Origin of the sequence: Pseudomonas sp. SWRI99, assembly GCF_014270125.1 — a bacterium.
Taxonomy (GTDB): Bacteria; Pseudomonadota; Gammaproteobacteria; order Pseudomonadales; family Pseudomonadaceae; genus Aquipseudomonas; species Aquipseudomonas hamedanensis.
Window position 1 is genome coordinate 1 of record NZ_JABWQR010000033.1, and the last position, 57671, is coordinate 57671.

At 60.4% G+C, this 57671-nt stretch carries 44 protein-coding genes and 1 rRNA gene (1 of these 45 running past the window's edge); 23 read left to right on the forward strand and 22 right to left on the reverse strand.

All coding sequences use genetic code 11. The annotated features are described in order from the left end of the window. The first annotated feature begins 136 nt into the window (after positions 1-136). Positions 137-252 (forward strand): 5S ribosomal RNA (rrf, locus tag HU743_RS22920). 73 nt (positions 253-325) lie between these two features. On the opposite strand, the gene HU743_RS22925 is transcribed toward rrf, so the two are convergent. The 4 genes from HU743_RS22925 to HU743_RS22940 form a co-directional block, all read right to left on the reverse strand. Further along, positions 326-1504 carry a PepSY domain-containing protein gene (locus HU743_RS22925; RefSeq protein WP_186651383.1) on the reverse strand — a complete coding sequence of 393 codons (1179 nt, stop codon included), beginning with the start codon at positions 1502-1504 and terminating at the stop codon, positions 326-328. 77 nt (positions 1505-1581) lie between these two features. Further along, positions 1582-4086, reverse strand: a complete 2505-nt coding sequence (locus tag HU743_RS22930) for a TonB-dependent siderophore receptor (RefSeq protein WP_186651385.1) — start codon at positions 4084-4086, stop codon at positions 1582-1584. Positions 4087-4173: 87 nt separating this feature from the next. Further along, positions 4174-5175 carry a FecR family protein gene (locus HU743_RS22935; RefSeq protein ID WP_186651386.1) on the reverse strand — a complete coding sequence of 334 codons (1002 nt, stop codon included), beginning with the start codon at positions 5173-5175 and terminating at the stop codon, positions 4174-4176. Then, entirely contained in the window at positions 5175-5675 is a 501-nt protein-coding gene (locus HU743_RS22940; RefSeq protein ID WP_186651388.1) for a sigma-70 family RNA polymerase sigma factor, read from the reverse strand. The genes HU743_RS22935 and HU743_RS22940 overlap by 1 nt, the downstream gene beginning before the upstream one ends. A 311-nt stretch (positions 5676-5986) precedes the next feature. Here HU743_RS22940 and HU743_RS22945 point away from each other — a divergent pair, with 311 nt between their 5' ends. Then, positions 5987-7867: a methyl-accepting chemotaxis protein gene (locus HU743_RS22945; RefSeq protein WP_186651390.1), complete on the forward strand. Its 1881-nt coding sequence runs from the start codon at positions 5987-5989 to the stop codon at positions 7865-7867. A 151-nt stretch (positions 7868-8018) separates the two neighbouring features. Here the strand turns inward: HU743_RS22945 and HU743_RS22950 are convergent, their stop codons facing one another. The 5 genes from HU743_RS22950 to HU743_RS22970 all read right to left on the reverse strand — a co-directional run bounded on the left by HU743_RS22950 (position 8019) and on the right by HU743_RS22970 (position 15075). Further along, positions 8019-8486, reverse strand: coding sequence for an SRPBCC family protein (locus HU743_RS22950; protein ID WP_186636909.1), 468 nt, complete (start codon positions 8484-8486; stop codon positions 8019-8021). Positions 8487-8507: 21 nt separating this feature from the next. After that, positions 8508-11900, reverse strand: a complete 3393-nt coding sequence (locus tag HU743_RS22955) for an amino acid adenylation domain-containing protein (RefSeq protein ID WP_186651392.1) — start codon at positions 11898-11900, stop codon at positions 8508-8510. Positions 11901-11914: 14 nt separating this feature from the next. Beyond that, on the reverse strand, positions 11915-12844 hold the full coding sequence (locus HU743_RS22960; protein WP_186621964.1) for a diiron oxygenase: 930 nt from the start codon (positions 12842-12844) through the stop codon (positions 11915-11917). Continuing rightward, on the reverse strand, positions 12841-13617 hold the full coding sequence (locus HU743_RS22965; RefSeq protein ID WP_186551549.1) for a DUF3050 domain-containing protein: 777 nt from the start codon (positions 13615-13617) through the stop codon (positions 12841-12843). Before HU743_RS22965 ends, HU743_RS22960 begins: the two co-directional genes overlap by 4 nt. 747 nt (positions 13618-14364) lie before the next feature. Beyond that, on the reverse strand, positions 14365-15075 hold the full coding sequence (locus tag HU743_RS22970) for an FCD domain-containing protein (RefSeq protein WP_186651394.1): 711 nt from the start codon (positions 15073-15075) through the stop codon (positions 14365-14367). Between the two features lie 196 nt (positions 15076-15271). Between HU743_RS22970 and lapG the strand changes: the two genes are divergently transcribed. Both lapG and lapD read left to right on the forward strand, forming a co-directional pair. Continuing rightward, entirely contained in the window at positions 15272-15964 is a 693-nt protein-coding gene (gene lapG / locus HU743_RS22975; protein ID WP_186621969.1) for a cysteine protease LapG, read from the forward strand. A 14-nt stretch (positions 15965-15978) separates the two neighbouring features. Next, positions 15979-17925 carry a cyclic di-GMP receptor LapD gene (lapD, locus tag HU743_RS22980; protein ID WP_186651396.1) on the forward strand — a complete coding sequence of 649 codons (1947 nt, stop codon included), beginning with the start codon at positions 15979-15981 and terminating at the stop codon, positions 17923-17925. A 64-nt stretch (positions 17926-17989) separates the two neighbouring features. Here lapD and HU743_RS22985 read toward each other — a convergent pair whose 3' ends face one another. Further along, positions 17990-19303: an ATP-binding protein gene (locus tag HU743_RS22985; RefSeq protein ID WP_186551545.1), complete on the reverse strand. Its 1314-nt coding sequence runs from the start codon at positions 19301-19303 to the stop codon at positions 17990-17992. Between the two features lie 114 nt (positions 19304-19417). Next, positions 19418-20158, reverse strand: a complete 741-nt coding sequence (ompR, locus tag HU743_RS22990) for a two-component system response regulator OmpR (RefSeq protein ID WP_186551544.1) — start codon at positions 20156-20158, stop codon at positions 19418-19420. A gap of 358 nt (positions 20159-20516) precedes the next feature. Between ompR and HU743_RS22995 the strand changes: the two genes are divergently transcribed. From HU743_RS22995 to HU743_RS23060, 14 genes are all read left to right on the forward strand, one after another. After that, the gene (locus HU743_RS22995) at positions 20517-22841 is read left to right on the forward strand and encodes a Tex family protein (RefSeq protein WP_186651397.1); all 2325 of its coding nucleotides are present in this window, start codon (positions 20517-20519) and stop codon (positions 22839-22841) included. Then, positions 22841-23224, forward strand: coding sequence for a PaaI family thioesterase (locus HU743_RS23000; protein WP_186551542.1), 384 nt, complete (start codon positions 22841-22843; stop codon positions 23222-23224). The genes HU743_RS22995 and HU743_RS23000 overlap by 1 nt, the downstream gene beginning before the upstream one ends. A gap of 209 nt (positions 23225-23433) precedes the next feature. After that, positions 23434-25017: a glutamate--cysteine ligase gene (gene gshA, locus HU743_RS23005; RefSeq protein WP_186551541.1), complete on the forward strand. Its 1584-nt coding sequence runs from the start codon at positions 23434-23436 to the stop codon at positions 25015-25017. A gap of 414 nt (positions 25018-25431) precedes the next feature. After that, on the forward strand, positions 25432-26409 hold the full coding sequence (tauA, locus tag HU743_RS23010; protein WP_186651399.1) for a taurine ABC transporter substrate-binding protein: 978 nt from the start codon (positions 25432-25434) through the stop codon (positions 26407-26409). A gap of 16 nt (positions 26410-26425) precedes the next feature. Then, positions 26426-27220 (forward strand): taurine ABC transporter ATP-binding subunit, encoded by a 795-nt coding sequence (gene tauB, locus HU743_RS23015; protein ID WP_186621978.1) that lies wholly within the window; start codon positions 26426-26428, stop codon positions 27218-27220. Beyond that, complete coding sequence (gene tauC, locus HU743_RS23020) at positions 27217-28050, forward strand: taurine ABC transporter permease TauC (protein ID WP_186651401.1); 834 nt, start codon at positions 27217-27219, stop codon at positions 28048-28050. Before tauB ends, tauC begins: the two co-directional genes overlap by 4 nt. Before the next feature lie 146 nt (positions 28051-28196). Then, positions 28197-29039 (forward strand): taurine dioxygenase, encoded by an 843-nt coding sequence (tauD, locus tag HU743_RS23025; protein WP_186551537.1) that lies wholly within the window; start codon positions 28197-28199, stop codon positions 29037-29039. Positions 29040-29198: 159 nt separating this feature from the next. Then, complete coding sequence (locus tag HU743_RS23030; RefSeq protein WP_186651403.1) at positions 29199-29780, forward strand: alpha/beta hydrolase; 582 nt, start codon at positions 29199-29201, stop codon at positions 29778-29780. Positions 29781-29832: 52 nt separating this feature from the next. Next, positions 29833-30765, forward strand: a complete 933-nt coding sequence (locus tag HU743_RS23035; RefSeq protein ID WP_186551535.1) for a sigma 54-interacting transcriptional regulator — start codon at positions 29833-29835, stop codon at positions 30763-30765. A 165-nt stretch (positions 30766-30930) separates the two neighbouring features. Then, the gene (locus HU743_RS23040; protein WP_186551534.1) at positions 30931-31728 is read left to right on the forward strand and encodes a MetQ/NlpA family ABC transporter substrate-binding protein; all 798 of its coding nucleotides are present in this window, start codon (positions 30931-30933) and stop codon (positions 31726-31728) included. 681 nt (positions 31729-32409) lie between these two features. Continuing rightward, entirely contained in the window at positions 32410-33075 is a 666-nt protein-coding gene (locus HU743_RS23045; protein WP_186651405.1) for an amino acid ABC transporter permease, read from the forward strand. Next, positions 33056-33715, forward strand: a complete 660-nt coding sequence (locus tag HU743_RS23050) for an amino acid ABC transporter permease (protein WP_186551532.1) — start codon at positions 33056-33058, stop codon at positions 33713-33715. Before HU743_RS23045 ends, HU743_RS23050 begins: the two co-directional genes overlap by 20 nt. After that, complete coding sequence (locus HU743_RS23055) at positions 33712-34494, forward strand: amino acid ABC transporter ATP-binding protein (protein WP_186651407.1); 783 nt, start codon at positions 33712-33714, stop codon at positions 34492-34494. The genes HU743_RS23050 and HU743_RS23055 overlap by 4 nt, the downstream gene beginning before the upstream one ends. Then, positions 34491-35363, forward strand: a complete 873-nt coding sequence (locus HU743_RS23060) for a transporter substrate-binding domain-containing protein (protein ID WP_186651409.1) — start codon at positions 34491-34493, stop codon at positions 35361-35363. Before HU743_RS23055 ends, HU743_RS23060 begins: the two co-directional genes overlap by 4 nt. A gap of 111 nt (positions 35364-35474) precedes the next feature. Here HU743_RS23060 and HU743_RS23065 read toward each other — a convergent pair whose 3' ends face one another. After that, a complete protein-coding gene (locus tag HU743_RS23065; RefSeq protein WP_186651411.1) occupies positions 35475-36641 on the reverse strand; it encodes an AAA family ATPase in 1167 nt (388 codons plus the stop codon). A gap of 222 nt (positions 36642-36863) precedes the next feature. Between HU743_RS23065 and HU743_RS23070 the strand changes: the two genes are divergently transcribed. The 4 genes from HU743_RS23070 to HU743_RS23085 all read left to right on the forward strand — a co-directional run bounded on the left by HU743_RS23070 (position 36864) and on the right by HU743_RS23085 (position 44426). Continuing rightward, positions 36864-37967, forward strand: a complete 1104-nt coding sequence (locus HU743_RS23070; RefSeq protein ID WP_186651413.1) for an efflux RND transporter periplasmic adaptor subunit — start codon at positions 36864-36866, stop codon at positions 37965-37967. Next, entirely contained in the window at positions 37964-39028 is a 1065-nt protein-coding gene (locus HU743_RS23075; RefSeq protein WP_186651415.1) for an efflux RND transporter periplasmic adaptor subunit, read from the forward strand. Before HU743_RS23070 ends, HU743_RS23075 begins: the two co-directional genes overlap by 4 nt. Beyond that, the gene (locus HU743_RS23080; protein WP_186621997.1) at positions 39025-42087 is read left to right on the forward strand and encodes an efflux RND transporter permease subunit; all 3063 of its coding nucleotides are present in this window, start codon (positions 39025-39027) and stop codon (positions 42085-42087) included. Before HU743_RS23075 ends, HU743_RS23080 begins: the two co-directional genes overlap by 4 nt. Positions 42088-42176: 89 nt before the next feature. Next, positions 42177-44426, forward strand: coding sequence for a glycoside hydrolase (locus HU743_RS23085; RefSeq protein WP_186651416.1), 2250 nt, complete (start codon positions 42177-42179; stop codon positions 44424-44426). Between the two features lies 1 nt (position 44427). Here the strand turns inward: HU743_RS23085 and HU743_RS23090 are convergent, their stop codons facing one another. Next, positions 44428-45054 (reverse strand): class I SAM-dependent methyltransferase, encoded by a 627-nt coding sequence (locus tag HU743_RS23090; RefSeq protein ID WP_186651418.1) that lies wholly within the window; start codon positions 45052-45054, stop codon positions 44428-44430. A gap of 137 nt (positions 45055-45191) precedes the next feature. Continuing rightward, positions 45192-45548 (reverse strand): hypothetical protein, encoded by a 357-nt coding sequence (locus HU743_RS23095; protein ID WP_186636962.1) that lies wholly within the window; start codon positions 45546-45548, stop codon positions 45192-45194. A 508-nt stretch (positions 45549-46056) separates the two neighbouring features. Between HU743_RS23095 and HU743_RS23100 the strand changes: the two genes are divergently transcribed. After that, entirely contained in the window at positions 46057-48822 is a 2766-nt protein-coding gene (locus HU743_RS23100) for an RHS repeat protein (RefSeq protein ID WP_186651420.1), read from the forward strand. Between the two features lie 66 nt (positions 48823-48888). Here HU743_RS23100 and HU743_RS23105 read toward each other — a convergent pair whose 3' ends face one another. The 8 genes from HU743_RS23105 to tcyN form a co-directional block, all read right to left on the reverse strand. Further along, positions 48889-49533, reverse strand: coding sequence for a methionine ABC transporter permease (locus HU743_RS23105; RefSeq protein ID WP_039764534.1), 645 nt, complete (start codon positions 49531-49533; stop codon positions 48889-48891). Continuing rightward, positions 49523-50644: an ATP-binding cassette domain-containing protein gene (locus HU743_RS23110; protein WP_186651422.1), complete on the reverse strand. Its 1122-nt coding sequence runs from the start codon at positions 50642-50644 to the stop codon at positions 49523-49525. Before HU743_RS23110 ends, HU743_RS23105 begins: the two co-directional genes overlap by 11 nt. A gap of 2 nt (positions 50645-50646) precedes the next feature. Beyond that, positions 50647-51456, reverse strand: a complete 810-nt coding sequence (locus HU743_RS23115; protein WP_186651424.1) for a MetQ/NlpA family ABC transporter substrate-binding protein — start codon at positions 51454-51456, stop codon at positions 50647-50649. A gap of 124 nt (positions 51457-51580) precedes the next feature. Next, positions 51581-52939, reverse strand: a complete 1359-nt coding sequence (locus HU743_RS23120; RefSeq protein WP_186651426.1) for an LLM class flavin-dependent oxidoreductase — start codon at positions 52937-52939, stop codon at positions 51581-51583. Continuing rightward, positions 52939-54132 (reverse strand): SfnB family sulfur acquisition oxidoreductase, encoded by a 1194-nt coding sequence (locus HU743_RS23125; RefSeq protein ID WP_186651428.1) that lies wholly within the window; start codon positions 54130-54132, stop codon positions 52939-52941. Before HU743_RS23125 ends, HU743_RS23120 begins: the two co-directional genes overlap by 1 nt. A gap of 23 nt (positions 54133-54155) precedes the next feature. Then, a complete protein-coding gene (locus HU743_RS23130) occupies positions 54156-55397 on the reverse strand; it encodes an SfnB family sulfur acquisition oxidoreductase (protein ID WP_186651430.1) in 1242 nt (413 codons plus the stop codon). Positions 55398-55746: 349 nt separating this feature from the next. Continuing rightward, positions 55747-56511: a hypothetical protein gene (locus HU743_RS23135; protein WP_186651432.1), complete on the reverse strand. Its 765-nt coding sequence runs from the start codon at positions 56509-56511 to the stop codon at positions 55747-55749. A gap of 474 nt (positions 56512-56985) precedes the next feature. Further along, positions 56986-57671, reverse strand: partial view of an L-cystine ABC transporter ATP-binding protein TcyN gene (tcyN, locus tag HU743_RS23140; protein WP_186551515.1) — the 3' portion only. Its footprint extends 64 nt past the window's final position; only the last 686 of its 750 coding nucleotides appear in the window; its start codon lies off the right edge, out of view; it ends in the stop codon at positions 56986-56988.

The following is a 57671-nucleotide window of genomic DNA, read 5'->3' on the forward strand; positions in this document are numbered from 1 at the left end:
TTCCCCATGTGAGAGTAGGTCATCGTCAAGATTAAATTCCGAAACCCCAATTGCGAAAGCAGTTGGGGTTTTGTTTTAGTAGAAGTTCCTGTTTTTGCTGGCTTGTTACCGTGTTGACGGGCCAGATAAAGAATTTCTTGACGACCATAGAACATTGGAACCACCTGATCCCATCCCGAACTCAGCAGTGAAACGATGTATCGCCGATGGTAGTGTGGGGTTTCCCCATGTGAGAGTAGGTCATCGTCAAGATTGAATTCCGAAACCCCTGTCTGCGTGAGCAGTCAGGGGTTTTGTCATTTCTGGCCTGACCCAAACCAGATGTTCAACGCGTTTTACGTATCTTGCTGATGCGCCTTGCCTGCCACTTACGCCACCAGATATAGACACCGGTACCTGACAAACCGGCAATCAGCACGCCCAGTACTGCGATCATCACTTGCCCCGTAACGCCAAAGATTCGGCCACCGTGTATCGGTAACTGCAGCCGATAAAACTGCTCGCCCCACGTTCCCTGCCCAGCGATTTCCTGTCCCAGTAATCGCCCATCCGTACCATGAAAGAACAACCAGGATTTGCCATGCGCCTGCGTGTCATGCTGTCCAAACCCCGCGCCGTAAAAGTTGTATTCGAAGCTGTAGTACAACTCCCCGATTGCCGCAGTCAGTCCTAACCGTTTCCCTTCCTCTAATGCCCTTTCATACGCCTGTTGATAACTTAGTTGCGTGACCCCCAGTTCGTCTGGAGGCATTCGGCCTCGCGCCTCATAGACACTCGGCTCAATGGGCGAGAATAACGACACGACCGGTTTGAATACCTGGCTTGGCAGGTTCATCGCCACGCTGCTGACGGCAATCGGTAGCAGTAACAACCATAACCACAATCCCCCTGCACGATGCAGATCGAAATTAACGCGATAAGCATGTCCGCCTTTTACCTTCCAGGCGGTCGACCATTTCTTCCAGAACGGTTTACCACGTGGCAGCGTCAGCCATAACGCGACAAAACAATCGATCACCCAGGCGATGGCTACCAACCCCATCAGCAACAGCCCCCAGTTCTCGGGAAGCGTGAGGTTGTAATGAAACTCGAGGATGAAGGGAATGAAGTTCTCCCGCTGGAAACAGCATTCTCCCCAATAGCGTTGTCCTTTTTGCTCAGCGTCCACCGGATCCAGGTAAAACACTTGGTTCGGCTCGTCGAACGGCTTGCCGGTGGCCGGGTCCGTGCGTGGCACGGCCGCCAGCAACGCGGTATGTCCTGGTTCGTTCGGGTACTCCATGTACCAGACCTGCAGTGTTGGATGCGTAGTCTGCACTGCCTGGACCAAATCGCCGGGTGGCAGTCGTTGCCCCTCGGCAGACGCCGCGTAAAACTGCGGATTCAAGGCTTCATCCAGCTCATGGTTAAACGCCAGAATGCTCCCGGTGATCCCCGCCAGCAGCAGAAACACGGCGATTGCCAATCCGATATAGCGATGCAATACAACCAAAAACGCACGCATGAACATTTCCCTCACAGAGACGACAAAGCCAGCCCCCGAATATCAGGGGCTGGCTTTTTTATGCACAGGGCACAGGATTAAAACTGGTAGCTGACCGTCGCCGCGACATTGCGCTCTTCGCCCATGTAGCAGAAGTTCAGGCTGGCGCAGGACGCCACATAGGACTCGTTGGTCAGGTTGTTTGCATTCAGGCGCAGGTCAACGCCCTTCAAGCCGACTTTGCCCAGGTCGTAACCGATCGATGCATCGAACAATGTGTAGGAGGGCACCTTCAGGGTGTTTTCTGCATCCGCCCAGCTGTAGCCGACGTAACGCACACCACCGCCCAGACGCAGGCCATCGAGCGCCGCGCTGTCGAACTTGTAGTCAGCCCACAGCGATGCCATGTGCCGCGGTGCCTGTGTCGGTGAGTTGCCTTTGTTCTCGATGACGTCGGTGGGTGTACTCAGCGTGCTGACCATCGATTTGGAATATTCGATATCGGTGAAGGTGTAGCTGCCGAGCACCTTCAGGTTATCGGTCAGTTGCGTGTGCGCTTCCAGTTCCAGGCCTTGAGAGCGGACGGCACCTACGGCGCGATAGAAGTTTTCCTGCGGCAGTTTGGTCGCCAGGTTTTCCTGATCGATGCGGAACAGCGACGCGGTAAACAGATTGTCGGTGCCTGGCGGCTGATACTTCAGGCCGACCTCCCATTGTTTACCGTCGGTAGGCGCCAGTGGGTTACCGGCACTGTCAGCGTAGGAATTCGGATTAAACGACTCGGAGTAACTGATGTACGGCGCCAGACCGTTATCGAACAGATACAGGGCACCCGCGCGGCCGGTCAGTTTGGTGCGACGGTCTTTGATTTCGGTGCCTTGCGGGCGACCTGCTTCGCCAATCCGGTTCTCATCAGAAGTTTCTACCCAGTCCTGGCGTAGGCCCAGCGAGAAGCGCCACTGGTCCATCTCGATCAAGTCCTGCAAATACACACCCGTTTGCTCGAGGCGGCGCAGATAGCTGGTCTCACCGTACATCTCGATCGCCGAGTTGCCGTACACCGGATTGAACGCATCGATCGGCGCCAATCCGCCGCTGGTCCAGTCGACCACCGTCTTGCGTCGTTGGTAATCGGCGCCCATCAGCACCGTATGCTTGGTCGCACCGGAGAAAAATTCGGCCTGGAGCATGTTGTCGACGATAAACGCGTGCAGCCGCTCGTCGCCCCCGGTGTAATAACGGTTCAGCTCGTTGCTGGTCGGTGTGGTCCAGCCATACGCGTAGACCTGATCCATGTTTACTTTGGAGTCCAGGTAACGAAAGTTCTGTCGCGCAGTGAAGACGTCGTTGAAGCGGTGTTCGAACTGGTAGCCGAACGACTGCTGATCACGTGAATAGCCATCAACCCCCGGCTCGCCCTCAAAGAAGTGTGGCGAGATGCGCTGGCCATTGCGCTGATGAATCGTGCCATCCGCCGGCACGCCACCGTGGTAACCGCCGTCCGGATCGTGCTGCAGGTACGCCTGCAGGGTCAGCGACGTGTCTTCGCTGAAATCGATGTTGACGGTCGGTGCCAGGGCGAAGCGCTTTTCCTTGTTGTGGTCAAATTGTGTGTCGGACTGATCCGTCAAACCGGTCAGACGATAGGCGATGCGCTTGTCGTCATCGACCGGACCGCTGAAGTCAAAGCCGACCCCGCGCTGGCCCTGCGTTCCGACTGTGGCTTGCACCTGATGATAAGCCTCGTACAGCGGCTTCTTGCTCGTCAGAGCCACCAGTCCACCCGGCGAACTGCGGCCATACAAAACCGACGACGGGCCTTTGAGAATGTCGACGCGCTCGAGGAAATACGGATCGACCTGCATGGTGCTGTAAGTGCCACTATCGCCCATCGACTTGAGGCCGTCGAGATAGAGGTTATCCACAGAACCGTCGTTGAAGCCGCGCATCGCGACGTAGTCGTAACGGTGGGTGGCACCGTAGGGATTGGTCAACACGCCAGGGGTGTAACGCATGGCCTGCGACACCGTCTGCGAACCTTGATCGTCCATTTGCTCGCGGGTCACCACGGACACGCTTTGCGACGTTTCCCGCAATGCCGTACTGGTTTTCGTGGCGATCTGGCTATGCGTGGCGTTGTAGCCATCCATGCTGCCCAGCGCGTTACCAAGGGCGAAGCCTTTGATGTCGGTGGTCGGCAAGGCCAGCGCTTCGGTTTCCGCGACCGGGCGCAGAATGTAGCTGCTGCCGTCCTGGCTGACCGCTTGCAAACCGGAACCGCCGAGCAAATGGCTCAACGCCTGTTCCGTCGAGTAGTCACCCTGAACGCCCGGCGACTGCCGGCCTTGGGTCTGTTGCGGCGTCATCGACAGGGTGATGCCGGCTTGCCGGGCAAACTGGTTCAATGCGTCACCCAGCGCTCCGGCAGGGATGTCGTAGCGATGGCTGACTTCATTGCCAGTCAGCCCGGCCGCCAGGCTCAGGCTCGGCAACACCCCGGCGCCCAGAGCGGTAGAGAACAGCGCCGCCCGGATGGCGTGGCGTAATAAACCCGATTCAACCGTGATGTTCAGAGAATGCTTACAGGTAGCGCGGACAGTCATTGTAGGTTTCCGTAGGAAGTCGCGAAGGCTGAGTGGAACTGCTTACTGACTAAGCCGGACTCGTTGCGAAAACCCGCCAAAAAATATTCAGGCCAGCGATTCCAGCGTCACCCACCAGCGGGTGCGATAGCGCAACTGGACCGGCAGGGTCTGCGGCAGCACGGCCAGCAGCCTGTCGGTATCCTCCAGGCGAAACACGCCAGACAGTTGCAGATCAGCCACTTCAGAGGCGCACGTCAGAAAACCCTGGCGATAACGCCCGACCTCAGCGAGGAAGTCGCCCAGGCGCATATTGCGCGTGACGATCAAGCCGTCGACCCAGGCGCCGGCATCCATGGGCAGCGTCGGAGCCGGCCTCACCTGATGGCGGTCAATCAAATAGCTCTGCCCGGCAAGTGCTTCCACCGATGCGCCGCCGGCATGGATGGCGACCCGTCCGAGGGTGACGCTGAGCCGTGTGCATTCATTGTCCTGACGCAGGATGAAGCGCGCATCAAGCGGTTCATAACGGCCGTGGCGGTTTTCGATGCGCAGCGGCCGATCGAACGGTGCGCCTTCATCGGCGCCGCCACAACTGACGATGATTTCGCCGCGAGTCAACTTGATCAGGCGTTGTTGCGCCGTGTAATCAAGATCCACGGCACTGGCGGTATTGAGTTCCAGGCGCGTGCCATCGGGCAACTGAAAGCCGCGACGCTCGCCGGTTGTTGTGGCGTAATCGGCGCGCCATTGCTGCCACACCGCAGTGTCCTTGGCCAGCCACGCCGCTGAACCCATCACCAGCACGCCCGACAGCAGCTTCAGCGCCTGGCGGCGGCCCAGCCCCTGTGCGCTGTTTTCCAGTGTGTTGAAGGCCACTTGCGCACCGGGCACGGCACGCAGGTTGTTGCTCAGCTCGGCTTGCAGCGACTGCACCCGTTGCCAGGCCAATTCGTGTTCAATCTGTTCGGCGCGCCATTGTTCGCATTGGCGCTGGAGGCGTGGGTTGCCGTGGTTATTACGCAGGCGCAGCAACCAGTGAATGGCCTGCCGGACCACTTTCTGCTGCGGCTCGGCGCGCCGGCCCAATGACAACTTATCCACAGGCATCAGCTCTCATACCGCAGCACGTAACAGTGATAGAGGGCATCGGCGATGTAGCGCTCCACCGAGCGCAACGACAGACCCATCTGCTCGGCGATCTGCTTATGGGTCAAGCCTTCGCACTGCGCCAACAGAAAAGCCTGACGCACCTTCGGCTTCAGTCCTTCAAGCATGCGCGCGATGTTTTCGAGCAACTCGATCACCAGCGCTCGGGCTTCGGCACCGGGCGCCTGTGCTTCGGGCAAATGGGCGATGCTTTCCAGGTAGGCGCGTTCGATTTCCTCGCGGCGCCAGTGATCAATCACCAACCCGCGGGCAATGGTGCGCAGGAAGGCGCGCGGAGCCTTGAGTTCGAGGCGTTCGGTGCGTTGCAGCAGGCGCACAAACGTATCCTGGGCCAGATCCGCTGCGTCTGCCGCGTTGCCCAGCCGTGCGCGCAGCCAAGCGTTGAGCCAGCCGTGATGACTACTGTAAAGCGTCTGTACTGCGAACTCAGGAGAGGACATTTACGCAACAGCCCGAACGTCACAAATGATAATTAGTCGCATTGTCATCAAGGGTTACAGATTTTGCAACTGTCGCTCAACCAACACCCAGAAAAATTTCCTCGCAGGCGCTCTGGCACGCCGTTCGGCGGGAATCATGCGTAAACCTCATCCATTTCCTACGCCGCCCTAAGATTTCTCCCATGCGTGCCGACAGACTGGTGAGACATGCGTGCACCAAAGTAGAGCGGCCAGAAGAACGCTGCCTGCGCTGTACATGGAATGTTGTATCCGGAACGCATCCCCACTTTTGGCATAAGAAGTCCCATGAAATGAATCTCAAGTTCAGCCATAAAATCCTGTTGGCCGCCTCGGGCGTCGTGGTCCTGGCGTTCGCGCTGTTCACGCTCTACAACGACTACTTGCAGCGAAACACCATTCGCCAGAACCTCCAGTCTTCTGTGCAGCAGGCCGGTGACCTGACCGCCAGCAGTGTGCAGAACTGGATGAGCGGAAGAATCCTGGTGCTGGAAAACCTCGCGCAAAACGTGGCCCATCAAGGCAAGAACGCCGATCTTCCTGGACTGGTCGATCAACCAGCCTTCACTTCGAACTTCCAATTTACTTACGTCGGTCAGGCCAACGGTGTCTTTACCCAGCGCCCTGACGCGAAGATGCCCGACGGTTACGACCCGCGTCAGCGTCCTTGGTACAAACAAGCGGTCGCCGCCGACAAAACCATGCTGACCCCGCCGTACATGGCGGCCGTCGGCGGTCTGGTGGTGACCATCGCCATGCCAGTGAAGAAGAACGGCGAGTTGCTGGGCGTCGTCGGCGGTGACCTGAGCCTGGAAACCCTGGTGAAAATCATCAACTCGGTGGACTTCGGTGGCCTTGGCCATGCGTTTCTGGTCAGCGCCGACGGTCAGGTGATCGTCAGTCCGGACAAAGACCAGGTGATGAAGAACCTCAAGGACATCTACCCGAACACCACCGTGCGCATCGAAAAAGGCAATCAGAACGTAGTGCTCAATGGCCAGGAGCGGATTCTGTCGTTTACCCCGGTCAGCGACCTGCCAAATGCGCAGTGGTACATCGGTCTGTCGATCGATCACGACAAGGCCTACGCCGCACTCAGCCAATTCCGCACCTCGGCATTGATCGCGATGTTTGTCGCGGTGGCGGCGATTGCGCTGTTGCTGAGCCTGTTGATCAACGTGTTGATGCGTCCGTTGACCACCATGGGCCGCGCGATGCAAGACATCGCTCAAGGCGAAGGCGACCTGACCCGTCGTCTGGTGGTCGAGAGCAAAGACGAATTCGGCGAACTGGGCAGCGCATTCAACCAGTTCGTTGAGCGGATTCACGCGTCGATTTCCGAAGTGTCATCGGCGACCCGTCACGTTCACGATCTGTCGCAGCGGGTGATGGCGTCGTCCAACGCCTCGATTGTCGGCTCCGATGAACAGAGCGCACGCACCAACAGCGTGGCGGCGGCGATCAATCAGCTGGGCGCCGCCACTCAGGAAATCGCCCGCAACGCCGCCGACGCTTCGCAGCATGCCAGCGGTGCCAGCGAGCAGGCCGACGACGGCCGCCAAGTGGTGGAGCAAACCATTCAGGCGATGACCGAGTTGTCACAAAAGATCAGCCTGTCGTGCACTCAGATCGAAACCCTGAACGCCAGCACCGACAACATCGGCCACATCCTCGATGTGATCAAAGGGATCTCGCAGCAAACCAACCTGCTGGCGCTCAATGCCGCTATCGAAGCGGCGCGTGCCGGTGAAGCTGGGCGCGGTTTTGCCGTGGTCGCGGATGAGGTGCGCAACCTCGCCCATCGCACCCAGGAGTCGGCGGAAGAAATCCACAAGATGATCACTTCGCTGCAAGTGGGCTCGCGTGAAGCGGTGAGCACGATGAACGCCAGTCAGGCGTCCAGCGAACAAAGCGTTGAGGTGGCCAATCAGGCCGGCTTGCGCCTGGTCAGCGTGACCCAGCGCATCGGTGAGATCGATGGCATGAACCAGTCGGTGGCCGCTGCAACCGAGGAGCAGACCGCGGTGGTGGAAACGCTCAACGTCGACGTCAACCAGATCAACCTGTTGAACCAGCAGAGCGTCGCCAACCTCAACGAGACGTTGAAGGATTGCGATGCGTTGTCGCAGCAGGCCAACCGGTTGAAGCAGTTGGTCGACAGTTTCAAGATTTGATGGCGGTCCGTTAGATCGCGTTACCGTTCTTCGCGAGCAGGCTCACTCCCACAGGATTTTTGGTTGAACACAACATGTGTGAACACCCAATACGCTGTGGGAGCGAGCCTGCTCGCGAAAGCGGTGGTTCATTCACCGCCAATCCAAAGCCTTAAACAAACAGCTTCAAGACATTCCCCATCGCCTCATCAGCAAACCCCTGCACAAAATCCTTGAACCCCGGCAACGCTTCTTCACCTCCCGAAGCCGGCTCGGCAATGATCGTCCAGGTCGCCCGCGATTCGCCTTCGGCCAGCGATTCCACCTGCATCGCCGCCCACAGATTCGCCACCCCCAAGGTGTTATAGATCGTTGTCCAAGTCATGTTCAGCGCTTGGTCATCGCGTGAATTGAGCTGTTCGACGACGATGTTGCCGTCCTTGAAATGCTTCTTGCGCAGCGAAGACACGCCCTCGCCGGTCATCTCGATGTGCGACAGCGCGGGTATGAAACGGTCGAAACCGGCGAAATTGCCGACCACCGCCCAGACCTGCGCGGCGTCCGCCGGTATCTCCACCGAGGACACAACGTGGCAGCCTTGCGGGTTTTTAATCAGGGTGTCCGGTTGCAGATTGTTCATGGTGTTGCTCCTTTTTATGCACTAGATGAAATCGATCTGTTTCAGGTAATCGCAGCCGCGGCGTAACAGCGCCGGGGATTTGTGCGGGTAGTGCGCGCCCATCTGCCGCACGCCGGCGGCGGCGTTGGCGTGGCCGATCAGCGAGATATCGCCGATGTCTTCTTCGAAGCCGTTGAGGTAAAAACCGAGCACGCCGAACAGTGCGTTGTCGGCATCGACCCGGCTCAGTTGCTGCTGCCAGTCGGCGACGCTGACCAGCGAAAACTCGCGGCCGGTTTCCCGAAACGAAGCGACATAGGCGTCCCAGCTCAGCGGCTCGGGGTTGTGCAGGTTGAACACCGCGCGCTCGGGCGAATAGCGGCTGGCATGGAAGGCGATGAAGCGGGCGAGAAAGTCCACCGGCATCAAGTCGAAATTCAGCGCGAGGGCCGGCACCTGTCCGAGCTGGATCGAGCCTTTGAGCATCAACATCAGGCGGTTTTTGTGCGGCTGGCAGACACCGCTCAGGCTGTTGAAACTGATGTTGCCGGGGCGATACAGATTGACCCGCACGCCACGCTCGCGCGCCCGCTCGAGGAGGCGTTCGCCGACCCATTTGGACAGGTTGTAGCCGTTGCGAATGTAGATCGGCGGCGTCGCTGCGGCGGGCAGCTCCAACACTCGACCGGCCTCATCCACGGTGCTGGAGGCGGACAGCGTCGAGACAAAATTGAAGACCTTTTTGCACTGCCCTTCGCATAGCCTCAGGAGCGCGAAGATCGGCTCGACGTTGTCCGCCGCCAACGACTCGTAGTCGAGCACGTGATTGACGTTGGCGGCGTTGTGCACCAGCGCGCCGAACTCGCGATCCAGCCGCTGATAATCGTCATCGCCCAGGCCTAGCTGCGCGTGAGTCAGATCCGCCGCATAGACGCGCACCCGGCGCAGATCCAGGTGCTCGAGACGGTTCTCGCGCAGTGCTTGGGCAAAGCGCTGCGCCGCCGTTTGCCCACCGCCGTCGCGCACCAGGCAAGCCACCTCGCTGGCCCCCCAGCCGAGCAGTGCTTCAACGATGTGGACGCCGACAAAGCTGTTGGCACCGGTGACGATCACTTTGTGCACATCGCCCATGCGGTTGATCGGCAGCGGCTCGATATCCAGCGCACGTTCGGCATCGGCCATGGCCTGCACGCTGAGCACGGCGCGATCATCGGTGCCGCGCACCAGCGTTGCCAGTTTGCGGATTGTCGGCAGTTCGATGAAGCGGTTGATCGAGATGCTGCGCCCAAACTCCTCACGCAGGCGCAGCAACAGCCGCGACAGCAGAATCGAATGGCCGCCAAGATTGAAGAAGCTTTCGTCAGTGGAAATGTCGTGGCCAGGCAGCTCCAGCAACTCCGCCCAGATCGCCAGCAGCAGCGCTTCGTCGGCATTCGCCGGCAGGCATTTCGCTGCGCCGTCCTGTACGGTCACCGGCATTGCCAACAGCGCTTTGCGGTCGACTTTGCCGTTGCTGGCGAACGGCATGCCCGGCAGTTCGGTCCACGCTGTCGGGTGCATGTAGTCCGGTAAAAATTGCCGGGCATGCGCCTGCAGCGCCTCGCGGGCATCGTCTGACTGCGGCTGGGCGAGGAACGCCAGGATGCGCCGCTGACTGTCGATCACCACCGCAATCTGACGATACAACCGACTGTCCCGCAGGCAACGCTCGATCTCTTCCGGCTCGACGCGAAAACCACGAATTTTCACTTGGTTGTCACGTCGTCCGCACAACTCGATGCCGTGCTCGCCCCACTTGGCCATGTCGCCGCTGCGGTAGGCGCGCAAGGTCGCGCCTCCCGGCAAGGCCAGGGTCAGATAGCGTGCGGCGGTCTGCTGCGGATTGTTCAGGTAACCGAGGCAGACACCGGGGCCGACGATGAACAGTTCACCCACGGTTTGTTCGGGTACCGGTTGCAGATCGTCGTCGAGAATCAGCACCTGACTGTTGGCGATCGGCGCGCCGAGGCTGCGATTGCTGTCGCTGTTTTCGAGTCGCCGGGCGGTAATCAGTACCGTGGCCTCGGTCGGGCCATAGAGGTTATGCAACGTGCCCTGCCGGGTCAGTTGCTCGATGACGAAAGGCTCGCAGACATCGCCGCCGGTCATCACCTGCACACCTTGCAGGTGTTCCAGCGGCAGGATGCTCAACAGCGCCGGGGGCAGGAACGCATGGGTCAGTTGCCGTCGGCGGATCAGCGCAACCAGTTGCAGCGGATCGCGCCGCTGCGTGTCGTCGGGCACTACCAGTTCGGCGCCTGCGATCAGCGTCGGGAAGATGTCGATCAGCGACGAGTCGAAGCTCAGCGAAGAGAACTGTAACACCCGGCTTTCGCTGCTCAGTTGCACATAGTCGGCGTACCACGCGGTGAAGTGCGCGAGGTTGGCCTGGCTGAGCAGCACCCCTTTCGGATGCCCGGTGGTGCCCGAGGTGTAAAGCGCCATGCACGGCGCATCGAGGGCGGGACGTCTTTGCAGCAAGGGTTGGCTGAGATCGGCAGCCGCTGCATGGATGCCGCTGATATCCAGTGCCGACATCGTGCCCCCCAGCGCCTGCTCGCCATCGTGGAGCAGCAGCACCGCTGCGGCGTTCTGCACAATGTATTGCTGACGCGGCAATGGATGGCTCGGCTCCAGCGGCAAATACACCGCACCGCTGCCGAGAATCGCCAGAATCGCGGCGTACAGCGCCGGACTTTTCGGCAGGCAGACGGCAATTACCCACGGTTGCGGGTGGCGCTCAAGCAAGGGCTGTAGTCGTTGTTGAATCGCCAGGCTGTGGGCCTGCAACTGGCGGTAGCTGATCGACTGCCCGTCCATATGCAGAGCGGGCCGCCCGGCATGCTCGATCAGGCTCTGTTGCAGGCGTTCGATCACCGAGACCTGCGCCTGTTTCAGCAACGCTGCGTTGGCCGTGTCGTTGAAGCGATGGACGTACGCCAGGCTGTCGAGAAACAGCAGATCTTCCATGCGCTCGAAATCCGGCGCGGTCAGCGCAGGGGCGTGGCGAAGCGCGTCGGGGTCGCGGGAAAAGCGGCTGACCAGCAACGTCACTTCGTCCACTACCTGCGCCAGTACCCGTTGGCGCAACGCCTGACCGTTGCCGGACGGCTCATCGGCCATCGGCACGCGGCTGATCAGCGACGAGCCAAGAAAACACAGCAAGTCGAGTGACGGCAGACCACCGCTGCTCCGGGCCGCGACGCCCAATCGCAAATGCAGATGCGGGATCGCGCAGCCATCGCCGGCGGCAATAAAACCATCGTCAATGATCAGGTCCACCGCCGATAGTGCCGCAGCGCTGCGGCGTATTGAATGACCGTGTTGTTGCAGTTCTTGCGCCAGGTCGGTCATGGCCTGGCTGGTGCCTGTCAGCACAATATCGAGACGTTTCATGTCGGGCTTCCTTGTCAAACCAGATAGTCGCGCAGGGCGTGCTGCACGCAGGGGCTGTCGAGCAGCGAACTGTTGTGGAAGAACTTGACGATGTTGCCCACCAGCGGGTGGTGGCGGTTGATCGGGAAGGCCAGCCCGACGATTTCCTCGCGCAGTGATCGGCGCGTGGCATCGCTGACCGGCAGCGCGTCGATCAGGCGCAGGTCGAAGGCCTTCTGGATGTCGTGGGTCAGGTAGTGGCCGATGAATACCGGCAGGATCTGCGCGATGGTGTTGCGGTCCGCGTCGCTTGCGGTGTGCCAATAGATGCGCACCATGCGTGCCCAGAAACTGGAGTGGCGGCCCTCATCGAGCAAGTGGTCGGCCATCAGCCCCTTGATTGACGGCTTCACCGTGTCGTCGCGGGCGAACGCGGCGACATCGCCGGTCACGGTGTTTTCGGCGATGGCCACACAGATCAGTTCCACCGCGCCACGCAGGTGCTCCGGCGCGAGCGCCACGGCGGCGGGAATCGCCCGGCTCAGCTCGATTTCGTCCGGCAACCGGATGGGCTCGATGCCGGTCAGCGCCACCGTCTGCTGCATGAAATCCATGGCCACCAGCGCGTGGTAATCCTCATCGACCACCACGGTCATGGCGTCATAGCGGCAAGCGAGCGGGAACGGCACGTCGAAGCGATTCTTGGCGATGCTGCGCGCGGTCTTGTCGACGATTTCAGTCTCGAAAATCACCACGTCGTTGATGAATTTGTACAGCGTCTGCACCAGGGCGAAATCACGCAGTTGCGGGCATTCGCGCAGGAACGTCTCGCTGAGCACCAATGGCTGGCGGCTGAGCGGATAAATCAGCCGCTGATCGTCTTCCAGTACCCGCCGCGGACGTGTGCGGATGGTGGCGCGGCTCTCCCAGACATCGGCGAACGATTGATAGTCGGCAGGGTTCATCGGGCCACCTCCGCCAGTGGCGCGCCCATGCTCAGGCGCAGGCCGTCCCATAAAGCGATGCGGCTTTCAACGGCGGCGATGGCACTGGCGTAGACCTCGGCTTGTCGTTGCGGATCACCCGCGATCAGCCGCGCCAGCAGTTGCTCTGCCGCCGGGCCGTGGTCTTCGGAGTCGACCTCGATGTGCCGTTGCAGGTAGTAACGGAAGGTCGGTGCTTGTTCGATGCCGATGCCCCAATCATCGAGAATGCGCTGAAACATCGTCGGGATCACGCTTTCGCGGCCGTGCAGAAACGCGGCGGCAACGCTATGCCCCGGTGCCTGCAGGGCAGTACGCAAGGTATCGCGGACAAACTGCGCAGCCGCCGGCTCGACCTCGACGCTTTGCAACGCCACGTCGTAGCTCACGCCTTCCTCTTGCAGCGCCACGAAGCGTTCCACTGCCGTGGTGCTGGCGCCGATTTCGCGCATCGCATCCAGATACAGTTCGAAGTGGCTGTAGTGCCCTTCGGCCAGGCGATCGTCGGATTCCTCACCAAGGACGATCTCGTTGATCAGTCGGGCGGCGTGGGGATCGCGCGGTGGCAACCAGGGCAAGCGGGTACAGGTCAGTTCCTGTTGTAGGCGTTTGGTCAGCGACATGAAATCCCAAACGGCAAATACGTGGGTCTCCATGAATCGACGCAATACCGACAATGAAGTGATCTCGGAAAAGATCGGGTGAACGCTAAGTTCGGCTTTCTTCAGGGCGAGTTGGTGCTTGAGGGGCATCATGATGTCCTTTATCAGTGATATGAAGTGGAACAGCTTTATCAACTACGCAATCAGCGGAACAACGATTTGTTTATGTTTCAGATGCCTAAATTAAAAATGCCGAGGCATTGTTCAAGTCCGACCATGCAGGCCTGTCAGGCTGAAGCGGTCGGCTGGTGTGGGCCTTGAGCCTGGCGCATCACCGAGGCGATTTACCGAAGGTGAACGTTGAAGTTCAAACTTGGCGAGGAAAAATTAATACAGGCTCAAACTATTTAACAAGTTTATTTTCAACTATTTTTAGTTTGCGATTTTTCAAGTGTGAGTTGCACCGATAAAACTATTGTCTGTAGTTTTATTTGGGCGTAGTTACTCCTTTCGGCAAATAACGGCCAAAATGGGACAAACAGAGTGAATGCCTCACTCGAAGCAACTTTCAACTGAAGAGAATTGATTGATTAAAGGGGCGGAGGTTGGCCGTGATTGGCGCCAGTACTTCCTTTTTCCCGTGACAAGGCTCCTTCCGTAGGTTCCTGGTGCGGGGACTGCGCCGGCGGTGCGGGGCGTCGCCCGTTCTGTATTGGGTTGGCGCCTAAAGAGTGCGGGTAAATGGTGGCCACGGCTATGCCCGTTTCATTCACTCGGGGCCGGGAAACCGGGCTGATGGGCGCAGAAAAGGTCGGAGCGGGCAGGCGCGTCCACCACCTGGCGGGGTGGCGGACAGAGCAGGGGATTTGTAAGCAGTTAATTCGAGGGGAGGGGAGCCGTTCAGGGGTTGGCTTGGCGGCTTTGACCGGCAGGGCTGTCGAGGTAGCGAGTAATGACTTCCACACCGCGATTGAGATGCTGGACCAATAGCGTCACCGAGCCTTCTACGTCACCGTCGATGGTCGCTTGCAGCATCGCCCGGTGGTCGTCCTGGGAGATTTTGCCCAGGCCCATGGCTTCGAGGTTAAAGCGCAGGAAACGCTCCTCCTCGTTGAGGCCGTCTTCGACCAGGCGCAACAGGCGCCGGTTGGCCGCTTTGCTGTACAGGGTCATGTGGAACAAGCGATTGAGCCGACCGATTTCGCTGTAGTCGTGTTGATTTTCCAGCTCTTCGATCAGCGCGGCCGCGCGGTCATGGTCGGCGGGGGTCAGCAAAGGCACCGATTGGCGCAGTGCTTCGGATTCGAGCAGGATGCGCAATTGGTAGGTTTGCGTCGCGTCTTCTTGAATCAACGGTGCGACCACGGCACCTTTGTGTGTGGTTACGCTGAGCAGCGCCTGGGCTTCGAGCTGGCGCAAGGCTTCGCGCACCGGCATGCGGCTGACCCCGAACAGATCGGCCAGGTCCTGCTGGCGCAGGGCAGTGCCACAGGGCAAACGGCCATCGAGAATGGCCGTGCGCAGGGTTTCCTCGATGGTCGAACGGGCCAGGTGTGCGGGGATCGGCCCATCGACTTTAATGCTGTGCAGTGGTTTGGGCTTCTGAGTCACGACTACGCACCCTGTATGTCGACTGAATTTGGATCCAAATGACACTAGTGATTGCTTTACAGGTTGTCAAACCGTGTAGAAGAACGCGTCCATTGTTGAGTTTAGCGCGTTACCGATGATCTCACGGTGCCATTGTTTTTTCGCAGACTAAGCTTCACCATCAAACGCTTTCCTCCCTGCCCTCTGGAAACTTGCTGTGGCGGTACGTTTCGCGATCCCCCGGACGTTGCGCTGGCTTGGCTGCGCACTGCTGCTGGCCGGCGTCATGCTGGGCGGCCTGCATGCCGATTGGGATTTTTCCGCGATCAGCCGCAAGGCCACGGCCATCTATGGGCCGCTGGGCGCCGGGCAGCAGCGCATCGATGCCTGGCAGAACCTGTTGGCGACGCAGAAACAGGTCAGCGAGATGGACAAGCTCAACGTGGTGAACCGGTTTTTCAACCAACAGGTGCGCTACGTCGAAGACATCGATCTGTGGCGTGAGGTCGATTATTGGGAAACCCCGATCCAGGCGTTGTGGAAGGGGGCCGGCGACTGCGAGGATTATGCGATCGCCAAGTATTTCAGCCTGCGCCACCTCGGGGTCTCCAGTGACAAGCTGCGCATTACCTACGTCAAGGCCCTGCGCCAGAACCGCGCGCACATGGTACTCACTTACTATGCCACCCCCGACGCCATGCCGCTGGTGCTCGACAGCCTGATCGACCCGATCCAGCCGGCATCGCAGCGAACCGATTTGCTGCCGGTCTACTCTTTCAATGCCGAAGGTCTGTATCTGCCGGGGGCCAAGGGCAACAAAAAGGTCGGTGACACCAAACGCCTGTCGCGCTGGCAGGATGTGCTGAAAAAAATGCAGGCCGAAGGTTTTCCGGTCGAGACGACTAACTAGGAGCACGCGCTCAGATGTCTTTGTTCAAACAGCTGTTGATCGCTATCTGTCTGTTCCTGGTGGTTGCCTTCACCGGCAGCTTCATGGTCAGTCTGGAGAGCTCGCGCACCCAGTACGTCAACCAGTTGCGCTCCCATGCCCAGGACGCCGCGACGGCGCTGGCCTTGTCGCTGACGCCGAACATTGACGATCCGGCGATGGTCGAGTTGCTGGTCAGCTCGATTTTCGACAGTGGCTATTACGCGAGCATTCGCGTGGTCGATGTGAAAACCGAGAAAACCATCGTCGAGCGAACCGGCATCCCGGCGGTGAGCAACGTGCCGGACTGGTTCGTCGAACTGATCGGTCTGGAACCGGCCGGTGGCGATGCGCTGGTCAGCCGGGGCTGGGAGCAGGCGGCGCGGGTCGAGGTGGTCAGCCATCCGATGTTCGCCGTGGCCAAACTCTGGCAGAGCGCGCTGGGCAGTCTCGGCTGGCTGCTGCTCTGCGGTGCGGTGAGTGCGGTGCTGGGGGCGTTGCTGCTGCGCCGACAACTGAAGCCGCTCGATTACATGGTCAAGCAGTCCCACGCCATCGCCCGTCGCGAGTTTCTCAGCCTGCCGGACCTGCCGCGAACCCCGGAATTGCGGCGCGTGGTGCAAGCAATGAATCAGATGGTCGAGAAGCTCAAGGCACTGTTTCAGGAGCAGGCTGAGCGCAGCGAAAAACTGCGTGCCGAGTCCTATCAGGACAACCTCACCGGGCTGGCCAACCGGCGTTATTTCGAGATGCAACTGAACGACCGGGTGAGCAATCCGGAGCAGGCCAGTTCCGGTTATTTGCTGCTGTTGCGGGTGAAAGACCTGGCCGGGCTGAACCAGCGTCTCGGCGGCCAGCGCACCGATCAATTGCTGCAAGCGGTCGGCGAGCAATTGTCCCGCGAGTGCGCCAAGTACCCGGAAACCCAGAATCTCGTCACCCGTATCCGCGGCGGTGAGTTTGCCGTGCTGGCGCCGGGGCTGGTGCGCGAGGAAGCGCTGCAACTGGCGCAGAACCTCGACAGTGCCCTCAGCAGTCTGCATGCCACGGGCGCGACCGATGTGCCGGCGGTGGCGTCGATTGGTCTGGCGCCGTTCGCCCACGGCGATTCGCCGCAGCAGGTGCTGACCCTCGGTGATCAGGCGCTGGCGCAGGCCGAAGGACAGGGTGAGCAGAACTGGGCCTGTATCGAGCAGAGCCTGAGCGCAGACGTCGTCGACGATCATCACGCCTGGCATCGCTTGCTTGACCAGGCCTTGAGTCAGCAGCGTTTCGAGCTGTATTTCCAGCCCGTGGTGTCCGCCCAGGATCCGCAGTTGGTCCTGCATTACAAGGTGCTGTCGCGTTTGCTCGACGAGCAGGGCCAGACCATCCCCGCCGGGCGCTTCCTGCCCTGGCTGGAGCGCTTTGGCTGGACGGCACGACTGGACCGCCTGATGCTCGAACGCGTGCTCGAGCAGATGAAAACCCACGAAGATGCGCTGGCACTGAACCTGTCTTCCGCGACCCTGGCCGATCCCCAGGCGCTGAACAAAGTCTTCGACATCCTGCGCGCGCATTCCAATCTCGGCGCGCGCCTGACCCTGGAAATCGGTGAAGAGCAGTTACCGGAACAAGCGGTGCTGGAGCAATTGACCCGACGCCTGCGCGAGTTGGGTTTCTCGCTGAGCCTGCAACGCTTCGGCGGGCGGTTCAGCATGATCGGCAACCTGGCGCGGCTGGGGCTGGCGTACTTGAAAATCGATGGCAGCTACATTCGTGCGATCGATCAGGAAAGCGACAAGCGCCTATTCATCGAAGCGATTCAGCGAGCGGCGCACAGCATCGATCTGCCGTTGATTGCCGAGCGGGTCGAGACTGAAGGGGAATTGTCGGTGATTCGCGAAATGGGTCTGTACGGGGTTCAGGGGCAGTTGCTGGGTGAACCCAAACCTTGGCGGTGAGCGGTTGAACAGCGGCACTCACCCTGACCTGCCTGTGAAGCGAAGGCCAGGGGGAGCGGGTCCGTCAGACCGCGTCCCGCGGCAGCATCAACCCTAACGGCAAGCGCACCCGCGCTTCCAGCCCGCCACCGGAGCGATTGCGCAATTCGACGTTGCCGCCGTGCATCGACGCGATCCGCTTCACGATCGCCAGCCCCAGCCCGGTGCCCTTGCCGCCGCGGGCCCGATCGCCGCGAGTGAACGGGTTGAAAATCGCCTCAAGCTCGGCAGGATCGATGCCCGCCCCGCGGTCCATGACACTCAGCACGACATAGGGTGCGCTGGTGTCGCCGGACACATAAGCGGCGACTTCCACGCCACTGCCCGCATGGTTCAGGGCGTTGCCGATGAGGTTGTTGAGCAGGCGCTTCATCGATACCCGACGCAGCGGAAACGGCTGGATCGGCTCCAGGCGCAAACGGACCTTTTCTTCATTCTGGTTGTACGGTGCGGCCACTTCGCGCACCAGATCACTGAGGTCTACCTCTTCGACCGACTCGTCGCGACCGTCGCGGATGAACGCGAGGAACTGATCGAGAATGGCGTCCATGTCTTCGATATCACGGACCATGTCGTCGGTCAGGTCGTTGTGATCGCCCATCAACTCCAGCGATAACCGCAAGCGGGTCAGTGGTGTGCGCAAGTCATGGGAAACGCCCGCCAGCATCAGTTCACGCTCGCGTCCGGCTTGCTCGACGTCTTCGGCCATCTGGTTGAAGGCGCGGTAGACCTCGGTCATTTCGCTCGGCGTGTCGCTGATCGGCAGCCGCACGCTGCGGCCCTGTCCGAGTTGCCGCGCGGCATACACCAGGCGCTTCAGCGGCTGGTTGAGCTGGCTGACAAAAATCCACGCCGAGGCCGTCGACAACAAGCCGATGGCGAGGAACCAGCCGAGCACGTTCCAGATTTTCTGGCCACGCAATGGATGCGGATACAGCGGCACTTTCAGCCAGCCATCGCCCAGGCTCGGCGCGCGCACCCACAACGCCGGCGGCGAATGCATGCGCAAGCGCACTTCGGTGTCGGCACCCAGTTCCGCCTGCATCTGGCGTTGGTAGATTTCGCTGTACGGCCAGTGCTGTTCGCCTTCGGGCACACCAGCACCGACCACACGAATCAGCGTCGCGGCATCGGCAATTTTTGCGCGGTTTTCTTCATCGGCGGCCCAGTAGGCACGCAACGTCAGGGCGACGCCGTGGCTGTACTGACGGTCCACCAGCACGTCCTCGTTCATCAACAGATAAACCAGGGTCAGCGCCTTGGAAAACAGCACGACGATGAGCACCAGCCAAAGGGTGCGGGAGAAAAAACTTTGGGGGAACCAGACGGGGGTTTTCATCTTTAACCGCTACACACTTGCAGGAGCGAGCAATGCTCGCATATTGCGGATTGCGAGTCTGTGGCAATGGCCGTGCGACCAGAGCCTGGCAGACTCGCTCCTACAAATCACCGATCACTTGGTGGCGGTGCCATCCGGTACGAACACGTAACCCACGCCCCAGACGGTCTGGATATAGCGCGGTTTCGACGGGTCCGGCTCGATCATCCGGCGCAGACGCGAAATCTGTACGTCGATGGAACGCTCCAGGGCATCCCACTCGCGGCCACGGGCCAGGTTCATCAGTTTGTCGCGGGTCAACGGCTGACGGGCGTTCATCACCAGCGCCTTGAGCACTGCGAACTCACCGGTGGTGAGCATGTGCACTTCGTCGCCACGCTTCAATTCACGGGTCGCCAGGGACAAGACGTAATCACCGAAGGTGACGTTTTCGTCCTCGCTTCCCGGCGCGCCCGGTACCGGTGCGGCCTGACGGCGCAGAACGGCTTTGACGCGCGCCATCAGCTCGTCGGGGTTGAATGGCTTGGCCAGGTAATCGTCGGCGCCCAGTTCCAGGCCCTTGATGCGGCTCAGTTCGTCGCCCTTGGCGGTGAGCATGATGATCGGGATCTGGTTGTTCGCACCACGCAGACGGCGGCAGGCGGTCAGCCCGTCTTCGCCAGGCAGCATCAGGTCGAGGACGACCAGATTGAACACTTCACGCGACAGCAGACGATCCATCTGCTCGGTGTTCGGAACGGTACGGGCGCGGTAGCCCTTGCTGACGAAAAAACGTTCCAGCAGGCTGCTCAGCCCTGGATCGTCATCAACAATAAGAATTTTTTCGCCTTCAGCAGTTTGTGCAGTGCTGCTCATTAGATGCTCCTTTTAGCTCGGCGCGCATTATGGCGTAGCTGCCGTTATACGCACCGTGTGCATTGTTAGCAGATTTTTCCTTCACTGCCAGAAAACCGGGGTTTATGCCTACAAGCTGCAACGCCCCCGAATGACAGAACGCTGGTTATAATGCGCGGCGTTTTGTGCCAGGCAACGTCTGAATCGTTACCGTAAGTGGCCGGCATTTTTTCCGGCCCTGTGCAGTAACCGTTCGATTTCACGGGTCAATGGGCTGCCTCTTGATCCAGGCAGCGGCAATTTTCTAGCCGCTCAATCAGCCTCCAGGCCTTTATTTGCGTGCCTGAGAGCCTGCTTTCACACTATGTCAGGTGGTTTTATGGACAGCATCAACAGCCGCATCGCCGAGGAACTCGGCGTACGCCCGCAACAGGTCGAAGCGGCCGTCGCGCTACTCGATGAAGGTTCTACCGTTCCCTTCATCGCCCGCTACCGGAAAGAAGTCACCGGCAGCCTCGATGACACCCAGTTGCGTCATCTGGAAGAGCGTCTGCGCTACCTGCGAGAACTCGACGAACGGCGCATCAGCATCCTCGCCAGCATCCAGGAACAGGGCAAGCTTACCCCTGCCCTGGAGCGCGACATCAAGCTCGCCGACACCAAGACCCGCCTCGAAGACTTGTACCTGCCGTACAAGCAGAAGCGCCGCACCAAGGGTCAGATCGCCCTGGAAGCCGGCCTCGGCGAGCTGGCGGACGGCCTGTTCAACGACCCGAACCTCTCTCCGGAAACCGAAGCCGCACGCTTCGTCGACGCGGAAAAAGGCGTGGCTGATGTCAAGGCAGCGCTGGAAGGCGCCAAATACATCCTCATGGAGCGCTTCGCCGAAGACGCCAGCCTGCTGGAAAAACTGCGTAACTACCTCAAGCAGGAAGCGATCCTCAGCGCCCGCGTGATCGCCGGCAAGGAAGAGGAAGGCGCCAAGTTCCGCGACTATTTCGAACACGACGAGCCGCTGAAAAGCATGCCGTCGCACCGCGCGCTGGCAATTTTCCGCGGCCGCAACGAAGGCATTCTCAGCTCCGCGCTGAAAGTCGGCGACGAGCTCCCAGGCTCCATGCACCCATGCGAAGGCATGATCGCCCAGCAGTTCAACATCCAGAACCAGAACCGCCCGGCGGACAAGTGGCTGAGTGAAGTGGTGCGCTGGACCTGGAAGGTCAAGCTCTACACTCACCTGGAAACCGACCTGCTCGGCGAACTGCGCGACGGCGCCGAAACCGAAGCGATCAATGTGTTCGCCCACAACCTGCACGACCTGCTGCTGGCCGCCCCGGCCGGGCCGCGCGCGACCCTGGGGCTCGACCCGGGCTTGCGTACCGGCTGCAAGGTGGCGGTGGTCGACGCAACCGGCAAGCTGCTCGATCACGCCACGGTTTACCCGCACGTGCCGCACAACAAGTGGGATCAGACCATCGCGATTCTGGCCGCCCTGTGCGCCAAGCACTCGGTGGACCTGATCGCCATTGGCAACGGCACCGCCAGCCGCGAAACCGACAAACTGGCCATCGAGCTGATCAAAAAATACCCGGCGATGAAGATGACCAAGGTCATGGTTTCCGAGGCCGGTGCATCGGTGTACTCGGCATCGGAACTGGCAGCCAAGGAATTCCCGGACCTCGACGTGTCGATCCGTGGCGCGGTGTCGATCGCCCGGCGTCTGCAGGATCCGCTCGCCGAGCTGGTGAAAATCGATCCGAAATCCATCGGTGTCGGCCAATACCAGCACGACGTCTCGCAGCTGAAACTGGCGCGTGGCCTGGATGCCGTGGTCGAGGACTGTGTGAACGCCGTAGGTGTGGATGTGAACACCGCCTCCGTGGCATTGCTGGCGCGGATTTCCGGCCTCAACGCAACGCTGGCGCAAAACATCGTCGCGCACCGTGACGAACACGGCGCGTTCAAGACCCGTGCAGCGCTGAAGAAAGTCGCGCGTCTGGGCGAAAAAACCTTCGAACAGGCCGCCGGTTTCTTGCGCGTGATGAACGGCGACAACCCGCTGGATTCCTCGGCGGTGCACCCGGAAGCCTATCCGCTGGTGCAGCGTATCGCCGCTGAAACCGATCGCGATATCCGCTCGCTGATCGGCGATGCCGCGTTCCTCAAGCGTCTGGATCCGAAGAAATTCACCGACGAAACTTTCGGCCTGCCGACCGTTACCGACATCCTGCAAGAGCTGGAAAAACCTGGCCGCGATCCGCGTCCCGAGTTCAAGACTGCCGAGTTCCAGGAAGGCGTCGAAGACCTCAAGGATCTGCAACCGGGAATGATCCTCGAAGGCGTGGTAACCAACGTGACGGCCTTCGGTGCGTTCGTTGACATCGGCGTGCATCAGGACGGTCTGGTGCACATCTCCGCGCTGTCGGAGAAGTTCATCAAGGATCCGCGCGAAGCGGTGAAGGCCGGCGACGTGGTCAAGGTCAAGGTCATGGAAGTCGACATCCCGCGCAAACGCGTCGGCTTGTCGATGCGCATGAGCGACACCCCGGGCGAGAAGGTCGACGGCGCCCGTGGCTCGCGTCCCGGCTCGGCACCGCGCCAGTCTTCAGGCAACGCGCCGCGCAAGGAACCCGTCAGCGCCGCCCCGGTGAACAACGCGATGGCCTCGCTGTTCGCCAACGCCAAGCAGTTGAAGAAACGCTGATGGAATTGCCGGCCGGGCTCGTCGAGAGCGCGTTTTTCAAGCTGTTGGGCTGCCGCCTGCACAGCCTCGAAACCGGGGTGGCGCAAGTCGCCCTCGCCCTTGAGCCCGAACTGCGCAACCGCGGCGGCAAACTGCACGGCGGCGCGCTGTTCAGTCTGGTCGACATTGCCATGGGGCTGGCCTGTTCCAGCACCCACGGCTTCGATCAGCAGAGCGCGACCATCGAGTGCAAGATCAACTACATCCGCGCCGTCTCGGATGGCGAGGTGCTGTGCACGGCGCGGGTGATCCACCCGGGCCGTCGCACGCTGGTGGTCGAAGCCGACGTGATGCAGGGCGACAAACTGGTCGCAAAAGCGCAAGGCACGTTCGCTGTGCTGTAGATGTTGCTCATCATTTTGAGTTAATTTCGGCAGCAACGAGCCTTGTGGGAGCGACGGTGCGGCGATCCCACAAGGATTGTGCAGTTCCTGACTGACCGGCAAATGGCCTGCCGCTACAAACCAGGCGATAACGCCAGTTTCAACTTCACCCTTGTAGACCGTCCTGCCCACCCCCATATTGGGGCGACTGACGCGTGAAGGAATCCAAATTGAGCGAACTTCTCAACCGCCGCCTGGCTCTGCTCGGCGAGCGCGCTAACCTCTCCCTGCTCAAGCAGTGCCTGCACGGTATCGAACGTGAATGCCTGCGCGTGACCAGTGAAGGTCGCCTGGCGCAAACGCCGCACCCCGAAGCCCTGGGTTCCGCGCTGACCAACGAACAGATCACCACCGACTACTCCGAGTCGCTGCTGGAATTCATCACGCCGGCCTTGCCGAACCCTGCCGACACGCTGGCGAGCCTGGACAAGATTCACCGTTTTGCCTACAGCAAGCTCGGCAACGAGTACCTGTGGAGTCCATCGATGCCGTGCCCGTTGCCGGCCGAGGAAGACATCCCGATCGCCTATTACGGCACCTCCAACATCGGTCAGCTCAAGTACGTCTACCGCAAGGGCCTGGCCCTGCGGTATGGCAAGACCATGCAGTGCATCGCCGGGATTCACTACAATTTCTCGCTGCCGGAACAACTCTGGCCGCTGCTGCGCGAGGCCGAAGGTTTCGTCGGTACGGACCGCGATTTCCAGTCGGTGTCGTACATCGCCCTGATCCGCAACTTCCGTCGCTACAGCTGGCTGCTGATGTACCTGTTCGGGGCGTCGCCGGCGCTGGACGCCGGTTTCCTGCGCGGCCGTTCGCATCAGTTGGAACAGCTCGATCCGGACACGCTGTATCTGCCGTACGCGACCAGCCTGCGCATGAGCGATCTCGGTTATCAGAGCAACGCCCAGGCCGGCCTGACGCCATGCTACAACGACCTGGCGAGCTACACCGACAGCCTGCGCAAAGCCGTGGCCACGCCGTACGCGCCGTACGTCGAAGTCGGTACGCACAAGGATGGCGAGTGGGTCCAGCTCAACACCAACATCCTGCAGATCGAAAACGAGTACTACTCCAACATCCGCCCCAAACGTGTGACGTACACCGGCGAGCGGCCGATCCAGGCGCTGATGGCGCGCGGCATCCAGTACGTCGAAGTGCGTTGCCTGGACATCAACCCGTTCCTGCCGATGGGCATCGACCTCACCGAGTCGCGTTTCATCGACGCGTTCCTGCTGTATTGCGCACTGAACGACAGTCCGCTGCTGACCAACACCACCTGCGGCAATGCCACCTCGAACTTCCTCAGCGTGGTCAAGGAAGGTCGCCGTCCGGGCCTGCAATTGCAGCGTGACGGCCAGCCGGTCGAGATGAAACAGTGGGCCGCCGAATTGCTCGAGCAGATTGCTCCGCTGGCCGCGCTACTGGACCAAAGCGTTGGCGGTGATGCGCACAGCAAGGCACTGGATGCGCAGTTGGCGAAAGTCAGCGACCCGTCCCTGACGCCATCGGCGCAGGTGCTGGCGGCGATGGCCGAGCACAAGGAAAGCTTTGCGCAATTCTCCCTGCGTCAGAGCCAGGCGCATGCCGAATTTTTTCGCAGCGAGCCATTGGCTGCGGATGAACAGGCGAAGTTCGAAGAGCTGGCGCGCGCGTCGCTGGCGCAGCAGACCGAGCTTGAGCAGAACGAGGTTGGCGATTTTGATGTGTTTGTCGGGGCGTATCAGGCGAGCATCCTCGCCATCAGCAACTGAGCAAATTCCCCTGTGGCGAGGGAGCTTGCTCCCGCTCGGCTGCGCAGCAGTCGTCAACTCATTCAAACTGGTGCGCCAGACGCAACGTGATGAATGGAAGTGGGAGTCCTTCGGCCTCCAGCGGGAGCAAGCTCCCTCGCCACAGGTGCCAACCGCCAACTGCGCTTGGATTTTTCTCGCTCGTACATGATCGTTCCCACGCTCCGCGTGGTAACGCCTCAAGGGACGCTCTGCGTCCCATGTGACGCGGAGCGTCACCGGCTGCATTCCCACGCAGAGCGTGGGAACGATCGGTCGGCTGGCTTAGATTTTTCCGCTCATAAGCTCATTCTAAAAAGTTATTTATTTCTTGATTCTTAGATCATTTAGTCTCCATTCACGCCGACGCTCGGTCGCCTGATATGGAGCTCTCAATTGAAACTGAATGTCCCGCTTCGCCTGCTCGCCGTCGCTTCGCTGGCGGCCGCAAGTTTCCTTGCTCAGGCCGCCGACCTCACCGTCGCCTACCAAACCACCGTTGATCCGGCGAAAGTCGCTCAGGCCGATGGCGCCTACGAAAAAGCCACCCAGGCCGATATCAGCTGGCGCAAATTCGACAACGGCGCCGACGTCATCGCCGCCATCGCGTCCGGCGATGTGCAGATCGGCTACCTCGGTTCCAGCCCGTTGACCGCCGCGATCACCCGCAAAGTCCCGGTCGAAACGTTCCTCATTGCCACGCAGATCGGCGCCGCTGAAGCCCTGGTCGCGCGTGAGGGTTCCGGCATCAAAACGCCGCAAGATCTGATCGGCAAGAAAATCGCTGTGCCGTTCGTGTCCACTGGGCACTACAGCCTGCTGGCGGCGCTGAAGCACTGGAATATCGATCCGTCGAAGGTCACCGTACTCAACCTCGCTCCGCCGGCGATCATCGCGGCGTGGAAGCGCGGTGATATCGATGCCACTTACGTCTGGGACCCGGCCCTCGGCGTCGCCAAGGAAAACGGCAAAGTGCTGATCACCTCCGGCGAACTGGCCAAATTCGGCGCGCCGACCTTCGATGCGTGGATCGTGCGTAAAGACTTCGCCGCCAGGCACCCGGAAATTGTCACCGCCTTCGCCAAAGTCACCCTCGACGCCTACGCCGACTACCGCAAGGATCCGAAAGCCTGGCTCGCCAATCAGTCCAACGTCGACAAACTGGTGAAACTCTCCGGCGCCAAGGCCAGCGACATTCCGTTGCTGCTGCAAGGCAACGTCTACCCGCTGGCGGCGGATCAGGTCAGTGACCTCGGTGCGCCGACCACCAAAGCCATCACCGACACGGCCGTGTTCCTCAAGGAGCAGGGCAAAGTCGAGGCGGTGCTGCCGGACTACGCGCCGTACGTCAGCGCCAAATACATCACTAACTGATCGGGAGTCGACCGCGATGGCCTTGCTACAGCTGGAGCGCATCAGCGCACAGTACCCGGGCAGCCCGGAACCTGTGCTGGCGGATATTTCTCTGACCCTGGGACCCCGGCAGTTGCTGGTCGCCCTCGGCCCGTCCGGCAGTGGCAAGACTTCGCTGTTGAACCTGATCGCCGGTTTTGTCGATCCGAGCGCCGGACGCATCACCCTCGATGGCGTGCCGGTCAAAGGCCCGAGCGCCGAGCGCGGCGTGGTGTTCCAGGATGACGCCTTGCTGCCTTGGCAGAATGTGCTGGGCAACGTCGCGTTTGGCCTGGAACTGGCCGGCGTCGCCAAGCCCAAACGCGAACAGCGCGCCCGTGAAATGCTTGCGCTGGTCGATCTGGCCGGTTTCGAAGAGCGGCGCATCTGGCAGCTTTCCGGCGGCCAGAAACAGCGTGTCGGCCTTGCTCGTGCCCTCGCCGCCGACCCTCGGGTGCTGCTGATGGACGAACCGTTCGGCGCCCTCGACGCGTTCACCCGCGAGCAGATGCAGGAGCTGTTGCTGCAAGTCTGGCAGCGCACCGCCAAACCGGTTTTTCTGATTACCCACGACATTGAAGAGGCGGTATTCCTCGCTACGGATCTGATTTTGCTGGCGCCGAATCCGGGGCAGATCGTCGAGCGTCTGGCGCTGGACTTCGGTCAGCGTTATGCCGCTGGCGAGCCGGCCCGGGCAATCAAGTCCGATCCGCGTTTTATCGAAACCCGCGAGCACGTGCTGAGCAAAGTGTTTTCGCAACGCAGTGCCGTGCAACGGCAGGAGCGCGCATGAGCAGTTACGACGTAAGCGCTGCGACGGTAAAGACGCCTTCGGTGATCCTGCCGGTACGCCGCAGCCTGAGTACACGCTGGATCAGCCTGCTGACCCTCTTCGCCCTGTTGGCGGTCTGGTGGGCGGTGACTGCTACCGGTCTGATCGAACCGCTGTTCCTGCCGCCACCCTCCGCCGTGCTGCAAAAAGGCTGGCTGCTGGCGGCTTCGGGCTACATGGATTCGACCTTGTGGCAGCACTTGGGCGCGAGCCTGAGTCGCATCGGTCTGGGCCTGGTCTTTGCGATTCTCACGGCAGTGCCGGTGGGCATCGCCATTGGTGCCAATCGCATCGCCCGGGGTGTGCTCGATCCGCTGATCGAGTTCTACCGACCGATTCCACCGCTGGCCTATCTGCCGCTGATCGTGATCTGGTACGGCATCGGCGAGCTGTCGAAAGTGCTGCTGATCTATCTTGCGATTTTCGCGCCGATTGCCATCGCCACCGCGACCGGCGTGCGCACCGTAGACCCGGCGAAATTGCGCGCGGCGCAGTCGTTGGGCGCCACTCGCGCGCAACTGATTCGCCATGTGATTTTGCCCAGTGCATTGCCGGACATCCTCACCGGCGTGCGCATCGGCCTGGGGGTGGGCTGGTCAACCCTGGTTGCCGCCGAACTGATCGCCGCCACCAGCGGTTTGGGTTTCATGGTGCAGTCGGCCGCGCAGTTTCTGGTTACCGACGTGGTGGTGCTGGGGATTCTGGTCATTGCCCTGATTGCCTTCGCCATGGAAATGGGCCTGCGCGCGCTGCAACGCAAACTGGTGCCGTGGCACGGCCAGGCGCACTGACAGCTTTCATGTGAACACCCACTGTGGGGGCGAGCCTGCTCGCGAAAGCGCTGGATCAGTCACTGCAGTCGCGCCTGACAGTCCGCATTCGCGAGCAGGCTCACTCCTACAAAAGCTTGATTCCCCCGAATTTGAAGAGAACCACCATGAGCACTCTCAACATCACCCCATTAAGCTCGGCCCTCGGCGCGCAAATCGACGGCGTCGACATCAGCCAGCCGTTGAACCCGCCAACCCGCGACGCCATCGAGCAGGCGCTGCTCAAGTATCAAGTGCTGTTCTTTCGCAATCAGCCGATCGAGCCGGCGCAGCAGGCACGTTTCGCGCATTATTTCGGCGACCTGCACATCCACCCGATCTACCCGAACGTGCCGGAACAACCGGAAGTTCTGATCCTCGACACCGCTGTCACCGACGTGCGTGACAACGCCATCTGGCACACCGACGTAACCTTTTTGCCAACGCCGGCGATGGGCGCGGTGCTCAGCGCCAAGTTGTTGCCGGCGTACGGCGGCGATACCTTGTGGGCCAGCGGCATTGCCGCGTATGAGGCGTTGTCGGCGCCGCTGAAAAGCTTGCTTGAAGGCCTGACCGCGACCCACGATTTCACCCGCTCGTTTCCGCTCGAGCGCTACGGCAACACGCCCGACGCGCTGGCGCAGTGGGAGGAGGCGCGGCGCAAGAATCCACCGCTGTCACACCCGGTGATTCGCACCCATCCGGTCAGCGGGCGACGTTCGCTGTTCGTCAACGAGGGCTTCACCTCGAAGATCAATGAGCTGTCGGAGACCGAGAGCGAGGCGATCCTGAAGTTTCTCTTCGCCCATGCCACCCGACCGGAATTCACCGTGCGCTGGCGTTGGCAGCAGGACGATATTGCGTTTTGGGACAACCGCGTGACGCAACATTACGCCGTGGATGACTACCGACCGGCGCGGCGAGTAATGCAACGGGCCACGGTGCTGGGCGACGTGCCGTTTTTCCGCTGAGCGCATCGCGAATGGCCCTTGCTACAAGGAAGCATCCCAGATGTCGCGCCAGATTTGATATTCCAGCCAGATATTAATAAATAGCTTCTTATTCCTTAACGAATATAAATCCTCTCCCTATACTCGGTCACGAACAGACACGACGCAGGAGAGCTCCCCATGCGCAACGAATCAATCCGCTACCTGATTGTGCCGGGCTGGCAAGGATCGCCAGATGACCATTGGCAAACCCACTGGCAAAACAGCCTGCCCAACAGCGCCCGGGTCGAGCAAGCCGACTGGCTGACGCCGCGCCGCGAAGATTGGGTCGCGGCATTGGCCGAAGCGATCGCCGCCGATAGCACGCCGGTAATTCTCATTGCGCACAGCCTCGGCTGCATCACCGTTGCCCATTGGGCGGCCACCGCGCCGCTGCACTCCCTGCGTCAGGTACGCGGTGCCTTGCTGGTCGCCCCGGCGGATGTCGAACGCCCGGCCTGTGCTCCGGCGCTGCGCAACTTTGCGCCGATTCCCACCGATTTACTGCCCTTTCCCAGTCAAGTCGTCGGCTCCGACAACGACGCCGCCGTGAGTGCGCCACGTGCGTTGGAGCTGGCGCGCAACTGGGGCGCCGAGGCGGGGATTCTCGCCGGTGCCGGGCACATCAATGTCAAATCCGGGCACCAGCGTTGGGAGCAGGGGTTTGCTTACCTCTACCGCCTGCAAAACCGCATGGAGCATCACGCCCGCCGGCGCGCCTGATTTCTTTTTTTTCAACGCCGCCGCCTCCAGGCGGTTTGGGCGGGAGTCTGCCATGAGTTTCGAAACGTTCGGCCAGCCGTTGCTGACCTTTCCCGATGCGGAAAAAAGCCCCCTGAGCATTCGCGCCAAGGCGCTGGTGTTTGTCGATCCGCGCTCGCGTCAGTTGCGCGAAGAACTCGAACAATTGGCCCCGCGCTCGCTTTCCGTATTGATTCGCGGCGAGACCGGCACCGGTAAAGAACTGCTCGCCCGGCATATCCATCGCGCCAGTGATCGCAGCGGTCTGTTCGTCTCGGTCAACTGCGGGGCCATCAGCCCGACCTACGCCGATGCCGAATTGTTCGGCTATGCCGCCGGCAGCTACAGCGGTTCGGCCAGCAGTCGCGCTGGCTGGTTCGGTTCGGCCAATGGCGGCACTTTGTACCTGGATGAAATCGGCGACTTGCCGCTGCCGATCCAGATCAAATTGCTTGCGGCGCTGGAAAATCACGAAGTAACCCGCGTCGGCGCGCCTCAGCCGAGCCCGGTGGATGTCCGTTTGGTCGCTGCGACCAGCATCGATCTGGCCCAGGCCGTGGACGCCGGAAAATTCCACGAGCGGCTCTATCACTACCTCAGCGAGGGCCATCTGGAATTGCCGGCGTTGCGTGCGCGAACCGGCGATATCTTGCCTCTGGCCGAGTATTTCCTCGGCATCTACAGCCAGCGCCTCGCCTTGCCTGTGCCGTTGATCAGCGAAGCGGCGCAGCACGTGCTTGAGCAACATGCCTGGCCGGGCAACACCCGCGAGCTGGAAAACGTCATTCACTTCGCCCTGTTGGTCAGTACTGGCGATGAGATCCTGCCGGAGCATCTCAATCTGCCCGAAGCGTCTGCGCCGCCGCTTCACATCGAACGTCTGGTGAAGCAAATCAACATCGGCGGCAGCGCTGCTGAGCGTAAGGCATTGAAAGAGCTCCTGATTCGCTTGAGCGAGGGGCTGTGACCATTTTGTTCAACATGAACAAAATGGAATATGAAGCTGAATAAACGTTATTGTCCGGGAATAAATAATCCCGGTATTGTCGCCTCACGTCAGCGATATCACTTCACTGGCACACGTATTAATGCCGTCGTCGATGACGACCGTGATTTTCGATAAGGACACTGCATGAAAAAGGTTCTGTTGTTTACCGCATTGGCGGCTGCTCTGACGGCTTCTTTCGCCAACGCCGGCGAGAAACTGGTGGTTGCCGCAACGCCGGTGCCGCACGCTGAAATTCTCGAGCTGATCAAGCCGACCCTGGCCAAAGAAGGCGTGGATCTGCAAATCAAAGTCTTCACCGACTACGTGCAGCCCAACGTACAGGTTGGCGAGAAGCGTCTGGACGCCAACTACTTTCAGACCCTGCCGTACCTGAACAGCTTTAACCAGGGTAAATACAAGGACGACAAGTCGAAGTACCTGGTAACCGTGCAAGGTGTTCACGTTGAACCGTTCGGCGGTTATTCGAGCAAGTACAAGACCTTGGCTGAACTGCCGGACGGCGCGACCATCGCCATCCCCAACGAAGGCAGCAACAGCGGTCGTGCGCTGATCCTGCTGCAGAAGGCCGGCCTGATCGAACTCAAAGACCCGAAAAACGCCGTGGCGACGCCGAAAGACATCGCCAAGAACCCGCATAACTTCAAGTTCAAGGAACTGGAATCGGCGCTGCTGCCACGGGTGCTGAACGAAGTTGATCTGGACATGATCAATACCAACTACGCGCTGGAAGCCAAGCTCAATCCGCAGAAAGACGCGCTGTTGATCGAAGGCGCCGATTCGCCGTACGTGAACTTCCTGGTAGCCCGTGAGGACAACAAGAACAGCGACGCGATCCAGAAACTGGCCAAGGCCCTGACCAGCCCGGAAGTCAAAGCGTTCATCGAGAAGAAGTACAGCGGCGCGGTACTTCCGGCGTTCTGATTCAACGTTTGGGAATCCGCTGCACATGTAAAAACGCCGATGGCCAGCGATGGACATCGGCGTTTTCGTCTGTGTATCGGGAGGCTGGTATATGACTATGTGGCGAGGGAGCTTGCTCCCGCTCGGCTGCGCAGCAGTCGTAATCAAGCTAACTCAATCTACGCAACAGACTGCAACAAGGAGTCCTTCGGCCTCCAGCGGGAGCAAGCTCCCTCGCCACACTGTTCGGCGCTCGAAGTAAAAAATCGCAGCTTCCGGATTGATGTGTAATACCGGCTGAGCGCTGCGATTTTGATCTGGCCGTTACTTCAGACCCTGCGCTTTCACTGCCCGGCGCAACGCCATCAGCCACTTCACAATATCCTGCGGGTCCAGTCGCTGGGGTGCTTTTACGTCAGCCATATTTATCTTCCTTGTGATAGTTCGGCCGGGAGTCTGGCCAAAAGCTGTTCGTCCTTGGAGGGCTTTCCTGAAAAAAAGATCCTTCCTACAGCGAAAAGGAAAATAGCCTTCTTATTCCTTCCCGGCAAACCCACAGGATAGTTTTTTGGGTGATATCAATATGCTTTAACAGTATTTAAATTCCGGTTTTTATACCTATAAAGTCAGTGCCTGCCGGACAGCCACCCGCTGTCCATGGATTGCATCACCGCCGCTTACCGAGGGGCGTCAGGACGCTTCATGACTTTCGATTACGCGTTTATTCTCAGCACTCTGCCGGCCTTTCTCAAAGCCGTGGGCGTGACGCTGCAGGTCGGATTCATCGCGATCGGCACTTCGCTGCTGGTGGCGCTGCTCAATGCGACGATTCTGGTGTTGCGCACGCCTTATCTGCACAGGGTGGTCGGTGTGTACGTCGAGCTGGCGCGCAATACGCCATTGCTGATCCAGCTGTTTTTCGTTTACTTCGCGCTGCCGGCTCTGGGCATCAAGGTCTCCGGGTTTACGGCTGCGATCATCACCATGACTTTTCTCGGCGGTGCTTATCTCACCGAAGTGCTGCGTGCCGGCGTCGATGCGGTGCCCGAGGCACAACTGGAATCCGGCCGCTCGATCGGCTTGTCCCACGGTCAATTGCTGCGCTACGTGATCTTGCCGCAAGCGGGGATCCTCAGCCTGCCGTCGCTGTTCGCCAACTTCATATTCCTGCTCAAGGAAACCACCGTGGTCTCGGCGGTGGCGGTGCCGGAAATTCTCTACACCACCAAGAGCTACATCGCGCTCTATTACAAAACCTACGAAATGCTCGCCGTGTTGACGCTGATTTGCGTGTTGTTATTCCTGCCGCTGTCGCTGCTGCTCAGCCGCCTGGAAAGGAGGCTCCAGCATGGCCAGTTCGGGTCTTGAGTTGCTTTGGGTGTCGTTGCCGCAATTGGCCAAGGGCGCCGGGCAAACCTTGTCGATCTCGTTTCTGAGCATTGCCATCAGTACCGTCGGCGGCGTGCTCTATGGCGTGTTGCGCACACTCAATGTGTCTTGGCTCAACGCAATTCTGCGGGTCTACCTGGAGCTGTTCCGGGCGATCCCGGTGCTGGTCTGGTTGTACCTGCTGTTTTTCGGCCTGCCGATTTTCCTTGGCCTGAGCCTGCCGAGCTTCTGGTGTGCGGTGCTGGTCCTGTCGCTGTGGGGCGCCAGCGAGGTCGGCGAAGTGGCGCGCGGTGCGCTGCATTCCCTGCCGCGCGGGCAGCGTGAAGCCGGGCTGTCGATTGGCCTGAACGCGGCGCAGCTTTACGGCTACGTGCTGCTGCCGCAGGCGCTCAAACGCATGACGCCACCCACCATCAACGTCTACACGCGGATCATCAAGACCAGTTCGCTGGCGGTGCTGATCGGTGTGGTCGACGTGATCAAGGTCGGTCAGCAGATCATCGAGCGCACCTACGAATCGGTACTGATCTACGGCGCGCTGTTCCTGTTTTTCTTCTTCATCTGCTACCCGCTCTCGGCCGCCTCGCGCGTGCTGGAGCGGCGCTGGACGCAAGCATGAGCGCATTGATCGAGTTTCGCGGTTTCAACAAATTCTACGGCGAGCAACAGGTGCTCAACGGCATTGATCTGCGCGTGCAGAGTGGCGAGGTCATCGTCATTCTCGGCCCCAGCGGCTGCGGCAAAAGTACCTTGCTGCGCTGCCTCAACGGCCTGGAAACGGCGCACAGCGGCAGCATGACATTCGCCGGGCGCGAACTGCTCGATAAGGCCACCGACTGGCGCGACATCCGGCAGCAGATCGGCATGGTGTTTCAGAGTTACCACCTGTTTCCGCACATGAGCGTGCTCGACAATCTGTTGCTCGGTCCGCTCAAGGTGCAAAAGCGTCAGCGTCGCGAAGCGCAACAGCAGGCCGAAGCCTTGCTGGAGCGCGTCGGCCTGCTGGACAAGCGCGACGCGTTCCCGCGCCAGCTCTCCGGCGGTCAGCAGCAACGCATCGCCATCGTCCGTTCGCTGTGCATGAATCCGCGGGTGATGCTGTTCGACGAAGTCACTGCCGCCCTCGATCCGGAAATGGTCAAGGAAGTGCTGCAGGTCATTCAGGGCCTGGCCCGCGAGGGCATGACCCTGTTGATCGTCACCCATGAAATGGCCTTCGCCCGCGCGGTGGCCGACCGCATCGTGTTCATGGATGCCGGGCGCATCCTTGAACAGAACCCCCCCGAGATTTTCTTTACGAACCCGCAAACCGCACGCGCGCAGCAGTTCCTGGAGAAATTCTCCTTCGTTGCCACACTGCCCAAAACGAATCCGACAAAGGAACTGGAACCGCTATGAAAACTGCCGCTTTTTTAATGCCTCTGCTCAGCCTCGCCTTGCTCGCCGGTTGCGGTAAGACCGAAGCACCGCCCAAACCCAAAGTTGCCAGCGAAAGTGCGGCCCCGGCGAGTTATCTGGACAAGATCAAAGCCCGCGACAAACTGATCGTCGGCGTGTTCACCGACAAGCCACCGTTCGGTTTCGTCGATGAGGCCGGACGCTACGTCGGCTTCGATACCGACATCGGTCGGCGCTTCGCCAAGGACCTGCTCGGCGATGAGAACAAGGTCGAATTCGTTGCCGTGGAACCGGCGAGCCGCATCCCGTTTCTGCAAAGCGACAAGGTCGACCTGATCCTGGCCAACATGACCGTGACCCCGGAGCGCCGGGAAGCGGTGGAATTTACCAACCCGAACCTCAAGGTCGCGGTGCAGGCACTGGTACCGCAGGGCAGCTCGGTGAAAAAACTCGATGACCTGGCGACTCGCACCACCATTGTCACGACCGGCACCACGGCGGATATCTGGCTGACCAAAAACCACCCGGACTGGAAGCTGCTCAAGTTCGAGAAAAATTCCGAGTCGCTGCAAGCCTTGGCCAACGGTCGCGGCGATGCCTATGCGCAGGACAATCTGGTGCTGTTCAGTTGGGCCAAGCAGAACCCCGGCTATCGCGTGCTGGAGGAAAAACTCGGGGCAGAAGCGCCGATTGCGCCGGCGGTGAAGAAGGGCAATGTCGAGTTGCGCGATTGGGTCAACGCTGAGCTGGCGAAGCTTGGGGAAGAGAAGTATCTGCTCAAGCTGTATGACCAATATGTGCGCAAGGAGCTGAGTGATGACACCCGGCCTGAGAGTGTGATTGTCGAAGGCGGCAAGTGGCAGGGTTGAGCCGTTGATTCAGTAGTGACGCTGAAATTGCCTTCGCGAGCAGGCTCGCTCCCACAGTGGTACGCGGCCTCCTGTGGGAGCGAGCCTGCTCGCGAATTTTTCAGCCACCGCTTAGTCAGGCCAATGCCACGCCGGTTCATCCAGCACCCGCTGGCCGACAATCCCGGTCTGCCCCAGCGTCTTCTCCAGCACGATGCAGTTGCAATCTGGATCTTCCTGCAACGCCGAGATCAATCGCCGCGCATGGGACACCACCCACACCTGGCACTGCTGCGAAGCGCGGATGATCAGGCGTGCCAGCGCCGGCAGCAGATCCGGATGCAGGCTGGTTTCCGGTTCATTCAGCACCATCAGTGTCGGTGGTCTCGGTGTCAGCAATGCCGCGACCAGCAACAGGTAACGCAACGTGCCGTCTGACAATTCCGCCGCCGATAACGGCCGCAGCAAGCCTTCCTGATAAAACTCGATGGCAAAACGGCCACCGGCCAACGGCGCGATGTGCAAGCGCGCGCCGGGGAAGGCATCGCTGATTGCCGCCTGTAGCGCTTCCGGATCGCCGATTTCGATAATCGTCTGCAACGCCGCTGCCAGGTCCCTGCCGTCGTGATGCAGCACCGGCGTGCGGGTGCCCAGTTGTGGCTGACGCACCGGCGCGTCGGCGTCGCTGCGAAAGTGATCGTAAAAGCGCCAGCGGCGGATAAACTCGCGCATCTGAAGGACCTCCGGCGAACCGCGCAGGCTGCCGACCTGATCGAACAGGCTGTCGAAGTCCGGCGTGTGTTGCGCCAGTACCTCCCACGTGCGCTCGGCGCGGGCGCGGGCGCGGACCATCGGGCCGTTGCGGTCCACCAGCAGGCTCGCGGGGCGAAACACGGGGCCTGCCCAGATGCATTCGCGCTTGATTTGCGGATCGAGTGAAAAACAGGACTGGCTCGGTTCCGGCAGACCCAGACTGATCGAATAACTGAAGTCTTCCCCGGCAAACCCGAGGCGCAGACGTTTCACGCTCTGGCGAACCGTGGACTGGATGGCCACCTCGCCGCTGCGCATGCGCCGGCTGAGGGTTTCCGGCCCGGCCCAGAACGTCGAATCCAGCCCGCCTTCGCGAGCCAGCGCATTGACCACGCCACCCTGCGCGGTTTCCGCCAGCAGGCGCAAGGCCCGGTAGAGGTTGGACTTGCCACTGCCGTTGGGCCCGGTGATCAGGTTCAGCCGGCCCAGTGGAATCACCAATTTATTGATCGAGCGGTAATTGGCCACCGCCAGGGTGTTGAGCATGAAATCCTTCTCCGCATACGCTGAATCCGTCACACGATACCCGTGTAGGAGCTGGCGAAGGCTGCGATTTTTTGGTGTTGTTTTCAATCAGATCAAAAGATCGCAGCCTGCGGCAGCTCCTGCAGATATAAATCTGGTATTAGGACGGGCAAGCGTGGAACCCTGTTCTAAGCTCTGAAGTCGTATCGTCTCGACAGCAGCATTACAGGCCAAGGAGTGTGCATGGCGGGTCCCGGATTGAAAGTGCTGATGGCGTTGAGCGCCATGGCGTTGCTCACCGCTTGCGGCGACAAGAAACCTGCTCAGGAATACTTGCCTAGGGTCTTTGTGCAAGAGGTCGAACCGGCGAACTACGCCGCAGCGGTGACCCTCACCGGTGATGTGCAGGCACGCGTGCAGACGCAATTGTCATTTCGCGTTGGCGGCAAGATCATCCAGCGCATGGTCGACGTCGGCGACCGCGTCACCGCCAAACAGGTGCTGGCCAGACTCGATCCGAAAGATCTGCAGACCAACGTTGATTCCGCGCAGGCCCAGGTCGTTGCCGAACAGGCCCGCGTGAAGCAGGCAGCGGCGGCGTTCGTCCGTCAGCAAAAGCTCCTGCCCAAGGGCTACACCAGCCAAAGCGAATACGATTCGGCACAAGCGGCGTTGCGCAGCAGCCAGAGCGCATTGAGCGCCGCCCAGGCGCAATTGGCCAACGCCAGGGACCAGCTCAGCTATACCGCGTTGATCGCCGATGCGCCGGGGATCATCACCGAGCGCCAGGCCGAAGTGGGCCAGGTGGTGCAGGCCACCGCACCGATCTTCAGCCTGGCCCGTGATGGCGACCGCGACGCAGTGTTCAACGTTTACGAATCGCTGCTCGCCGAGCGCCCGGCAGAGCGTTCGATTGTGGTCAGCCTGCTCGATAATCCGCAGGTCAAAACCACCGGCACCGTGCGCGAGATTACCCCGGCGGTATCGGCGCAATCGGGCACTGTGCAGGTCAAGGTCAGCCTCGACAAACTGCCGCCGGGCATGCAGCTCGGCTCAGTGGTCAGCGCCACGGCCAAAGGCTCAGGCAAATCGGCGGTCGAATTGCCGTGGTCGGCACTGACCAAGAACATCAGCGCGCCGGCCGTTTGGATGGTCGATGGCAACGGTGAAGCGCAATTGCACAACGTCACGGTTGGCCGCTACCTGACCGGCAAAGTCATCATCAGCGAGGGTCTCAAGGGCGGTGAAAAAGTCATCGTCGCCGGTGGGCAATTGCTGCACCCGGGGATGAAAGTCGAAATCGCCGAAAACACCTACAAGGATTTGCAACCGGGAGCGCAACCATGAAGCGTTTCGGGCTGTTGTGCATGGCGCTGATACTCACCGCCTGCTCGGAAAAGGAAGCCGCGCCGGAGCCGGTGCGGCCGGTGCTGTCGGTCAAGGTCGAAGCCTTGAGCGAGGAAAATCTCGGCCGCTTTGCCGGGAGCATCCAGGCGCGCTACGAAAGCAATACCGGTTTCCGCGTCGGCGGGCGTATCGCCAGTCGTAACGTCGATGTCGGCGCCGAGGTGCAGAAGGGCACGTTGCTTGCGACCCTCGATCCGTCCGATCAGCAAAACCAGTTGCGCTCGGCTCAGGGCGATCTGGCCAGGGTCCAGGCGCAACTGATCAACGCGCAAGCCAGTGCACGGCGGCAGCAGGCGCTGTTCGATCGCGGCGTTGGCGCCCAGGCGCAACTGGACGTTGCCAACACGGATCTGAAAACTACCCAGGCTTCCCTGGACCAGGCACGCGCGGCGGTCAACCAGAGCAAGGACCAACTCAGCTACACCGAACTGCGTGCCGACCACAAAGCGGTGGTCACCGCCTGGAACGCCGAGGCCGGGCAGGTGGTGACGGCGGGGCAGCAAGTGGTGACGCTGGCGCAGCCGGACATCAAGGAGGCGGTGATCGACCTGCCCGACACGCTGGTCGATCAGCTTCCCGACGACGTGGTGTTTTCGGTCGCTGCACAGCTCGACCCGAGCATCCACACCACGGCGATCATCCGCGAGATCGAACCCCAGGCACAGAGCGCCACGCGTACCCGCCGCGCACGTCTGACCCTGACCGATACACCGGACGGTTTTCGCCTCGGCACGGCAATCAGTGTGACCCTCAGCTCAGCGATCAAACCGCGTATCGAGTTACCCGCCACGGCGTTGCAGGAGGTCGAGGGCAAACCGCGGATCTGGGTGATCGATACCCAGAGCAAAACCGTCAGCCCTCGCGACGTCACGATCATCAGCCGCACCGACAGCAGCGTGGTACTGGCCGGCGGTGTGAAGGATGGCGAGCGCGTGGTCAGCGCCGGCGTCAACAGTCTCAAACCCGGACAATCGGTAAAACTTGACGAGGACAGTCAATGAAAGGCTCTTTCAACCTCTCCGAATGGGCCCTCAAGCATCAGTCATTCGTCTGGTATCTGATGTTCGTCGGATTGCTCATGGGGGTGTTTTCCTACTTCAATCTGGGCCGCGAAGAAGACCCGTCATTCACCATCAAGACCATGGTGATCCAGACCAAGTGGCCGGGCGCGACTCAGGAGGAAACCCTCAAGCAGGTCACCGATCGCATCGAGAAAAAACTCGAAGAGCTCGATTCCCTCGACTACGTGAAAAGCTACACGCGCCCCGGCGAATCGACGGTGTACGTGTACCTGCGCGACACCACCAGTGCCAAGGACATCCCGGAAATCTGGTACCAGGTGCGCAAGAAAATCGACGACATTCGCGGCCAGTTTCCCCAAGGGATTCAAGGGCCGGGCTTCAACGATGAGTTCGGTGACGTGTACGGCTCGGTGTACGCCTTTACCGCCGACGGCCTGACCATGCGCCAGTTGCGCGATTACGTGGAACAGGCGCGGGCCGAGATTCGCAATGTGCCGGGGCTGGGCAAGATCGAAATGGTCGGCCAGCAGGACGAAGTCATTTACCTGAATTTCTCCACCCGCAAACTGGCCGCGCTGGGGATTGATCAGCGCCAGGTTGTGCAAAGCCTGCAATCGCAGAACGCCGTGACCCCGGCCGGGGTGATCGAGGCCGGTCCCGAGCGGATTTCCGTGCGCACCTCGGGCCAGTTCGCTTCGGAAAAGGATCTGGCCGAGGTCAACCTCAAGCTCAATGACCGTTTTTATCGTCTGGCTGATGTCGCCGATATCAGCCGTGGCTACGTCGATCCGGCAACGCCGGAATTTCGTTTCGACGGCAAGCCGGCCATTGGCCTGGCGATAGCCATGCAAAAGGGCGGCAACGTTCAGGAGTTCGGCAAGGCTTTGCACGCGCGCATCGACCAACTCACCGCGGACCTGCCGGTAGGCGTCGGCGTGCACACCGTGTCCGATCAGGCGGTGGTGGTTGAGGAGGCAGTGGGCGGTTTCACCAGCGCCTTGTTCGAAGCGGTGATCATCGTGCTGGTGGTGAGCTTCATCAGCCTCGGCGTACGTGCCGGTCTGGTGGTGGCCTGCTCGATCCCGCTGGTGCTGGCGATGGTGTTTGTGTTCATGGAATACAGCGGCATCACCATGCAGCGGATTTCCCTCGGCGCGCTGATCATCGCCCTTGGTCTGCTGGTGGACGACGCGATGATCACCGTGGAAATGATGGTCACGCGCCTGGAAATGGGCGAGAGCAAGGAGCAGGCGGCGACGTTCGCCTATACCTCGACGGCGTTCCCGATGCTCACCGGTACGCTGGTGACCGTCGCCGGTTTCGTGCCCATCGGCCTCAATGCCAGCTCCGCGGGTGAATACACCTACACCCTGTTTGCGGTGATCGCGGTGGCGATGATCGTCTCGTGGGTGGTGGCGGTGTTCTTTGCGCCAGTGATTGGTGTGCACATCCTCAGCGCCAATGTGAAGCCGCATGCAGCCGAGCCGGGGCGCATCGGTCGCGCCTTCAATGGCGGTCTGTTGTGGGCCATGCGCAACCGCTGGTGGGCCATCGGCATTACCGTGCTGTTGTTCGTGCTGGCGGTGTTTTGCATGCGCTTTGTGCAGAACCAGTTCTTCCCGGCCTCGGACCGTCCGGAGATTCTGGTTGACCTGAACCTGCCGCAAAACGCTTCGATCGACGAAACCCGCAAAGCAGTGGACAAGCTCGAAGCGACCCTCAAGGGCGATCCGGACATCGTGCGCTGGAGCACTTACATCGGCCAGGGCGCGATCCGTTTCTACCTGCCCCTCGACCAGCAATTGCAAAACCCGTACTACGCGCAACTGGTGATCGTCAGCAAGGATTTCGAAGCCCGCGAGGCATTGAGCCAGCGCCTGCGCGAGCGTCTGCACAAAGACTTCGTCGGCATCGGCAGCTACGTGCAGGCGCTGGAAATGGGCCCGCCAGTGGGCCGTCCGATCCAGTACCGGGTCAGCGGCAAGGACGTCGATCAGGTGCGCAGGCACGCCATCGATCTGGCGACCGAACTGGACAAAAACCCGCACATCGGCGAGATCATTTATGACTGGAACGAGCCGGGCAAGGTCCTGCGCATCGACATTGCCCAGGACAAGGCACGCCAGCTCGGGCTGTCGTCCGAAGACGTGGCGAACCTGATGAACAGCATCGTCAGCGGCGCACCCTTGACCCAGGTCGATGACGACATCTACCTGATCAACGTCGTCGGCCGTGCGGTGGATGCCGAGCGCGGGACGCCGGAGACCCTGCAAAACCTGCAAATCGTCACGCCGAGCGGCACCTCGATTCCGCTGCTGGCGTTCGCCACCGTGCGCTATGAACTGGAGCAGCCGCTGGTGTGGCGCCGCGATCGCTTGCCGACCATCACCATCAAGGCGTCGGTGCGTGACGAGATCCAGCCGACCGATCTGGTGAAACTGCTCAAGCCGTCGATCGACGCCTTCGCGGCCAAATTGCCGGTCGGTTACAAGGTCGCCACGGGCGGTACGGTCGAGGAAAGCGGCAAGGCCCAAGGGCCGATTGCCAAGGTCTTGCCGTTGATGCTGTTTCTGATGGCGACCTTCCTGATGATCCAGTTGCACAGCGTGCAGAAGATGTTCCTGGTGGCCAGTGTCGCGCCGCTGGGGCTGATTGGCGTGGTGCTGGCGCTGGTGCCGACCGGTACGCCGATGGGTTTTGTGGCGATCCTGGGTATTCTCGCGCTGATCGGCATCATCATCCGCAACTCGGTGATTCTGGTGACGCAGATCGATGAGTTCGAACAGAAAGGCTATGCGCCCTGGGATGCGGTGGTCGAAGCGACTGAACACCGGCGCCGGCCGATCCTGCTGACCGCGGCGGCCGCGAGCATGGGCATGATCCCGATCGCCCGGGAAGTGTTCTGGGGGCCGATGGCCTACGCCATGATTGGCGGGATCGTGGTGGCAACGCTGCTGACGCTGTTGTTTCTGCCGGCGCTGTATGTGGCCTGGTACAAGATCCGCGAACCGCAGAAGGACGAGCAGGCGGCGCGGTGATGGCGGGCCACGCATCTTTGGGAATGGTCTGACTTACAGCAGCAACGGCTTGGGTTAACGTCCCTCCTTCATTTGAGGAGGGACGTCCGATGTCGACCGTTGCTGGCTGCTTGCGCCATCTCCTGCTGCTGGCTGGCCTGAGTCTGTCGCCGTCATCGCTGGCCGAAGTCCTGCTGGAAAACGCGCTGTGGCGAGTCGCGGTCGATCCGGCGACATTGGCGGTACGTGTCGAACCCACCGGTCGCCCCGCCGTGCAGGCCTCGACCGGTGGGCTGCGGCACACGGTCAGCCAACTGAACAGGCGCGACAACCGCCTCGACTGGCAGTGGGATGGAGGTGTCTGGGCGCTCAGTGTCGAGCTGGACCAACGCGAGGTGTCGTTCTCGATCACCGCGCGGACGCCTTCCGAACTCGAGTTTATGCATCAGCCCGGCAGTGCGATGGGCCAGGCACTGATCTGGCCGCTCGCCGAAGGGCATTACGTGCCCCGTGGCGATCCCGTCTGGCGCCGGTTCCTGATCAACCAAGGCGCAGTCGATACCACCCAGGACCTGAGCCTGCCGCTGTGGGGGATGGCGCATGCCGGGTTCAGCCTGCACTGGCTGATGACCGAGCCTTATAACAATCAGCTGCGCTTCACTGCGGACGGCGATGCGCTGGCGTTATCGGCGCGGCACCGCTTCACCTCGCTTGAACCCTCAAGGCCGCTGACGTTCCGCCTGTTTCTCGGCGCTGCCGAACCGTTGGCCGGCGCCCGACGCTACAAGCAATGGCTGATCGACAGTGGCCAGTACGAAACCTTGCAGGACAAGTTCGCGAAAACCCCGCAGGCCCGCAAGCTGCTGGGCGCCAACCACGTCTACTTGTGGGGCAACGGTCTGTTGGGGCCGGACGACGTGCGCAATTGGCCGCTGCTGCTCGCCCGCCTGCGTGGTTCGGCGCCGCTTGCCGGCGAACTGCGCGCCGCAATGGATGCTGAAGCGCTGCGACTGATCGCGAGCGAGACCTTGCTCAACCGCTATCAGCAGAGCCTGCTGTTGCGTAGCCTCAACCAGGCATTGAACACCCAGGCACGCCAGACCTGGCAGGCTCAAGCGGTCCCGGACATGTCGGCGCTGGTCAACAGTTACGCCGAGGTGCGCGCGCAACTGGCCAGTGCCTTGGCGAATGCGCTGACGTCCGACTCGACGCGCTGGGGCAGTACCTTGTCGCAACGTACCATGCAGCAACTGCAGGACGCCGGGCTGTCGCGTTTGTGGTTGGGACTCGGCGAAGGCTGGGAGGGCGGGCTGTGGCATCCGCAAGCGGTTCGCGCTGGGGTAAAGGCAGGCTATCTGATCGCGCCGTACGACTCTTACGAGACAGCGTTGCGCGGTGACGAAAACCCGGACTGGACCACTGCGCACCTGGGCGACCGGGCAAACCGCGATTGCGCAATTGTGTTGGAGGGCGGTGCGCTGAAACGCGGTTTTCAACAGGCGGGCCACTACACCGATCCGCGGTGCGTGCGACCGCTACTGGAGCAACGCGTGCGCGCCATCCAGCAGGCTGCCGGGTTCAACAGCTGGTTTCTTGATGCTTACGCCGCGGGCATGGTGTTCGACAGCTATCGTTCCGACGCGCCCCTGACCCAGGCGCAGAACGCCGAAGGCAATGTCGCGGCCTCCCGCTGGCTCAACGAAACCCTGCGAGTGCCGAGCGGTTCCGAGGGCGGCAACGCGACCACCGCCCGTAACCTGCTGTTTGCCCATGGCATGCAGACGCCGGTGATCGGTTGGGGCGATGGCGAGATGCAAGAACCCGGCTCGCCGTTCTTCGTCGGTCAGTGGTATCCACCGGAACAACCGGCAGTGTTCTTCAAGTCGGTGCCGGTGAAGGCGTCGTATCGGCGCATTCACTTTGAACCCGAGAACCGTTTACCGCTGTACCAAACGGTGTTTCACGGATCGATCATCACTAGCCATCACTGGCTGTTCGACAACCTGAAATTGAGCAACGTGCGCATCGAAAACGAACTCGCGCAGTTGCTCTACAACGTGCCACCGCTGTATCACCTGAGTGCAACGACGCTTGCGCAGCGGTTGCCGTTGATTGCGCGTCAGGAGCGGTTTTTTCGTCCGCTGCACGAGCGACTGGCGACCCAGGCGCTCAGTGCTTTCGAGTGGCTGAGCGAGGATAGAAAAATGCAGCGGACCACGTTCGAGGACGGCACGCGACTGATCGCCAACTTTGACACCGTCCCGCGTGAGCTGGAGGGGCAGATGCTGCCCGGGCATAGCGTGATGGCGCTGACACCGCAAGGTTCGGTCAGCCGTTACGAAGCGCTCGCCGCGCCGTAGGTCAGACCTTGCGCCAGACGCTGGCCAGCCACGGTTGCTGCTCGCGGGGCAGACCGGCGGGACGGTAATAGTGCTCCAGTTCGACAAACCCGGCATCCGTCAGCAATCGACGCCAGGCTTCAAGGTCGTGGTAGGCGCCGTATCGCGGGCCGTTCCAGCCCTCACGATTGTCGCCGCGCGGATTGGAACTGAACAACACGCCATCGGCTTTCAGCGTGCCGTGCAATTGCTTGAGCACCTGCGGCAACGCCTGCGAGGGCACATGAAACAGCGTGGCGTTGGCGAAGACGCCGTCGAAGCGCGCGGTCGGCAAGTCCAGCTTGAGGAAGTCCTGCTGCCAGACCTCGCAACCGCTGTCCTCGCGGGCCATCCGCGCGAATTCCAGCGAACCGTCGAGACCGACAGCGACATGCCCCATTCGCGTGAACGTCTGCAAGTCGCGCCCCGGGCCGCAGCCGAAATCGAGGATCGTGAACGGCGCCTGCGCCCTGATGTGGCGCAGCAACGCATCGATGTTCTGGCTGACGTCGTGGTCGCGGGTGCCTTCACGGAAGTCTTCGGCCACTGAGTTGTAGTGGCCCAGGGTGGTGGCGGTAATCTGTTCGAGGTCGGTAGGCGTCTGTTTCATGATCGGGGCTGTGTCGGCGAAGTCAGGCCTGACTATAAGCGTTTTCGGGCTTGAAAGATCGCCGACTTGGGCAGCGCCAGCGGGGTTACTGCAAGCGCTGCTGGCGCTGCCCAAATCTGCGATCCTCAGAGCGGGCTTCAGCTTCGTTTCATTTCCAGACAGTCGATCGAGCGATCGACCATCGCCTTGGCCATCTCCAGCAAATGCCAGACCGAGAACACCATGGCCCGATCTTCGCCTCCGAGATGATCGCCACACTGGTGCACGGTCACCGAGGCGCAGCGCAGCAGGTCGGCGACATACAACTGAGCGTCCTCCAGCGACACATCATTGCTGATGCTGTACACGCGTTTTTGCCCTGGCAGGTTCATGGGGTTGCCGGCCAGATGGGTGTCCACTGCTCGGCAAAGGGCGGAGCGATCCTTGAGCAGATCCGCAGTAAAGTTCTGGTGAGAGGCAAGGTTGAACGGAGGATCGGGAAGATGTTTTTCCATAGGTAAACTCCTGACTTCAAGTGGGAGCCAACCATTTCGCGACTAAACGAGCAGGCGGCGGCTGCACGCGGGTCAGTCGCTGATCACAAGCACCGGCGCACTTGAAAGTGCCCCGCGCACAGCTGCCATCCATCAGATGAAAACTCTCTGCTGATGTCAGGTCTGTCTGCACGCCCAGCGAATCCGAGCGACTACACCCGGTCACTGCCGAGCAGTGACGGTCGGAGATTAGCTACGGGATATTTCGGGTACAAGCGTCGAAAATAATCTAGGAATCGTCCTGCAAAGGGCGGTGGTCATGCCCGGTGAAATGGAAAATTACCTGTGGGAAATGTCTGGTTTTCACCAAGGATCTTGCCTTTTATTCGTAACCAGCGACGTCATCAGATGAGTTCGGTGGCCATGAGCCATCGCGTTGCACGCAGCTTAGCACCTGTTAGTTGTTACAGTATCGAACCAAGGAAAACCGGCTCAGTATGGGGACACTGACCCGAGGACTCGCGTAGCCGTGAACACTCGCCGCGACACCACCACGCCGACCTTGTCGGTCATTGACCCGCGCGCATTGGCAATTCGTGGCGTTGCCTATTGTCGGCATCCGGACAAACCCGACATCGACGCGCGCATCACCCGCCAGGTGTTTGATAACGCGGGGCGTCAGGTGGCGTCGTGGGATCCGCGGTTGTGGGGCGTTGCGCCGAAGCCGAATCTGACCACAAGCTACGCATTGAGTGGCCAAGCATTGTTCACAGACAGCGTTGACGCTGGCTGGCAGGTGCGGCTGTTGAATGAAGCGGGGTCGGTTTGTTCTGACTGGGATGCGCGTGGCAGCCAGAGTCATCGCCAATACGATGATCTGCAGCGTCCGCTGGCGCTGACTGAGCAAGCGCATGAGGGGCAGTCCTGCGTGGTCGAGCGCTGGACTTATGGCAGCGCCACGGATGATTGCGCCCAGCACAATCAATGCGGCCGTCCGATCCGCCACGATGACCCTGCCGGCAATCGGCACTTCAATGACTACGGCCTCGGCGGCGCAGTGCTGGTGGAATCGCGACGTTTTTTGATTGAGCTGGAGGCGCTTGACTGGCCACTCGAACCCGACCGCCGGGATGACTATCTCGAGGAAACCACCTACGTCACCCGACAGAACTTCAATCCAGCCGGCGACTTGCAGCATCACACCGACGCGATGGGCAACCTCAGAACGCAGCATTACAACGTCGCCGGGCAATCTTGCGCGACCTGGCTGTTGCAGGCCGGCGACGGCAGGCAGCCGAAGTGCCTGGTCAGTGCCATTCGCTACAACGCGCAGGGTCAGATCGAAAGTGAGACGGCCGGCAACGGCGTCATCGCCCGTGCCGAATACAGCCGCGATGATGGCCGGTTGCTCAGACTGCTCGCCAGTATCGGCGCGCGACCTGCGTTGCAGGATCTGAATTATGTCTACGATCCGGTTGGCAACATCATCAGCCTGGAAGACAAGACTCAAGCCGTGTCCTGGTTCAACAATCAGCGTATCGATCCGGTCAGTCGGTATCGCTACGACAGCCTTTATCAGTTGGTCGAGGCCAGCGGTTGGGAGGTCAGCAAGCCGAGCCATGGCCCGGCATTGCCGGATCTGCTGCCAACGCCGCTGGACCCCAATCAACGACGCAACTACACGCAGAAATTCGATTACGACGCAGCGGGTAATCTGATCACCCGCCACCACAGCGGTGCGACGGGGTTTTCGATGTACACCTCCCATCACAGCAATCGGAGCCTGGCGCAGCGCGACGATGGTTCTTTGCCCGGGGAAGCGGAGATAGCGCTGGGGTTTGATGCGGCGGGTAATCAGCTCGAGTTGCAACGTGGTCAGGCCATGACGTGGAATGTCCGTAATGAGCTAACTCGGGTTGCGCTGGTCAACCGCGGGAATAAGACCGATGACTACGAATGTTATCACTGCAGTGAACCGGGTCATCGGCTGCGCAAGACCCATGTCATTCAAGCATCCGGGAAGATGCGTCGAGCGGAAGTGCGCTATCTGCCAAACCTTGAGGTCCACCGCGGGGCGGATGGTCGAGAATGGCATGTGATCAGTATCGAGACAGGGCGTAATCAGGTGCGCCTGCTCCATTGGCCTGATGGCGATGAAATTGATCAGCAGTGTTATAGCCTTGGCGATCATCTCGGCTCCAGCACTTTGGAATTGGATGAGTCTGCCGGGCTTCTCAGTCAGGAGCACTTTTACCCGTATGGCGGTACGGCGTGCTGGGCAGGCAGAGATGCACTGACTGTAAAGCACAAGACAACCCGTTATTCGGGCCGGGAATTCGACGCTACCGGACTTTATTACTATGGATATCGATATTACGCGCCATGGCTGCAGCGCTGGATATGTCCCGACCCGGCAGGAAAGGCTGATGGGCTGAATCGCTATACGATGGTGGGAAATAACCCCGTCAGCTTTTACGACTGGCAAGGCACGGTAAAAATTCCGGCAGATGTTTTCATCAGCGATATCGTCAACCCTATGGCCAAGAGCATTGAGACGGGATGGTTTGAAGAACTGATCTGGAACGACGAAGCACAATCGTTCGCGAGCACCGGCGTGGTTTATGGGCGGGGTATGGAAGCTTATGAGGGAGAGTCCTCAGTCTGGACACCGACGGCATTCGGTGATGCAGTAGCCCTGTTCCGCGATCAAACCGGGAGGCTTCGTCTCTTTGCCAATATGTATCAACAACACATGGGCATACAGCCGGGTATGGGGTTGCCGGAGTTTGCGGGCATATTGAGAATCGATCCGCTGAATACCGCAGGATTTACCATCGACAATAGTTCTGGCCATTACAAACCGGAACCTTCTGTTGGCCATGAAGCGCTGGTTAGTGAAATCGCACCGGCTCAGTCGGTCAGATTCGTCACGGTTCCTGAAAGCCTGGGTTTTGGTTCGGCACTGCGAATGGATTCGATTGATTCCCCCGAGCAGTATTCAATTCTTGTCAATCGATTCAAAAACGATTATCGAGATCTTATCGGATACTTGAAGGAGCATGGTGTATGGGAGGCTGCCAAGGCGCTTTGGGAAAACAGTAAAGCGCTTGGCCTCATCTTCGAGATGGACGCGACAGGGCTGAGCGCTAAAGAAATTTATATGAAACGTTCCGTGCTGGCGGCCGAACCCGTATCGGCGCCCATGTCGTCCTCACTGACCGCAAGCAATCCAGAGCCATCCACCCAACCCAAAACCAGCAAATCCTCCTTTTTCCAGCGTTTGTTTTCTCGCTAACCTTTGCTGCGGTGAATGCTATCAGCGCAAGAGGGCAGCATTCCCTTGCGCTGATTAAGTATGGACTCAACGCTTGTTCAACCCCCGCGCCAACCGATCCCCACCCAACTGGATCACCGCCACTAACGCGACCAGCAACACGATCACCGTCAACATGATCTGGCTGTCAAAACGTTGATAGCCGTAGCGATAAGCGATATCACCCAAACCGCCCGCACCAATCGCACCAGCCATGGCCGAGGAGTTGATCATCGTCACCAGGGTAATGGTGAAACCACCGACAATCCCCGGCAATGCCTCAGGCAACAACACATGCCAGACGATGTGCCAGCGCCGGCAGCCCATCGCCTGCGCAGCCTCGATCAGACCATAATCCACCTCGCGCAAACTGACTTCGGCAATCCGGGCAAAAAATGGCGTCGCGGCAATGGTCAGCGGCACCACCGCCGCCCACACACCGTAAGTGGTGCCGACGATCAACCGGGTGAACGGAATCAGCGCAACCATCAGAATCAGGAACGGGATCGAGCGGAACAGATTGACGAATGCGCCTAACGCACGGTTCAGCACCGGCGCCTCGTAGATGCCGCCCTTGTCGCTGGTGACCAGAATCACTGCCATGGGAATCCCCACCAGCAGCGCGATCAGTGAAGACACGCCGACCATCAGAAACGTATCGATAAAACCCTGCAGCAAGCGATCAAACCACATAGCCCAGTACCTCCACCCGTTGCGCCCACTGCCCGGCGCTTTCACGTAATTGTCCGGCGTCGAGCGATGAGCCGCTGACGGCCAACAACAGTTGCCCGAGCGCATGGCCCTGAATGCGCTCAACGCCGCCGTGAAGCAGCTTCACCCGGCCACCCAGCGCCGCAAACAGTGCGGCAAGATCGGGCTCGCCAGCGGCGCTGCCGGTGAACTGCAAGCGCAGCACCACGGCGGCATCGGGCGATGGCGCTTGCGCCTGCAAACGGTTTTTCACATCGTCCGGCAACGCGTGTTGCAGCGGTGCGAGCAAGGTCTGGCTGACCTCGTGCTGCGGCTTGCCAAACACTTCCCAGACCGGGCCTTGCTCGACGATACGGCCGTGCTCAAGCACGACCACGCGGTCGCAGATTTCACGGATCACCGCCATTTCATGGGTGATCAAAACGATGGTCAGGCCCAGGCGCTGATTAATCTCTCGCAGCAGGCCGAGGATCGATTGCGTGGTTTCCGGATCGAGCGCCGAAGTGGCTTCGTCGCAGAGCAGAATGTCCGGATCGTGTACCAACGCGCGGGCGATGCCGACCCGCTGTTTCTGCCCGCCGGAGAGCTGCGCCGGATAGGCCTTGTGCTTGCTTTGCAGGCCAACCAGTTCGAGCAATTCACGGACCTTTTTCTCGCGTCGCTCTTTCGGCACACCCGCCACTTTCAGCGGCAATTCGACGTTTTGCCAAACGGTCTTGGCCGACATCAGATTGAAGTGCTGGAAGATCATGCCGATACGCCGGCGCAGGGCGACGAGACGGTCTTCATCGAACTCGCCGATATCCACCTGATCGATCAACACCCGGCCCGAGGTCGGTTGTTCGAGACGATTGATCGTGCGGATCAGCGACGATTTGCCAGCGCCGCTGCGGCCGATGATGCCGAACACTTCACCGTGCTGAATCGCCAGATCGACGCCCTGCAATGCCGCGACCGGGCCTTGCCGACCGTTATAGGTTTTGCCCAGGCCGATGAAGCGCACATGGGCGCGATTGAGTTCAGGATGAAGCTCGGTTTTTTCAGCGTTGTGTGGCTCTGGAATGGCCAGTCGCCGTTGGATCGCGGCCGTCATGCTCAGCTTTCCCAGCCGGCTTGATACAGCTTGCCGTGGGCATTATCCAGCGCCGCGCGCACCACCGGCGAATGCTGGTAGATATCGACGAACTTGATCAGGCGCGGGTCGGTTTTGCTTTTCGGCTGGATGACGAACTGAATCACGTATTCCTTGTGATCGAGGCCGTCAAACAGCAGCGCCGAGCCGGCATCGAAAGTCTTCGCCAGGCGAATGTAGGCCGGGTAGCCCTGGACCAGATCGGCATCGTCATAGGCGCGCACCAGTTGCACGGCCTCGACTTGCAGAATCTTGATCTTTTTCGGGTTGGCGACGATGTCGTCCTCGGTGGCTTTGTAGCCCACCCCCGGTTTCAGCGTGATCAACCCGGCCTTGGCCAGCAGTTGCAGGCCGCGACCGCTGTTGATCGGGTCATTGGCGATGGCGACGCTGGCGCCTTCGGGCAGCTCATCGAAGCTTTTGTATTTCTTTGAGTACAGGCCGACGTTGTTGATGATTCCCGGTGCGAACGGCACCAGGTCAAAACCTGACGCGGCTTTGGCGTTTTCCAGAAACGGGATGTGCTGGAAATAATTCACGTCGATGTCGCCGGCGGCGAGGCTGACGTTCGGCGCGATCCAGTCGGTGAATTCCACCAGTTCGACTTTCAGACCTTGTTTGGAGGCCTCCTCGACGGCGGCTTCCAGCGGTATCGCAAACGCGGCGGTGGTGCCGATTTTCAGCGGCGCATCGGCGGCGAACACGGCCGAACTGAACAGGCCGAAGGCCAGGGCCAGTGCTTTGACTGGGTGGGACAGGATTTTTTTGGTCATGGTGGTTTCCAGTCGGTGCATAAAATTTGTGGTGTCTGTTATGGCCCCATCGCTGGCAAGCCAGCTCCCACAGGTTTTGTGAACGCCACAGACCCTTGTGGGAGCTGGCTTGCCAGCGATGCTTTTAGCGTCGGTATGAAGATCCGCTGTGTTGCTCAGGCAGCTGCGCCTCACCGTGAAAAAGCTTCTCGCGCAAGGTGCCGCTGTCATACGCGGTCTTGTACGACCCGCGCCGCTGCAGCTCCGGAATCACCAGCTCAATGAAGTCGACGTAGCTCTCCGGGGTAACAATGCGGGTCAGGTTGAAGCCGTCCAGACCGGTTTCGGCGATCCACGCTTCCAGTTCATCGGCGACTTGCCCGGGCGAGCCGACCACGGTGATGTAGCGACCACCGAGGGCGTGCTGGTCGAGCAACTTGCGTCGGGTCCAGTCGTTGTTCTGCAGGTTTTTCGTCGCCGATTGAATGGCATTGCTCTTCACGTACTGGATCGGTTCGTCGATCTGGTATTGTGAAAAATCGATGCCGGTCGATGCGGAAAAATGCGCCACGCCTGCCTCGGCACTGGCGTAGCTCAGGTACTCGGCGTGCTTGGCCCACGCCGCTTCTTCGGTGGCGCCGACGATCACGTTGAGGCCCATGAACACCTTGATATCTTCGGGGTTGCGCCCGGATTCGACGGCGCTGGCGCGGACCTTGTCGACCTGCACTTTGGTCGATGGCTTGTTCTGGCCGCTGATAAATACGCACTCGGCATGACGCCCGGCGAAGAGCAAACCGCGATCGGAACTGCCGGCCTGAAACAGTACCGGTGTGCGTTGCGGCGACGGCTCGCAGAGGTGATAACCCTCGACCTGATAGAACTCGCCGGTGTGTTCGACCTTGTGCACTTTGTCCGGCTGCGCATAGATTCGCTGTTCGCGGTCGTTGAGCACCGCGCCGTTTTCCCAGCTGCCTTCCCAAAGTTTGTAGAGCACCTCAAGGTACTCGTCGGCCTGGTCGTAGCGGCGGTCATGTTCGACCTGTTCGCGCAAGCCCATGGCTTTGGCGGCGCTGTCCAGATAACCGGTGACGATATTCCAGCCGACCCGTCCACGGCTCAAATGATCGAGCGTCGACAGGCGTCGGGCGAACAGATACGGCGGTTCGTAAGTGAGGTTGGCGGTCAGGCCGAAACCGAGATTCTTGGTGACGGCCGCCATTGCCGAAACCAGCAGCAGCGGATCGTTGACCGGTAACTGGATCGACTCTTTCAGCGTCACGTCCACCGAGTTCTGGTAAACGTCGTATACGCCGACGATGTCGGCGATAAACAAGCCGTCGAACAGCCCGCGCTCAAGCAACTGCGCCAGTTCTGTCCAGTATTCAATGGTGTTGTAGCGGGTCGAGGTATCGCGCGGGTGCGTCCACAAGCCGTGGTTGATATGACCGATGCAGTTCATGTTGAACGCATTGAGCAGGATCTTCTTTTTCGCAGCGGGCATCAGATGGTCCCCCGCAGCGGCGGCTTTTCATCGTTGAGGTAGTAGTTGCCCACCGCGTGATACTTCCAGCGCACCGGGTCGTGCAGGGTGTGCACCCGGGCGTTGCGCCAGTGACGGTCGAGGCCGTGCTCGCTGAGGGTGGCCTGGCTGCCGGCCAATTCGAACAGTGTGCTGCCGGCAGCGAGAGAAATCTGCGTGCTGATCGCCCGTGCTTCGGCCACGGCAATCGAGGCGGCGGCGACGGTCTCGGCGTTGGTGTCGGCTTGCGCGGCATCGAGAAATTCGCCTGCGCGTTCGAGCAGGGCTTCGGTGGCGTGCAGGCGAATGCTCAGATGGCCGAAGCTCTTCAGCGTCAGCGGATCTTCGCTGGCGTTGTCGTTGCCCGAGTCGATCCATGGCCGCGTCTTGCTGCGCACAAAATGCAACGCATCCTCGTAAGCAGCGCGGGCAATACCGGTGTCGATGGCGGCGTGAAGAATCTGCGCGAGCGGACCGACAGTGGTCGGGCGTTCGAAAGCGCTCTGGAACGGCAGCACATCGTCAGCCGCTACATACACATCTTCGAACAGCACCGAACCGCTGCCGGTGGTGCGCTGGCCGAAGCCGCTCCAGTCATCGATCACGGTCAGGCCTTTGCTGTCGCGCGGGACGAAAGCCAATTGCTGCACGCCGTTCTCATCGACCACGGACGTCGGAATGCGCTGCGCATAGATCGCGCCGGTTGCGTAAAACTTGCGACCATTGATGCGGTAGCCAGCACCGTCACGCTTGAGGCTGGTGACACGATCGTGAGCGGTTTTCGTGCCCAGTTCCGCCAGCGCATTACCGAAGCGTTGGCCGGCGAGGACTTCGGCGTATAGCCGCCGTTTCTGCTCATCGCTGCCATTCACGCGCAGCACTTCGAGTGCGTAGAAATGGTTCTGCGGAATCTGCCCCAGCGAGCCGTCGGCCTGAGCGATCAGCGCGATGACCCTGGCCAGGGTGACATTGGATACGCCAGCGCCGCCGTATACCTTCGGCACGCTGATGCCCCACAGGCCGGAGCGGGAAAATACTTCGAGTTCCGCCAAGGGCAGGCGACGTTCGCGGTCGCGCAGGGCACTGTCGCGTTTGAAATCTTCGGCCAGGTCGCTGGCGACGATCAGCGCCTGCTCATCGCTGGTGATGACTGCGACGGGGTGAGAAAAAGTCATGTGCTTCTCCAGATGGCTGGTCGTTAGATCCAGGAGTGACGAGCAGGCAACGTGCCGTTCAGGCGATAGGCGCCGACCGCGTGGTATTTCCAGCGCACCGGGTCGTGCAGGGTGTGCACGCGGGCGTTGCGCCAGTGGCGGTCAAGATTGAATTCGGCGAGAGTCGCGCGGCTGCCGGCCAGTTCGAAAAGCTTTTCGCTGGCCTGCAGCGAGATTTCGGTGGTCAGCACTTTCGCCTCGGCCACCGCAATCGAGGCACGTGCGGCGGATTCGGCGGTGAGCGGCGCGGCGTGCACCTGATCGAGCACTTGCCCGGCCTTGCGCAGCAGCGCTTCGGCGGCGTGCAGTTCGATTTTCAGTTTGCCGATGTCGGCGATCACGTAGAGGTCATCGCTGGCGCGCTCGACCTTGGCATCGATCCAGGGCCGCGCGCGGGTTTTCACAAAGTCGATGGCGTCGTCGATGGCGCCACGGGCGATGCCGGCATCGATTGCTGCCTGGATCAACTGCGACACGGCGCCCTGGGTGTTCGGGCTTTCGTTGATCTTCCAGTTGTCGACCACCAACGCCGCGTCGACGCGCACGTTGTTGAGTAAAATCGTGCCGCTGGCGGTGGTGCGCTGGCCGAAGCCCGACCAATCGTCAACGATGCGCAAGCCCGGAGTGCCACGACGGACGAAGGCCAGCACTTGCTTGCCGTCATCGTTGAGCGCTTTCACCGCGACCCAATGGGCAAACAGGGCGCCGGTGGAATAGAACTTCTGGCCGTTGATCAGGTAATCGCCGCCGTCGGCGGTGATTCGCGCTTTCAGTTCCAGGGTGTTTTTAGTGCCGCGCTCCGGGCCGGCATTACCGATGCGCCAACCTTCCAGAACACTCTGGAACAGCTGTTTCTTCTGCGCTTCGGTGGCGCTGCCGAGCACCAGATTGATGATGCCGAACTGATTCTGTGGAATCTGCCCCAGCGCCGGATCGGCGGCGGAAATGATTGCGAACACCTCGGCCAGCGTCACGAACGAGACCTGCGGGCCGCCGTAAGCGCGCGGGATGGTAATACTGCCCAGGCCGCTGCGGGTGAACTGTTCGATTTCCGACCACGGCAACTTGCGCTGGCGATCGCGTTTGGCCGCCTGTACGCGGGCGACCTGCGCCAGCTCCCGGGCGGCCTGGATGGCCTGGGCGTCGTTGCGCAAGACTTGTGCGGGCAACAACAGCGGGGCGATGTCCAGATCCGACTGGACGTTTGCATCGGCCAGACTGGACATCAGCGCCGCTCCCTGGCTGCACGCAATGCCCTGGCGATCTGCACTGGGGTGATTGTGTTCCGGACCATGCTACCTACCTCACATTTCATGAAAAACGCCGCGAAGTGCGACGATTGAAAGAATGTCCGGTGGTCCGGTGCATATACCCTAAGCGTGTATAAAAATTAAATAAACTAACTTTTAGGAATATATATAGAAGGGTGTGTGGCCTGTCTGGTTAACCATTTATCGAGGAATCCTTGTGGGGCAGGGATTTTTCCAGGCCGGGTTGCGAAGCGAGCCCATGAAAGGGACTGCTACGCAGTCCAACGGGGATAAATCCCCTCGCCACGAGGCCCGCTGGTCACAGTCATTTCTTTATGGGTTCGGCGGCTTTGAGTGCTGGTTTCAGCGGCACCTTGAGGTATGGGTTTACACAGCCGATTTTCAGCGTCCGTGGTGGCGCCCAGTTCGAGTTGTTGCCGACCCGGTCGATGACGCAGTAGGTCACGTCCAGACGTAGATCCTCACCGGCTTCGACGATGACCGCCGGCGGCACCCAGACCTGAATCGGCAGGTCGAGATCCGCCGCCGTGACCGGTGTCAGGTCCATGCGTACATCGCCCCAGCGCAAGGTGATTTCGTCGCCTTCGGCCATGTTCACATAGGGTTCGATAGTCAGCGGCACGCCGCGTTTGATCTGGTTCGGATTGACGCCCTGGCGGCGAATGGCGTCGGGGAGGGTAACGGGCGCCAATTGCTGGTTTTCATCGCCGCAGAGTGTCGATGGCTGGCCACCGGGACAATCGAGTTTGACCTGCACCCGAGTCGCCGCCGACAGCGCAGGGCCATGGCCGACCTGCATGACCCGATAGTGGATGCGCGCGGCGCCGCTGGCGATGAAACTCTCCGGCACGCGCAGGCTGACTGTGGTGCCGACGTCTTCGGTTGTCAGCACGCGGGAGGCGACATAGCACTTGTTCCAGAACAGTTCGATGAGGTCCCCGCAGTCCATCTCGGGGTAGGGCGGAACCTCGACAAACAGGTGTGCCGCGGCGGCCAGGTTGATAGCGGTTTTTTGCGCTGGCGCCAGAGTCGGCGCTGCCAGTTCGGGGGTATGCGAAGTGCGGGTCATCGATTTCTCTCCTTGAAGCCTTGCAGCGAAGTCCGTTTCTGAAAGAACAAAAGGGCGTGAATAAACTGGCAATAAAACCTGGAACTTTTATTCAAGTTGAATACGGGTTGGTTGAACTAATAGAGGCCAGTTGTCGACTAGATAAGAGGGCGTTGGTCGCGGTGTCAATAGACGGCTTTAGTTAACTCGTGAATTACGCGTTAATCAGAAAGTTCCTACGGGTGCGCCGCAGAATGCCTCGGCCTGATGGCGAAACAAGCCACGTAACCAAGGCGTTTTTATGTTTTTTAACGCAGGTTAATCTGCAGGCATTCACAGCAGTGCGGGGTGTTGCCAGACAAGGATTATCTGTTGCGGAACATGAATAGTTCACGCATCTGATAGTTTTTATCAGGAGGGGAGTGTACGGCGATGTTTCATTGAGGCGGGGGTAACTTCCATCCGTGGAAGTTGTCGGTAGCGCGGCGAAAGTTCTCAGGCGTGGTTGAGAAACTTGCTGAGAAACTGTTGGGTGCGTGGCTCTTTCGGATTGGCAAACAGTGCTTTGGCTTCACCTTGTTCAACAATCACGCCTTTATCGAAAAACACTACCCGGTTGGCCACGTCGCGGGCAAAACCCATCTCGTGGGTGACGATCACCATGGTGCGTTTCTCTTCAGCCAGACTGCGGATGGTCGACAGCACTTCACCGACCAGTTCCGGGTCGAGGGCCGAGGTCGGCTCGTCGAACAGGATCACTTCCGGCTCCATCGCCAGCGCCCGGGCAATCGCCACGCGCTGTTGCTGACCGCCAGAGAGGCGGCGCGGATAGGCATCCTCTTTGCCGGCGAGGCCAACCTTGGCCAGCAGCCTTTTGCCCAGGGCAGTGGCTTCGTCGCGTGGCATCTTCTTGACCACGATCGGGCCTTCAATGACGTTCTCCAACGCTGTGCGGTGGGGAAACAGGTTGAAGTTCTGGAACACGAAGCCGACGTGCTGGCGCAAGTTACGCACCAGGCTCTGCTGCTGGTTCAACGGGCGACGGGTATCGATTTCGATATTGCCGACCTTGATCCGGCCGCTGCTGGGCTCCTCAAGGAAATTCAGGCAGCGCAGGAACGTCGTTTTACCCGAGCCGCTGGGGCCAATGATTGCCACCACCTCGCCTTCCTGCACCTGCA

Bases quoted from the DNA above. Each gene is read 5' to 3' on its own strand.
- HU743_RS22925 (WP_186651383.1), bottom strand. From the start codon at position 1,504: ATGCGTGCGTTTTTGGTTGTATTGCATCGCTATATCGGATTGGCAATC.
- HU743_RS22930 (WP_186651385.1), bottom strand. From the start codon at position 4,086: ATGACTGTCCGCGCTACCTGTAAGCATTCTCTGAACATCACGGTTGAA.
- HU743_RS22935 (WP_186651386.1), bottom strand. From the start codon at position 5,175: ATGCCTGTGGATAAGTTGTCATTGGGCCGGCGCGCCGAGCCGCAGCAG.
- HU743_RS22940 (WP_186651388.1), bottom strand. From the start codon at position 5,675: ATGTCCTCTCCTGAGTTCGCAGTACAGACGCTTTACAGTAGTCATCAC.
- HU743_RS22945 (WP_186651390.1), top strand. From the start codon at position 5,987: ATGAATCTCAAGTTCAGCCATAAAATCCTGTTGGCCGCCTCGGGCGTC.
- HU743_RS22950 (WP_186636909.1), bottom strand. From the start codon at position 8,486: ATGAACAATCTGCAACCGGACACCCTGATTAAAAACCCGCAAGGCTGC.
- HU743_RS22955 (WP_186651392.1), bottom strand. From the start codon at position 11,900: ATGAAACGTCTCGATATTGTGCTGACAGGCACCAGCCAGGCCATGACC.
- HU743_RS22960 (WP_186621964.1), bottom strand. From the start codon at position 12,844: ATGAACCCTGCCGACTATCAATCGTTCGCCGATGTCTGGGAGAGCCGC.
- HU743_RS22965 (WP_186551549.1), bottom strand. From the start codon at position 13,617: ATGATGCCCCTCAAGCACCAACTCGCCCTGAAGAAAGCCGAACTTAGC.
- lapD (WP_186651396.1), top strand. From the start codon at position 15,979: ATGTCTTTGTTCAAACAGCTGTTGATCGCTATCTGTCTGTTCCTGGTG.
- HU743_RS22985 (WP_186551545.1), bottom strand. From the start codon at position 19,303: ATGAAAACCCCCGTCTGGTTCCCCCAAAGTTTTTTCTCCCGCACCCTT.
- ompR (WP_186551544.1), bottom strand. From the start codon at position 20,158: ATGAGCAGCACTGCACAAACTGCTGAAGGCGAAAAAATTCTTATTGTT.
- HU743_RS22995 (WP_186651397.1), top strand. From the start codon at position 20,517: ATGGACAGCATCAACAGCCGCATCGCCGAGGAACTCGGCGTACGCCCG.
- HU743_RS23000 (WP_186551542.1), top strand. From the start codon at position 22,841: ATGGAATTGCCGGCCGGGCTCGTCGAGAGCGCGTTTTTCAAGCTGTTG.
- tauB (WP_186621978.1), top strand. From the start codon at position 26,426: ATGGCCTTGCTACAGCTGGAGCGCATCAGCGCACAGTACCCGGGCAGC.
- tauC (WP_186651401.1), top strand. From the start codon at position 27,217: ATGAGCAGTTACGACGTAAGCGCTGCGACGGTAAAGACGCCTTCGGTG.
- tauD (WP_186551537.1), top strand. From the start codon at position 28,197: ATGAGCACTCTCAACATCACCCCATTAAGCTCGGCCCTCGGCGCGCAA.
- HU743_RS23030 (WP_186651403.1), top strand. From the start codon at position 29,199: ATGCGCAACGAATCAATCCGCTACCTGATTGTGCCGGGCTGGCAAGGA.
- HU743_RS23035 (WP_186551535.1), top strand. From the start codon at position 29,833: ATGAGTTTCGAAACGTTCGGCCAGCCGTTGCTGACCTTTCCCGATGCG.
- HU743_RS23040 (WP_186551534.1), top strand. From the start codon at position 30,931: ATGAAAAAGGTTCTGTTGTTTACCGCATTGGCGGCTGCTCTGACGGCT.
- HU743_RS23045 (WP_186651405.1), top strand. From the start codon at position 32,410: ATGACTTTCGATTACGCGTTTATTCTCAGCACTCTGCCGGCCTTTCTC.
- HU743_RS23050 (WP_186551532.1), top strand. From the start codon at position 33,056: ATGGCCAGTTCGGGTCTTGAGTTGCTTTGGGTGTCGTTGCCGCAATTG.
- HU743_RS23055 (WP_186651407.1), top strand. From the start codon at position 33,712: ATGAGCGCATTGATCGAGTTTCGCGGTTTCAACAAATTCTACGGCGAG.
- HU743_RS23060 (WP_186651409.1), top strand. From the start codon at position 34,491: ATGAAAACTGCCGCTTTTTTAATGCCTCTGCTCAGCCTCGCCTTGCTC.
- HU743_RS23065 (WP_186651411.1), bottom strand. From the start codon at position 36,641: ATGCTCAACACCCTGGCGGTGGCCAATTACCGCTCGATCAATAAATTG.
- HU743_RS23070 (WP_186651413.1), top strand. From the start codon at position 36,864: ATGGCGGGTCCCGGATTGAAAGTGCTGATGGCGTTGAGCGCCATGGCG.
- HU743_RS23075 (WP_186651415.1), top strand. From the start codon at position 37,964: ATGAAGCGTTTCGGGCTGTTGTGCATGGCGCTGATACTCACCGCCTGC.
- HU743_RS23080 (WP_186621997.1), top strand. From the start codon at position 39,025: ATGAAAGGCTCTTTCAACCTCTCCGAATGGGCCCTCAAGCATCAGTCA.
- HU743_RS23085 (WP_186651416.1), top strand. From the start codon at position 42,177: ATGTCGACCGTTGCTGGCTGCTTGCGCCATCTCCTGCTGCTGGCTGGC.
- HU743_RS23090 (WP_186651418.1), bottom strand. From the start codon at position 45,054: ATGAAACAGACGCCTACCGACCTCGAACAGATTACCGCCACCACCCTG.
- HU743_RS23095 (WP_186636962.1), bottom strand. From the start codon at position 45,548: ATGGAAAAACATCTTCCCGATCCTCCGTTCAACCTTGCCTCTCACCAG.
- HU743_RS23105 (WP_039764534.1), bottom strand. From the start codon at position 49,533: ATGTGGTTTGATCGCTTGCTGCAGGGTTTTATCGATACGTTTCTGATG.
- HU743_RS23110 (WP_186651422.1), bottom strand. From the start codon at position 50,644: ATGACGGCCGCGATCCAACGGCGACTGGCCATTCCAGAGCCACACAAC.
- HU743_RS23115 (WP_186651424.1), bottom strand. From the start codon at position 51,456: ATGACCAAAAAAATCCTGTCCCACCCAGTCAAAGCACTGGCCCTGGCC.
- HU743_RS23120 (WP_186651426.1), bottom strand. From the start codon at position 52,939: ATGCCCGCTGCGAAAAAGAAGATCCTGCTCAATGCGTTCAACATGAAC.
- HU743_RS23125 (WP_186651428.1), bottom strand. From the start codon at position 54,132: ATGACTTTTTCTCACCCCGTCGCAGTCATCACCAGCGATGAGCAGGCG.
- HU743_RS23130 (WP_186651430.1), bottom strand. From the start codon at position 55,397: ATGTCCAGTCTGGCCGATGCAAACGTCCAGTCGGATCTGGACATCGCC.
- HU743_RS23135 (WP_186651432.1), bottom strand. From the start codon at position 56,511: ATGACCCGCACTTCGCATACCCCCGAACTGGCAGCGCCGACTCTGGCG.